The 53046-nt window shown below is 69.9% G+C and carries 42 protein-coding genes; 11 read left to right on the top strand and 31 right to left on the bottom strand.

The window, feature by feature from the left end; translation table 11 throughout:
- Positions 1–241: 241 nt before the first annotated feature.
- The 4 genes from odhB to sucC form a co-directional block, all read right to left on the bottom strand.
- Positions 242–1462 carry a 2-oxoglutarate dehydrogenase complex dihydrolipoyllysine-residue succinyltransferase gene (odhB, locus tag AC07NG_RS24505; protein ID WP_494596941.1) on the bottom strand — a complete coding sequence of 407 codons (1221 nt, stop codon included), beginning with the start codon at positions 1460–1462 and terminating at the stop codon, positions 242–244.
- A gap of 111 nt (positions 1463–1573) precedes the next feature.
- Positions 1574–4537, bottom strand: a complete 2964-nt coding sequence (locus AC07NG_RS24500) for a 2-oxoglutarate dehydrogenase E1 component (RefSeq protein WP_110120084.1) — start codon at positions 4535–4537, stop codon at positions 1574–1576.
- 276 nt (positions 4538–4813) lie between these two features.
- On the bottom strand, positions 4814–5698 hold the full coding sequence (sucD, locus tag AC07NG_RS24495) for a succinate--CoA ligase subunit alpha (protein WP_110120085.1): 885 nt from the start codon (positions 5696–5698) through the stop codon (positions 4814–4816).
- A gap of 2 nt (positions 5699–5700) precedes the next feature.
- The gene (gene sucC, locus AC07NG_RS24490) at positions 5701–6900 is read right to left on the bottom strand and encodes an ADP-forming succinate--CoA ligase subunit beta (protein ID WP_487290033.1); all 1200 of its coding nucleotides are present in this window, start codon (positions 6898–6900) and stop codon (positions 5701–5703) included.
- A 549-nt stretch (positions 6901–7449) separates the two neighbouring features.
- Between sucC and AC07NG_RS24485 the strand changes: the two genes are divergently transcribed.
- Positions 7450–9147, top strand: a complete 1698-nt coding sequence (locus AC07NG_RS24485; RefSeq protein WP_494596939.1) for a methyl-accepting chemotaxis protein — start codon at positions 7450–7452, stop codon at positions 9145–9147.
- 215 nt (positions 9148–9362) lie between these two features.
- Here AC07NG_RS24485 and AC07NG_RS24480 read toward each other — a convergent pair whose 3' ends face one another.
- The 7 genes from AC07NG_RS24480 to AC07NG_RS24450 form a co-directional block, all read right to left on the bottom strand.
- On the bottom strand, positions 9363–12719 hold the full coding sequence (locus AC07NG_RS24480) for a glycosyltransferase (RefSeq protein ID WP_494596937.1): 3357 nt from the start codon (positions 12717–12719) through the stop codon (positions 9363–9365).
- Between the two features lie 242 nt (positions 12720–12961).
- Complete coding sequence (locus tag AC07NG_RS24475) at positions 12962–14287, bottom strand: spinster family MFS transporter (protein WP_494596935.1); 1326 nt, start codon at positions 14285–14287, stop codon at positions 12962–12964.
- A 148-nt stretch (positions 14288–14435) separates the two neighbouring features.
- Positions 14436–16637 carry a TonB-dependent receptor gene (locus AC07NG_RS24470; RefSeq protein ID WP_494596948.1) on the bottom strand — a complete coding sequence of 734 codons (2202 nt, stop codon included), beginning with the start codon at positions 16635–16637 and terminating at the stop codon, positions 14436–14438.
- A 314-nt stretch (positions 16638–16951) separates the two neighbouring features.
- Positions 16952–17647 carry a TetR/AcrR family transcriptional regulator gene (locus AC07NG_RS24465; protein WP_494596934.1) on the bottom strand — a complete coding sequence of 232 codons (696 nt, stop codon included), beginning with the start codon at positions 17645–17647 and terminating at the stop codon, positions 16952–16954.
- A 91-nt stretch (positions 17648–17738) separates the two neighbouring features.
- Positions 17739–19190: a carotenoid oxygenase family protein gene (locus AC07NG_RS24460; RefSeq protein WP_494596932.1), complete on the bottom strand. Its 1452-nt coding sequence runs from the start codon at positions 19188–19190 to the stop codon at positions 17739–17741.
- Between the two features lie 24 nt (positions 19191–19214).
- Positions 19215–19700, bottom strand: coding sequence for a DUF2141 domain-containing protein (locus AC07NG_RS24455; protein ID WP_494596930.1), 486 nt, complete (start codon positions 19698–19700; stop codon positions 19215–19217).
- Positions 19701–19757: 57 nt separating this feature from the next.
- A complete protein-coding gene (locus tag AC07NG_RS24450; RefSeq protein ID WP_494596929.1) occupies positions 19758–20285 on the bottom strand; it encodes a DUF2306 domain-containing protein in 528 nt (175 codons plus the stop codon).
- Between the two features lie 67 nt (positions 20286–20352).
- Between AC07NG_RS24450 and AC07NG_RS24445 the strand changes: the two genes are divergently transcribed.
- Positions 20353–21168 carry a LytTR family DNA-binding domain-containing protein gene (locus AC07NG_RS24445; RefSeq protein WP_494596928.1) on the top strand — a complete coding sequence of 272 codons (816 nt, stop codon included), beginning with the start codon at positions 20353–20355 and terminating at the stop codon, positions 21166–21168.
- On the opposite strand, the gene AC07NG_RS24440 is transcribed toward AC07NG_RS24445, so the two are convergent.
- Positions 21165–21749: a hypothetical protein gene (locus AC07NG_RS24440; RefSeq protein ID WP_494596927.1), complete on the bottom strand. Its 585-nt coding sequence runs from the start codon at positions 21747–21749 to the stop codon at positions 21165–21167. The genes AC07NG_RS24445 and AC07NG_RS24440 overlap by 4 nt on opposite strands.
- Before the next feature lie 152 nt (positions 21750–21901).
- On the opposite strand from AC07NG_RS24440, the gene AC07NG_RS24435 reads away from it, so the two are divergent.
- On the top strand, positions 21902–22342 hold the full coding sequence (locus tag AC07NG_RS24435) for a DUF6334 family protein (RefSeq protein WP_494596925.1): 441 nt from the start codon (positions 21902–21904) through the stop codon (positions 22340–22342).
- On the opposite strand, the gene AC07NG_RS24430 is transcribed toward AC07NG_RS24435, so the two are convergent.
- From AC07NG_RS24430 to polA, 3 genes are all read right to left on the bottom strand, one after another.
- The gene (locus AC07NG_RS24430) at positions 22343–23281 is read right to left on the bottom strand and encodes a hypothetical protein (RefSeq protein ID WP_492854356.1); all 939 of its coding nucleotides are present in this window, start codon (positions 23279–23281) and stop codon (positions 22343–22345) included.
- A 133-nt stretch (positions 23282–23414) separates the two neighbouring features.
- Positions 23415–25349 (bottom strand): methyl-accepting chemotaxis protein, encoded by a 1935-nt coding sequence (locus AC07NG_RS24425; RefSeq protein WP_492854357.1) that lies wholly within the window; start codon positions 25347–25349, stop codon positions 23415–23417.
- Positions 25350–25628: 279 nt separating this feature from the next.
- Positions 25629–28547 carry a DNA polymerase I gene (polA, locus tag AC07NG_RS24420; protein WP_494596946.1) on the bottom strand — a complete coding sequence of 973 codons (2919 nt, stop codon included), beginning with the start codon at positions 28545–28547 and terminating at the stop codon, positions 25629–25631.
- Between the two features lie 268 nt (positions 28548–28815).
- On the opposite strand from polA, the gene AC07NG_RS24415 reads away from it, so the two are divergent.
- Positions 28816–29010, top strand: coding sequence for a hypothetical protein (locus AC07NG_RS24415; protein WP_494596922.1), 195 nt, complete (start codon positions 28816–28818; stop codon positions 29008–29010).
- Positions 29011–29189: 179 nt separating this feature from the next.
- Here AC07NG_RS24415 and AC07NG_RS24410 read toward each other — a convergent pair whose 3' ends face one another.
- From AC07NG_RS24410 to AC07NG_RS24390, 5 genes are read right to left on the bottom strand one after another with little or no spacing between them, the layout of a single operon-like run.
- Positions 29190–30686: a sensor histidine kinase gene (locus AC07NG_RS24410; protein WP_494596921.1), complete on the bottom strand. Its 1497-nt coding sequence runs from the start codon at positions 30684–30686 to the stop codon at positions 29190–29192.
- A gap of 9 nt (positions 30687–30695) precedes the next feature.
- Positions 30696–31430 carry a TVP38/TMEM64 family protein gene (locus tag AC07NG_RS24405; RefSeq protein ID WP_487290001.1) on the bottom strand — a complete coding sequence of 245 codons (735 nt, stop codon included), beginning with the start codon at positions 31428–31430 and terminating at the stop codon, positions 30696–30698.
- A complete protein-coding gene (locus AC07NG_RS24400; RefSeq protein WP_494596919.1) occupies positions 31427–32494 on the bottom strand; it encodes a quinone-dependent dihydroorotate dehydrogenase in 1068 nt (355 codons plus the stop codon). Before AC07NG_RS24400 ends, AC07NG_RS24405 begins: the two co-directional genes overlap by 4 nt.
- Complete coding sequence (locus AC07NG_RS24395; RefSeq protein ID WP_494596917.1) at positions 32491–32835, bottom strand: DUF952 domain-containing protein; 345 nt, start codon at positions 32833–32835, stop codon at positions 32491–32493. The genes AC07NG_RS24400 and AC07NG_RS24395 overlap by 4 nt, the downstream gene beginning before the upstream one ends.
- A complete protein-coding gene (locus tag AC07NG_RS24390) occupies positions 32832–33359 on the bottom strand; it encodes a SixA phosphatase family protein (RefSeq protein ID WP_494596915.1) in 528 nt (175 codons plus the stop codon). Before AC07NG_RS24390 ends, AC07NG_RS24395 begins: the two co-directional genes overlap by 4 nt.
- A 135-nt stretch (positions 33360–33494) precedes the next feature.
- On the opposite strand from AC07NG_RS24390, the gene metX reads away from it, so the two are divergent.
- From metX to AC07NG_RS24375, 3 genes are all read left to right on the top strand, one after another.
- Positions 33495–34652 carry a homoserine O-acetyltransferase MetX gene (gene metX / locus AC07NG_RS24385; protein WP_494596914.1) on the top strand — a complete coding sequence of 386 codons (1158 nt, stop codon included), beginning with the start codon at positions 33495–33497 and terminating at the stop codon, positions 34650–34652.
- 145 nt (positions 34653–34797) lie between these two features.
- Positions 34798–35460, top strand: coding sequence for a methionine biosynthesis protein MetW (gene metW / locus AC07NG_RS24380; protein ID WP_494596912.1), 663 nt, complete (start codon positions 34798–34800; stop codon positions 35458–35460).
- Positions 35457–36203 carry an endonuclease/exonuclease/phosphatase family protein gene (locus AC07NG_RS24375; protein ID WP_494596910.1) on the top strand — a complete coding sequence of 249 codons (747 nt, stop codon included), beginning with the start codon at positions 35457–35459 and terminating at the stop codon, positions 36201–36203. The genes metW and AC07NG_RS24375 overlap by 4 nt, the downstream gene beginning before the upstream one ends.
- 191 nt (positions 36204–36394) lie before the next feature.
- Here AC07NG_RS24375 and AC07NG_RS24370 read toward each other — a convergent pair whose 3' ends face one another.
- The 3 genes from AC07NG_RS24370 to AC07NG_RS24360 all read right to left on the bottom strand — a co-directional run bounded on the left by AC07NG_RS24370 (position 36395) and on the right by AC07NG_RS24360 (position 39161).
- Positions 36395–37903 (bottom strand): phospholipase D-like domain-containing protein, encoded by a 1509-nt coding sequence (locus tag AC07NG_RS24370; protein ID WP_494596909.1) that lies wholly within the window; start codon positions 37901–37903, stop codon positions 36395–36397.
- Between the two features lie 68 nt (positions 37904–37971).
- Positions 37972–38316 carry a P-II family nitrogen regulator gene (locus AC07NG_RS24365; protein ID WP_110120108.1) on the bottom strand — a complete coding sequence of 115 codons (345 nt, stop codon included), beginning with the start codon at positions 38314–38316 and terminating at the stop codon, positions 37972–37974.
- A 29-nt stretch (positions 38317–38345) separates the two neighbouring features.
- Entirely contained in the window at positions 38346–39161 is an 816-nt protein-coding gene (locus AC07NG_RS24360; protein WP_110132827.1) for a class I SAM-dependent methyltransferase, read from the bottom strand.
- 91 nt (positions 39162–39252) lie between these two features.
- Between AC07NG_RS24360 and gloB the strand changes: the two genes are divergently transcribed.
- Together gloB and AC07NG_RS24350 are read left to right on the top strand one after the other, a co-directional pair.
- Positions 39253–39999 (top strand): hydroxyacylglutathione hydrolase, encoded by a 747-nt coding sequence (gene gloB, locus AC07NG_RS24355; RefSeq protein ID WP_494596908.1) that lies wholly within the window; start codon positions 39253–39255, stop codon positions 39997–39999.
- A 5-nt stretch (positions 40000–40004) separates the two neighbouring features.
- A complete protein-coding gene (locus tag AC07NG_RS24350; protein WP_494596906.1) occupies positions 40005–40457 on the top strand; it encodes a cupin domain-containing protein in 453 nt (150 codons plus the stop codon).
- A gap of 210 nt (positions 40458–40667) precedes the next feature.
- On the opposite strand, the gene AC07NG_RS24345 is transcribed toward AC07NG_RS24350, so the two are convergent.
- On the bottom strand, positions 40668–41207 hold the full coding sequence (locus tag AC07NG_RS24345; protein WP_494596904.1) for a GNAT family N-acetyltransferase: 540 nt from the start codon (positions 41205–41207) through the stop codon (positions 40668–40670).
- Positions 41208–41233: 26 nt separating this feature from the next.
- Positions 41234–41911, bottom strand: coding sequence for a monofunctional biosynthetic peptidoglycan transglycosylase (mtgA, locus tag AC07NG_RS24340; RefSeq protein WP_487289977.1), 678 nt, complete (start codon positions 41909–41911; stop codon positions 41234–41236).
- A 99-nt stretch (positions 41912–42010) separates the two neighbouring features.
- Between mtgA and AC07NG_RS24335 the strand changes: the two genes are divergently transcribed.
- Positions 42011–42673 carry a nitroreductase gene (locus AC07NG_RS24335; protein WP_494596944.1) on the top strand — a complete coding sequence of 221 codons (663 nt, stop codon included), beginning with the start codon at positions 42011–42013 and terminating at the stop codon, positions 42671–42673.
- A 208-nt stretch (positions 42674–42881) separates the two neighbouring features.
- On the opposite strand, the gene trxA is transcribed toward AC07NG_RS24335, so the two are convergent.
- From trxA to tsaE, 6 genes are all read right to left on the bottom strand, one after another.
- Complete coding sequence (gene trxA / locus AC07NG_RS24330) at positions 42882–43217, bottom strand: thioredoxin (RefSeq protein ID WP_487289975.1); 336 nt, start codon at positions 43215–43217, stop codon at positions 42882–42884.
- Positions 43218–43339: 122 nt separating this feature from the next.
- The gene (addA, locus tag AC07NG_RS24325) at positions 43340–46996 is read right to left on the bottom strand and encodes a double-strand break repair helicase AddA (protein WP_494596903.1); all 3657 of its coding nucleotides are present in this window, start codon (positions 46994–46996) and stop codon (positions 43340–43342) included.
- Positions 46977–49931 carry a double-strand break repair protein AddB gene (gene addB, locus AC07NG_RS24320; protein WP_494596902.1) on the bottom strand — a complete coding sequence of 985 codons (2955 nt, stop codon included), beginning with the start codon at positions 49929–49931 and terminating at the stop codon, positions 46977–46979. The genes addA and addB overlap by 20 nt, the downstream gene beginning before the upstream one ends.
- Positions 49928–50632, bottom strand: a complete 705-nt coding sequence (murU, locus tag AC07NG_RS24315; protein ID WP_494596943.1) for an N-acetylmuramate alpha-1-phosphate uridylyltransferase MurU — start codon at positions 50630–50632, stop codon at positions 49928–49930. The genes addB and murU overlap by 4 nt, the downstream gene beginning before the upstream one ends.
- Positions 50633–50652: 20 nt before the next feature.
- On the bottom strand, positions 50653–51738 hold the full coding sequence (amgK, locus tag AC07NG_RS24310; RefSeq protein WP_494596901.1) for an N-acetylmuramate/N-acetylglucosamine kinase AmgK: 1086 nt from the start codon (positions 51736–51738) through the stop codon (positions 50653–50655).
- Positions 51728–52216 carry a tRNA (adenosine(37)-N6)-threonylcarbamoyltransferase complex ATPase subunit type 1 TsaE gene (tsaE, locus tag AC07NG_RS24305; protein ID WP_494596899.1) on the bottom strand — a complete coding sequence of 163 codons (489 nt, stop codon included), beginning with the start codon at positions 52214–52216 and terminating at the stop codon, positions 51728–51730. The genes amgK and tsaE overlap by 11 nt, the downstream gene beginning before the upstream one ends.
- A gap of 123 nt (positions 52217–52339) precedes the next feature.
- Between tsaE and AC07NG_RS24300 the strand changes: the two genes are divergently transcribed.
- Positions 52340–52975 (top strand): hypothetical protein, encoded by a 636-nt coding sequence (locus AC07NG_RS24300; protein ID WP_494596898.1) that lies wholly within the window; start codon positions 52340–52342, stop codon positions 52973–52975.
- The last annotated feature ends 71 nt before the right edge of the window (positions 52976–53046 follow it).

Raw genomic sequence — 53046 nt, 5'->3', positions numbered from 1 at the left:
CTCCCCCAGAGGGGGAGGATCTACGCAACTGAACTCCTCCCCCGCTTGCGGGGGAGGGGGACCGCGAAGCGGTGGAGGGGGCGAGACTGGACGCAGTGCCGGCCGTCGCCCCCTCCGTCACGGCGCTGATAGCGCCGCGCCACCTCCCCCGTTTCACGGGGGAGGAGCTTGGGCTCCGGACCAACGAAAAAGGGGGCCGCTTTCGCGACCCCCTTCATCAGTCTCGAAAAGACCTGAACCCTTACAGGTCCAGCAGCAGGCGCTGCGGGTCTTCCAGGGCTTCCTTGACCTTCACGAGGAAGGTCACGGCGCCTTGGCCGTCGACCACGCGGTGGTCGTAGGACAGGGCCAGGTACATCATCGGACGGACTTCGATCTTGCCGTTGACGACCATGGCGCGTTCCTTGATCGCGTGCATGCCGAGGATGCCCGACTGCGGCGCGTTAAGGATCGGGGTCGACATCAGCGAGCCGTAGATGCCGCCGTTGGTGATCGTGAAGGTGCCGCCCTGCATGTCCTCGATGGCCAGGCCGCCCGAGCGGGCCTTCTTGCCGAGGTCGCCGATGGCCTTTTCGATCTCGGCCAGGTTCAGGGCGTCGGCGTCACGGACGACCGGAACCACCAGGCCCTTGTCGGTGCCGACGGCGACGCCGATGTCGTAGTGGTTCTTGTAGACGATGTCCGTGCCGTCGATCTCGGCGTTGACGTCCGGCACGGCCTTCAGGGCGGCGACGACGGCCTTGGTGAAGAAGGACATGAAGCCCAGCTTCACGCCGTGGCGCTTTTCGAAGACGTCCTTGTACTGGGCGCGCAGGGCCATCACCGCGCTCATGTCGACCTCGTTGAAGGTCGTCAGCATGGCGGCGTTGTTCTGGGCTTCCTTCAGGCGACGGGCGATCGTCTGACGCAGGCGCGTCATCTTCACGCGCTCTTCGCGCTCGTGGATCGGACGCGGGGCCGACGGCGCGGCGGCGGCCGGAGCCGGGGCGGCGGCGCGGGCTTCCAGGGCGGCCAGGGCGTCGCCCTTGGTCACGCGGCCGTCCTTGCCCGTGCCGGCGACCTTCGACAGGTCGAGGCCCGTCTCGGCGGCGATGCGGGCCGGGGCCGGGCTGACCGGAGCGGCGGCGGGAGCGGCCGGAGCCGCGGCGGCGACGGGCGCCGGAGCCGGGGCGGGGGCCGGAGCAGCGGCCGGGGCCGGGGCGGCGGCGGGAGCGGCCGAGGCGGTCGCGCCTTCGGTCACCACGCCCAGGACCGTGCCCGGAACCACGGTGGCGCCTTCCTCGGCGCTGATGGCGACCAGGACGCCGTCAGCCGGCGAGACGACTTCGAGGCTGACCTTGTCGGTTTCCAGCTCGACGAGCAGCTCGTCCTTCTTCACGGCCTCCCCGGCCTTCTTGGTCCAGCGGGCGACCGTCGCTTCGGTGACGGATTCGCCCAGGGCGGGGGTCATGATGTCGGCCATGGTTAGGTTCCGATGTCTCTTTTTGATCTGGCGGTCAGGGTCGGGTGCGAACTTAAACCGCCGCGCCTATCGAACAAGTCGAAGGGCGCGGCGGCTTGAAGGTTTGAACTCTTAGGCGAAGGCTTCGGTGAGGAAGGCTTCGAGTTCCTTGAGGTGGCGGCTCATCAGGCCGGCCGCGGTGGAGGCGCTGGCCGGGCGACCGACGTAGCGGGCGCGCTTGGCCTTGATGTCCATCTTGTCGAGGGTGAGCTCGATCCACGGATCGACGAAGGTCCAGCCGCCCATGTTCTTCGGCTCTTCCTGAACCCACAGCAGCTCGGCGTTCTTGAAGCGGTTCAGCACGCCCATGACCGACTTCAGCGGCCACGGATAGAACTGCTCCAGACGCAGGATGTAGACGTCGTCGCGGCCGGTCTTGGCGCGCTGATCGATCAGGTCGAAGTAGACCTTGCCCGAGCACATGATGACGCGCTTGATCTGATCGTCGCTCTTCAGCGTGATCCCGCCGACGTCGCAGCCGGCTTCGGCGCCGTCCACCATCACGCGGTGGAAGGCGGTGCCTTCGGCCAGGTCGGAGAGGTTCGAGACGGCGCGCTTGTGGCGCAGCAGGCTCTTGGGCGACATCACGATCAGCGGCTTGCGGTACTCACGGTGCATCTGGCGACGCAGGGCGTGGAAGTAGTTAGCCGGGGTGGTGCAGTTGACCACCTGCATGTTGTCTTCCGCGCACGACTGCAGGAAGCGCTCGAGGCGGGCCGAGCTGTGCTCGGGGCCCTGGCCTTCGTAGCCGTGCGGCAGCAGCATCACCAGACCGCTCATCCGCAGCCACTTGCGCTCGCCCGAGCTGATGAACTGGTCGATCACCACCTGGGCGCCGTTCACGAAGTCGCCGAACTGGCCTTCCCACAGGGTCAGGGTGTTCGGATCGGCCAGCGAGAAGCCGTACTCGAAGCCTAGCACGGCCTCTTCCGACAGGGCCGAGTCGATGACTTCGTAGTTGGCCTGGCCCGGGCGGATGTTGTTCAGCGGCGTGTAGTGCTCTTCGGTCTTCTGGTCGATGACGTCGGAGTGGCGCTGGGTGAAGGTGCCGCGGACCGAGTCCTGGCCCGACAGGCGCACCGGGAAGCCTTCGTCGAGCAGGGTGGCGAAGGCCATGTGCTCGGCGGCGCCCCAGTCGAGGCCTTCGCCCTTGGTGAAGGCGTCGCGACGGTTCTCGATGGCGCGGCGCACGGTCTTGTGGGCGTCGATGCGCTCGGGGATGGCCGTGATCTTGGCGGCCAGTTCCTGCAGCTTGGCGAGCGGCACGTCGGTCTTGCCGCGGCGCTCTTCGTCGCCGGGCTGGGCCAGGCCCTTCCACTTGCCGTCGAGCCAGTCGGCCTTGTTGGCCTTGTAGCTCTTGCCGCTCTCGAATTCGTTGTCGAGGAAGGTCTCGAACTCCGAGACCCAGCCGTCGGACTCGCCCTGGGTGATCAGGCCTTCGCCGATCAGGCGGTTGGCGTAGAGTTCGCGGGTCGGCGGGTGACCCTTGATCTTCGCGTACATCAGCGGCGACGTCATGGTGGGATCGTCGCCTTCGTTGTGACCGAAGCGACGGTAGCAGACCATGTCGATGACCACGTCCTTACCGAACTTCTGGCGGTATTCGGTGGCCACCTTCGAGGCGAACACGACCGCTTCCGGGTCGTCGCCGTTCACGTGGAAGATCGGGGCCTCGACCATCAGGGCCATGTCGCTCGGGTATGGCGAGCTGCGCGAGTAGCGCGGGCTGGTGGTGAAGCCGATCTGGTTGTTGACGATGAAGTGGATGGTGCCGCCCGTGCGGTAGCCCTTCAGGCCCGACAGGGTGAAGCACTCGGCCACCACGCCCTGGCCGGCGAAGGCCGCGTCGCCGTGCAGCAGCAGCGGCAGCACGTGGCCGCGGCCGGCGTCCGGGGTCTCGCGCAGCAGGAAGGCCTGCTTGGCGCGGGCCTTGCCGATGACGACCGGGTTGACGATTTCCAGGTGCGACGGGTTGGCGGTGAGCGACAGGTGGACCTTGTTGTCGTCGAACTCACGGTCCGACGAGGCGCCCATGTGGTACTTCACGTCGCCCGAGCCCTCGACGTCCGAGGGCACCGACGAGCCGCCTTGGAATTCGTGGAAGATCACGTGGTAGGGCTTGCCCATCACGGCGGCCAGCACGTTCAGGCGGCCGCGGTGCGGCATGCCCAGGACGATGTCCTTCACGCCCAGCGCGCCGCCGCGCTTGATGATCTGCTCCATGGCCGGGACCATGGCTTCGCCGCCGTCGAGGCCGAAGCGCTTGGTGCCGGGGAAACGCTTGTGCAGGAACTTCTCGAAGCCCTCGGCCTCGATCAGCTTCTTGAGGATGGCGACCTTGCCCTCCTTCGAGAACACGATCTCCTTGTCGCGGCCCTCGATGCGCTCCTGCAGCCAGGCCTTCTCGTCGGGGTTCGAGATGTGCATGTACTGCACGCCGACGTTGTCGCAGTAGGTGCGGCGGACGATCGACAGGATCTCGCGGATCGTGGCGGTCTCCAGACCCAGCACGAAGTCGAGGAAGATCGGGCGGTCGTAGTCGGCTTCGGTGAAGCCGTAGGTGGCCGGGTCGAGCTCGGGCGCGGCCTTCGGCGGCTCCAGACCCAGCGGGTCGAGGTTGGCGGCGAGGTGGCCGCGCATCCGGTAGGCCCGGATCATCATGATGGCGCGCAGGCTGTCCAGCGTGGCGGCGCGGACGGCTTCGGCGGAGACGCCGGGAGCCTTGGCCTCGACGGCCTTGGCGATCTTGGCTTCGACGGCGGGGGCGACGGTGGCCCACTGGCCGTCGAGGGCCGAAAGCCAGTCTGGACGGACGCTGGGGACCTTCTTGGGGGTCCAGGCCGGGTCCTGGGCGGCGCGCTTGACCTGGTCGGCCTGCTCGGCCAGCGAGGAGAAGAAGGCGTTCCAAGAGGGCTCGACCGACCCGGGGTTCTCCGCCCACTGGGCGTAGAGGTCCTCTACGAAGGCGGCGTTCGCGCCGTAGAGGAAGGAGGTCTCGGTCAAGACCTGATTGATGATGCCTGCGTCGTCCGCCATCGTCTTCGCCTCGATGCTCGCCCGCCGAGGCCATCCGGCGGGATCACGAGCTCGTTTGAAACATGAAGCGCGACGACCGGTTGGCCGCTATCCATTTTCGGCCGCCACGCTTCGGATCCGTTTACGGGACCGGTGGTTAGACCGGTCCCGTAAATATAGTCTGTCAATCTCCCGTCGCCCGCGCCGGATGGCGAGGCCCAGGTGATTTTTTCGGATCGTCGACTGGCGGTCGCAAAAAACCTGGGCCCCGCACGGGGCGGGGTTTCGGTGTAGTTCTTAGCCCTTGAGGACTTCGAGCAGGGTCTCGCCCAGCTTCGCCGGCGACGGCGAGACGCGGATGCCCGCTTCTTCCATCGCAGCGATCTTGTCCTCGGCGCCGCCCTTGCCGCCCGAGATGATGGCGCCGGCGTGACCCATGTGACGGCCCGGAGGAGCCGTGCGACCGGCGATGAAGCCGACCATGGGCTTCTTGCGGCCGCGCTTGGCTTCGTCCTTCAGGAACTGGGCCGCTTCTTCTTCGGCCGAGCCGCCGATTTCGCCGATCATGACGATCGACTTGGTGGCTTCGTCGGCCAGGAAGAGTTCGAGCACGTCGATGAACTCGGTGCCCTTGACCGGGTCGCCGCCGATGCCGACGGCGGTCGTCTGACCGAGACCGGCGTTGGTGGTCTGGAACACGGCTTCATAGGTCAGGGTGCCCGAACGCGACACGACGCCGACCGAGCCTTCCGAGAAGATGCCGCCCGGCATGATGCCGATCTTGCACTGGTTCGGGGTCAGGACGCCCGGGCAGTTCGGGCCGATCAGGCGCGAACGCGAACCCTTCAGGGCCTTCTTCACGCGCACCATGTCCAGCACCGGGATGCCTTCGGTGATGCAGATGATCAGCGGGATTTCGGCGTCGATGGCTTCCAGGATCGAGTCGGCCGCGAAGGGCGGCGGGACGTAGATCACCGAGGCGTCGGCGTTGGTGGCTTCCTTGGCTTCGCCGACCGTGTCGAACACCGGCAGGCCGATGTGGGTCTGGCCGCCTTTGCCCGGGGTGACGCCGCCGACCATCTTGGTGCCGTAGGCGATGGCCTGTTCCGAGTGGAACGTGCCCTGGGCGCCGGTGAAGCCCTGGGTGATGACCTTGGTTTCAGAACCGATGAGGATCGACATGATTAGCGAGCACCCTTCACGGCCGCGACGATCTTTTCGGCGCCGTCAGACAGATCGTTGGCGGCGATGACGTTCAGGCCGCTTTCCGAGATGATTTTCTTACCCAGCTCGACGTTGGTGCCTTCCAGGCGAACGACGAGCGGAACCTGCAGGCCGACTTCCTTCACGGCGGCGATGACGCCTTCCGCGATGATGTCGCAGCGCATGATGCCGCCGAAGATGTTGACCAGGATGCCCTTCACGGCCGGATCGGCGGTGATGATCTTGAAGGCCGCGGTGACCTTCTCCTTGTTGGCGCCGCCGCCGACATCAAGGAAGTTGGCCGGCTCGGCGCCGTACAGCTTGATGATGTCCATGGTGGCCATGGCCAGGCCAGCGCCGTTGACCATGCAGCCGATTTCGCCGTCGAGGGCGATGTAGGCCAGGTCGTACTTCGAGGCTTCGATTTCCTTGGGGTCTTCTTCGGTCTCGTCGCGCAGGGCGCGGATGTCCGGGTGACGGAACAGCGAGTTGCCGTCGAACGACAGCTTGGCGTCCAGGACGCGCAGGTGGTCGTCGGCCGTGACGATCAGCGGGTTGATCTCCAGCATGGCCATGTCCTTGGCCAGGAACGCCGTGTAGAGCTGCGTCAGCAGCACGGCGGCTTCCTTGGCCAGGCCGCCGGTCAGGCCCAGGGCCTTGGCCAGCGCGCGCTGGTGGGTCGGCCACACGCCGGTGGCGGGGTCGATCGAGAACGAGTGGATCTTTTCCGGGGTGGCGTGAGCCACGTCCTCGATGTCCATGCCGCCTTCGGTCGAGGCGACCACCGAAACCATCGAGGTTTCACGGTCGACCAGCAGCGACAGGTAGAATTCCTTGGCGATCGCAGCGCCTTCCTCGATGTAGAGGCGGTTCACTTGCTTGCCCTTGGGGCCGGTCTGGTGGGTCACCAGCACGCGGCCGAGCATTTCCTCGGCCGACGCCTTGACGTCTTCGACCGACTTGACGACGCGGACGCCGCCCTTGGCGTCGGGGCCGAGGCCCTCGAACTTGCCCTTGCCGCGGCCGCCGGCGTGGATCTGGCTCTTCACGACGAAGACCGGACCGCCCAGCTTCTCAGCGGCGGCGACGGCTTCGTCGGCAGTGAACGCCGCGAAGCCACGCGGGACGGGGGCGCCGAACTCCGCGAGGACGGCTTTGGCTTGATGCTCGTGAATGTTCATGAGGGGACCGGTCTTCCGCGACGGTTCTTGAATGTGGCGGCGTTATAGGAGCGTGATTTCGCAGGCGCAACCGCATGGGGGCGATAAGGCGCCCCCTTCTGCCGATCGATCGTCAGAAAGAACGCCCGCGCCCCATCGGAGAAGGCGAGAGGCAGGAAAAACCTGCACTTTTACGAAAGCGCCCACAGACTCCGGTTATCTGGAATGGCGGTTTTGGACGCGCGCCGACGGCGGTCGGTTTTTTGGGCGTGCGGCGCCTGCGAAATGGGCGGCGTGAGGCCCGGAGAGGGTCGGGCCGGGCGCGAGGCGCTTTTGTCGCAGAACCGCGATCTTCCACTCAAGCTTAGCCATTCGGCGCTGAAGCTTCTCGAAGAAACAACGGCTTAAATACGATGCTTTTCGTGCGCAATAGGCTGGCGGGAGTCGGGCTCTACTTGGGGTTTCGAGACGCTGCCGTAGTATAAATAATCTATTTACCGCATCGAAGCTCTTGCTAGCCCGACACGCGCCCGGCGACCCCCTTGTCCCGGCCTGCAATGGAAGACTTCCATGTTCAATCGCTCGCAAGTCCAGGCCGTCGAGACCCTGGCCGCGCTGGACCGGTCGCTGGCGACCATCGAGTTCGATCCCAAGGGCCGGATCCTCACCGCCAACGAGAACTTCTGCGCGGCGATGGGTTATGCGCTGTCGGAGATCGTCGGCCGCCACCACAGCCTGTTCGTCGAGCCGGACTACGCCGCCAGCGCCGACTACGCCGCCTTCTGGGCCAAGCTCGGGCGCGGCGAGTTCGACGCCCGCGAGTACCTGCGCGTGGGCAAGGGCGGCCGCGAGGTCTGGATCCAGGCCTCCTACAATCCGATCCGCGGCGCGCGCGGGGGCGTCACGCGCATCGTCAAGGTCGCCACCGACATCACCGAGCAAAAGCGCCGCGCCGCCGAGCAGCACGGCAAGATGGAGGCCGTCAGCCGCGCCCAGGCGATGATCGAGTTCACCCCGGCCGGCGAGATCGTCACCGCCAACCAGAACTTCCTCGACGCCCTGGGCTATACGCTCAGCGAGATCCAGGGGCGCCACCACCGGATGTTCGTCGACGGCGCCTACGCCAACTCGCCGGACTACGCCGCCTTCTGGGACCGCCTGAACAGCGGCGAGTTCGTCGCCGCCGAGTTCAAGCGCGTGGGCAAGGGCGGGCGCGAGGTGTGGATCCAGGCCTCGTACAACCCGATCTTCGACCACAAGCGCCGCATCGCCAAGGTCGTGAAGTTCGCCACCGTGGTCACCGGCCGCGTGCACGCGGTCAACGAGATCGCCCAGGGCCTCGACCACCTGGCCCGCAACGACCTGACCTATCGCATCAGCAAGCCGGTCGATCCGCAGTTCGACAAGGTGCGCAACGACTTCAACAGCGCCATGTCGGCCCTGGACGGGGCCATGGGCGTGGTGTCGTCGGCCACCCGCAGCGTCGGGGCCGGGGCGCAGGAGATCTCGATCGCCGCCGACGACCTGTCGCGCCGCACCGAGATCCAGGCCGCCAATCTCGAGGAGGCCGCCGCCGCCCTCGACCAGATCACCGCCACGGTCAACCGCAGCGCCGAGGGCGCGCGCGAGGTCTCGCAGGTCGCTTCGGCCGCCCGCGTCGACGCCACCCGCTCGGGCGAGATCGTCGGCGAGGCGGTCGCGGCCATGGGCGAGATCGAGGAAAGCTCGGGCAAGATCACCAGCATCATCGGGGTGATCGACGAGATCGCCTTCCAGACCAACCTGCTGGCCCTGAACGCGGGCGTCGAAGCCGCGCGGGCGGGCGACGCCGGCAAGGGCTTCGCGGTCGTGGCCTCGGAAGTGCGGGCCCTGGCCCAGCGCTCGGCCGAAGCGGCCAAGGAGATCAAGGCCCTGATCGCCAAGAGCACCTCCCAGGTCGGTCGCGGCGTGCGGCTGGTCGGTGAGACCGGCGAGGCCCTGTCGACCATCGTCGAGAAGGTCGGCCGCATCGACGGCCTGATCCTGGAGATCGCCGAGTCCTCGCGCGAGCAGGCCACCGGCCTCTCGGAGGTCAACACCGCCGTCAACCGCATGGACGAGGTGACCCAGCGCAACACGGCCATGGTCGAGGAGGCCACGGTGGCCTCGGCCAGCCTGAAGATGGAGGCCGCCGAACTGGCCCAGCTGATCTCGCGCTTTAGCACCAGCGGCGGCGGCCAGATCGCCCCGTCCGAGATCCGCCGCCAGCCGATCCGCCGTCCGGCGTAATTGAAACCTCTCCCATGGGGAGAGGGAGGGGCCCGCGCCGAAGGCGTGGGAGGGTGAGGGGGTACGCCGTCGGCGGTCCCACCTCCACGCCCCCTGCATTGGATTTCGGAACGACCTGAACCGTTCCTAACCCCTCACCCTCCCATGCTGCGCATGGGCCCCTCCCTCTCCCTATGGGAGAGGTGAAATTTGGAGTGGGGAGGGCTTAGCCGGTTCTACTTCACCGCCGCGGTCGCTCGCCGTTCCAGCTTGCCCCAGCCGACGCGGCCGCCGCGCACGGCGGTCAGCACCGACTTGACCACCACATAGTACATCAGCTGGCGATAGCCGAAGCGCTGCACCGGCAGGTAGGGCAGGTCGGCCCAGGGGGCGCGCTTCTCAAGCGCCATGCCCAGGGCCCCGGCCGACAGGTCGACCAGGATGAACACCGCCCAGTAGAGCAGGCCCCGGATGGTGTCGTCGGGACGCCATTCCACCGGGTGGGCCACCGCGCCGTAGAGGCCCGAGACCAGGCTCCAGACCACGGCCAGGTCGACCAGCGGCGCGGCCACGGCCAGCAGGATCTGGAACAGCCAGATCTGCGGCAGGGCCACGAAACCCAGCACCGGGGTCTTGGGGTTGAACATCGCCGAGCGATGCTTCCACACGCACTGCAGGGTGCCGAACGACCAGCGGAAGCGCTGCTTGAGCAGGCCGCCCACCGTGTCGGGCGCCTCGGTATAGGCGCGGGCGGCCGGGTCGAAGGCCACCTTCCAGCCGGCGCGCTGGCAGGCGATGGTCAGGTCCTGGTCCTCGGCCAGGGTGTCGGAGGGATAGCCGCCCAGGGCGTCGAGCACGCTCTTGCGCCAGGCCCCGACCGCCCCGGGCACCACGGTGACCGCGCCCAGCGCCGCCAGCGCCCGCCGCTCCAGGTTCTGGGCGGTGACGTATTCCAGGGCCTGCCAGCGGGTGACGATGTTGAGGCGATTGCCGACGATGGCGTTGCCGGCCACCGCGCCGATCTTCGGGTCGGCGAACCAGCGCACCAGCCGGCCGATCGTCGACTTCGGGAACAGGGTGTCGGCGTCCAGCGCCACCACGAACTCGCCCTTGGCCACGGCCAGGCCCCGGTTCACCGCTCGCGCCTTGCCGCCGTTCTCGAACGACAGCAGCGTCACGCGCGGGTCGCCGGCGAAGTGGTCGCGCACCTCCTCGGCCGTGCGGTCCTTGGAGCCGTCGTCGAGGACCAGCACCTCGATATTGGTCCAGTCCGACTCCAGGATCCGGGCGATCGAGGCGGCGATCACCTTCTCCTCGTTGAAGCAGGGGATCAGCACGCTGACCAGCGGGCCGGTAGCGGGATCCAGGTCGTCCGGCGTGTGCTCGGTCGCCTTGTGGACCAGGGCCAGGGCGGCCAGGAACACCAGCCGCGCGACACCCAGGGCGATGGCGGTGATGAACAGCCAGGTCAGCAGGGTGTTCAGCCCCCGGAAGAATCCGAAGCCCAGGCGGTCCAGCGCCAGGCCGACCGGATCGCGGGTGGTCGGCGGCATCACCTGGTCGGGCGTCATGCCGGCCAGCTCGCCGACGGTGACCAGGCGGTAGCCGCGGGCGCGGATGCCGTCGATCAGGCCGGGCAGGGCCTTGATGGTGTTCTCGCGGTTGCCGCCGGCGTCGTGCAGCAGCACCACCTGGCCGGGGTTGTTCCCCGGATGGTCGAGGCGGTCGAGGGCGCGGTCGATGATCGTCTGGGGCGGCGGCTTCTGCCAGTCGTCGGTGTCGATCCGCAGGCCGACGATCAGGTAGCCCAGGGTCTGGGCGATGACGAGCGGGTCCACCTCGCGCGGGGTCGAGGGCTCGGCGTCGCCGAAGAACGGCGGGCGGAACAGGCGCATCGAGCGGCCGGTTACCACCTCGAACAGCCGCTGGGTGGCGTTCAGCTCGACCTGGGTCTGGGGCAGCGGCGTCTCGCCGATGTTGGGGTGGGTCCAGGTGTGGCCGCCGACGTCGTGGCCCTCGCGCATCTCGCGCTCCACCAGGCCCGGATGCTTCTGCATGTTCTGGCCGATGACGAAGAAGGTCGCCGGGGCGTTCTTCTCCTTGAGGATGTCGAGGATCTTCGGCGTCCAGCGCGGATCGGGGCCGTCGTCGAAGGTCAGGGCCACCAGGCCGGGCCGCTGGCCGTAGCGCTCGATGACGTAGGAGCTGGGCAGGACGTCGTAGGTCTCGCCCGAGATCAGGCCGGTGTCGGGGTCGGTCTCGAGGCTGCGCTTGCCGGGCGTGGGCAGGGACGAGACGCGCAGCACCTCGCCGCCGCCGTCGAAGTCGACGCTCTGGCCCGACGGGATGCGGGTGAGAGCCGAAGCCGCGCCCTTGCCGTAGGGCTGGCCCAGCACGCTCCACACGCCCGGATCCTCGCCGCCCATGCGCCACAGGCCATAGCCGCGCGGCCGGAACGGGTCGCTGGCCTTGACCTGGTTGAACAGGGTGGGGGCGTCCAGGAACCAGACCACGTGCTTGTCGCCGTTGTCGGCCTGGTAGCCGTAGGTCGGGTTCAGGGCGTCGTCGTCCATGCGGATGTCGGCGCCGGCGTCCTGGGCGTTGCGGATGGCCTCGTGGAAGGTGGCCGCGTCGCCGCTGGCCGCCGTGCCGTCGGCCTTCAGCGTCCAGTCGTAGCCGTAGGCGCCGAGCGCCAGCACCGTGCGGGCCGGGTCGAGGGCGGAGAAGCGCTTGTCGAGCTCGCTCTCGTACCAGTCTTGCCCTGCGTTGGGGCCGGGGTCGCCGCCGCCGTAGTGCTGGTCGTAGGCCATCAGCACGATGGTGTCGGCCGACTGCTGCAGGCGCTTGAGCGGCCAGCCCTGCTCGTCGAACGGCGCGGTGACCCAGACCTCGCGGCCCGAGGCCTTGAAGGCCGCGCGGGCCTCGTCCAGCAGCAGCGGATAGTTGGCCAGGCCCTTGGGCGACAGGTTCTCGAGGTCGAAGATGTAGCCGCCGAAGCCGCGGCGCTGGGCCAGGGCGGTCAGGTTGTCGATCAGCGCCTTGCGGGCGGCGGGATTGGCCAGCAGGGCGTCGGCCATCGGGCCGTCGAACTTGGCGTCGGCCGAGTTGTGGACCAGCGGCAGGACGGTCGGGTGGTTGGGCGCGGCGGCGATGCGGGCGGTGCCGATCGGATCGTCGTCGGCCGTGATGTCGCCCGTCCGGCCCTTCAGCGCCACCCACTGCGGGGAGACGACGTCCAACTGGGCGACGTGACGGCGCAGGGACTCGCGGCTGTCCTCGTCCCAGGGCACGTAGAAGCCGACGCTGAGCGGCTTGGCCGCGCCGATGGCGGCCGGCGTCTTGGGGGCGGGCAGGCGGCGCCAGGCCGAGGGCTTGCCGGGCTTGAGGCGGTGCACGGTCTCCTCGTGCAGGGCCGACAGCACGTGCGGGTCCTTCAGCGTCACCGCTGGCAGGCGCGGGGCGAAGGCCAGGGTCGCCAGGAAGCCGGCCACGACGGCCGCCACCCCCGACAGGGCGATCCCCGCCGCCAGGGTGAACCTGCGCCGGCGCTTGCCGGTGGGGTCGTGGAAGATATGCCGATCGTCGCCGCTCATCGCGCCAAAACCTGTCCGTCCCGCCAATAACACGGTTTCGGCGGCGCAATGATCCTGGATCATGTCCGAACGGTGGCGCTAGGACCCTCGTTACGCGCCTGCGACCTTTTGGCTGGGGAAAGCCCCCCACCACCGTAAAATCCCCGCGAAAGCGGGAACCCAGGTGTTTTCTGAAACGCGTGGCGCTCGACGATAAAAAGCCTGGGTCCCCGCTTTCGCGGGGATTTTATCGGAAGAGGCCCTCAGTCCACCCAGTCCTTGTCCAGGCGCTTGCTGGCCAAGAAGAACAGCAGGGCGGCGACGAGGTAGAAGCCCATGCCGCTGTAGATCGACCAGCGCAGCGACTCCGCCCCGAAGGTCGGCTTCAGCAGGTCGGAGACCAGGCCGAAATAATAGATGCCGACGGCGATCCCGAGCAGGTTGTTGATCAGCAGGAACAGGGCCGAGGCGGTGGTGCGCATCGGGGCCGGGCCCAAGTGCTGGACGGCGGCGGTGATGGGGCCGAGCCACGCCAGGTTCAGGCCCGTGGGGATTAGGAAGATCACGAAGGCCACGGCCAGCGAGGCCTTGCCGCCGAGGCCGCCCATCAGGCTGCCGCTGTTCATGGCCAGCAGGAAGCACGGCACCGAGATCAGGAAGGCGATGGCCGGGGTGATCGGATAGCCGGCCTTGGACTTGGCCCCCAGCTTGTCAGCCACCGCCCCGCCCAGCCAGATGCCCAGCAGGCCGCCGAACAGGGCGATGCCCGAATAGTACCAGGCCGTCTGCGACAGGGTCAGGCCCAGGCTGCGCATGAAGAAGCTGGGCAGCCAGGCGGCGACGCCGTAGCCGCACACCGAAGACGAGGCCGCGCCGAAGGCGAGCAGCCAGAACGACGGCTTGGCGGCCAGCAGGCGGGCGGCCTGGCCCAGCGGCATGGCCGGGGCGGGCGGCGCCGGCGGCGCGCCTTCCACGCGGTCGGCGCCGCCGCGTACCGGATCGCGAACGACAGCGCGGAAGATCGGGGCCAGCACCACGCCGAGGCACCCGACGACGATGAAGGCCGTGCGCCAGCCGTAGGTCGCCGCCAGCAGGCCGCCGACCAGCGTGCCAAGGCCCGAGCCTAGCGGGATGCCGAAGGCGTAGGCCGCGAGCGCCCGGGCGCGCTGGCGCTTGGGGAAGTAGTCGGCGATCAGCGAATAGGCCGGGGCGACGCCGCCGGCCTCGCCGATGCCCACGCCCATGCGGGCCAGGAACAGTTGTCCGAACCCGCCGGCGAACCCGCACAGGGCGGTGAAGCCGCTCCACACGGTGAGGGCGGCGGTCATGATCCAGACCCGGCTGAAGCGGTCGGCCAGCCAGGCGATCGGGATCGCCAGGGTGGTGTAGAGCAGGGCGAAGGCCAGGCCGCCCATCAGGCCGAACTGGCCGTCGGTGAGGCCGAACTCGTCCTTGATCGGCTTGGCCAGGATCCCGAGGATCTGCCGGTCGAGGAAGTTCAGGGTGTAGACGAGGATCAGCGTCGCCAGCACCAGATAGCGGTAGCGGCTGCCGCCCGTCGCGGCGCCTTCGCCTTTCGCTTCGCTCATCGCCCGCCCCCTTGAACTGTACGCATGCGCCTTCCGGAAAAGGACGACGGGGCCCGTTGCAGCGGGCCCCGTCAGATCTCGACCGAGAAGCCTTTGGTTTAACGCATTTTCTTCACGCGAACCGGAGTCCGCTTCGCTCGAAAATGCTTCAGAAGTTGAACTCCAGGCTCACCGACACGCTGCGCGGCGGGCCGTAGAAGCCGATGACCGAGTTGTTATAGGTCGCGACGCCGAAGTTGTAGCCGCCGATGCGATAGGTTTCGTCGGTCAGGTTCTTGCCGACCAGCGAGACCTTGTAGCGGCCGCCCGGCGCGTTCCACACGGCGCTGAGGTCGACCAGGGTGAAGGCCTTCTGGTCGAGGGTCGGCAGCGGCTGCTCGAACTGCTGGTACTTGTCGCGGTAGCTGACCATCGGGGTGACGGCCAGGCGGCCGCCCAGAAGTTCGCCGGTCCAGGTTGCGCTGAGGTTGGCGGTCTTTTCCGGGGTGTTCTGGAAGCCGTAGAGGTTGGCGACATTGACGATCGTGCCGGTGACGGCGTCGTAGCGCTCGAACTCGTCGTACTTGGCCTTGATGTAGCCCAGCGCCAGGGTGCTCGACAGGTTGGGCGTGAAGCGCGCCGTGCCTTCGAACTCCAGGCCCCAGATGGTCGAGGCGCCGGCGTTGTCGACCGAGCTGGCGATGCCGCTGGGCACGGCCACCTGGGTGGTCACCTGCTGGTTCTTGTACTTGGAGCGGAAGGCCGCCGAGGCGAACGACAGGCGGCGGTCGAACAGATAGCCCTTCAGGCCGGCCTCGTAGGCGTCGACCGTCTCGGGATCGTAACCGGACGTCGTCTGCGGGGTCAGGAAGGCGTCGCCGCGCATGTCCCAGCCGCCGGACTTGAAGCCCTTGGAATAGGAGACGTAGCCGGTCAGGTCGTCGGAGAAGTCGTAGGAGGCGCTGACCCGCGGGGTGAACTCCTCGAAGGTCTTGGTGGCGGTGTAGTTGGTGCGGGTCTGCAGCACCGGCCGGGCCGTTCCGCCCTGCCACGGGGTCTTGGTGGCGCCCAGATAGAACAGGCGCACCACCGTGCCGGTCTTGTGGTCGCGGGTGGCGCGGCCGCCCAGCGAGACCTTGAAGCGGTCGGTGAAATTGGCCGAAACGTCGGTGAACACCGCGAAGCTGCGGGTGTTGACCTTGCCGGCGGCGGCGATGGCCACGCCCAGATTGCCGGCGATGGTGTCGAACTCGCCCGAGGCCTGGCTGTTCATGTAGTAGACGCCGAACACGCCCTGGAAGGTCTCGTCGGCGTAGACCGCCTGCAGTTCCTGCGAGAACTGGCGGTCGCCATAGGTGGCCGGCACGTCCAGCGTCGGCAGCGGCGTGCCGTCGAAGTCGATGTTGGTCTGGGTGCCGCCCTTGCGGTTGGCGGTGATCGACTTGAAGGTCAGGTGCTCGCTGGCCTTCCAGGTGGCCAGCGCCGAGACGCCCTCGGTCTCGACGTGGTTGGCGTCGCCCAGGCCGGCCTGGGTGTCGTAGGTGTCGAGCACCTGGTAGCCGCCGGTCAGGGTGGGCAGCTCGCGGTGGCCGTGGCGGGCGTTGCTGTCGTCGACCACCTTGTCGTAGGCGATGCGGAAGAACAGGTCGTCGTTGGGCGCGTACTCGACGGAGAGGCGGCCGGCCTGGACGTCCTTGTTGTACTGCTCGGCGCCGGTGGTCAGGTTCTTGCCGTAGCCGTCGCGCTTGTAGACGGCGAAGGCGCCGCCGACCGACAGGCCGCCGCCCAGCGGGGTCGAGGCGGCGATCAGGCCGTCACGCTGGTTGTACGAGCCGACCGTGCCCTTCAGCTTCAGCGCCGTCTCGTCGTCGTGCTTCTTGGTGACGTATTTGATGGCGCCGCCGATGGTGTTGCGGCCGTAGAGCGTGCCCTGCGGACCGCGCAGCACTTCGATGCGCTCGATGTCGAAGATGTCGAGCACCGCGCCCTGCGGGCGGGCCACGTAGACGTCGTCGATATAGAGGCCGACGCCCGGTTCGAAGCCCCACAGCGGGTCCTGCTGGCCGACGCCGCGGATGTAGCTAATCAGGGTCGAGTTCGAGCCCCGGGCCACCTGGACGGTGATGTTGGGGGTGGTCTGCTGCAGGGTGGTGATGTCCGACGCGCCCTGGCGTTCCAGCGCCGCGGCGCTGAAGGCCGAGACGGCCACCGGCACGTCCTTGAGGGTTTCCTCGCGCCGACGGGCGGTGACCACCACCTCTTCGACGCCTACGCTTTGCTCGGCGGCCGGCTTTTCCTGTGCCACCGCCAGGTTGCAGGTCGCACCCCACGCCGCGCCAGCCAGCAGCGCAGCTTTCCACATCGTTTTCATAGGCAAGCCCCTCTTCCCTAGATGCGTTTCATCCCTTTCGCCGGCCGAGCCATCTCACGCAGCCTCGTATCCGGCGTTTCCCGCATGATTTCACCGCCGCAGGAATTCGACGGCACTGTCACCTAGGTTGAGGGAATGCGCCAGCGTTTTTTCACCAGGTGATGAAAAGTGTAATCCGAGGGCGGATGGTCGTCATTGCAAAGCCCTCCCCCTCGATGGGGGAGGGTTGGGTGGAGGTGGTTGCGGAGGCGGCGGCTGAACCGCCGCTTCACCTCCATCCCCGGCCCTTCCCCCATCCGCCAACGGGAAGGGAGCTAGGCTTTGCGCTTGGCCACCACGGCCTCGAACCCAGCCGCGCAATAGGCGAACAGCCGCGCTCGCACGGCCTCCAGGTCGCTGGAGTGGCAGAGGCCTTCCGACAGCGAGTCGATGCGGCCGGTCTCCGACAGGGCCAGCATCATCGAGCCGGTCAGGAACTGGTAGCACCAGTAGAGGTCGCGATATTCCGCGTCGGGACGGACGACCTTCAGCGTGTCGACCAGCTGGTGGACGACGGGGTCGAAGAACCGGGCCATGGTTTCGCCGCCCCAGGCCGGGGTGTTGTTCACCTGGGCCACCAGGGCGAAGTAGCTCTTCCAGCCCTGGCCGCCGTCCTGCGAGATGCGCAGCAGCGGGTCGATGAAGGCCTCGATCACGCCTTCCACCGTCATGGCTTCGCCGTGGGTCTCGACATAGGCGTTCATCGAGACGCTGCGGGCCTGGTTGAGGATCTCGGCGCGGCGCACGAACACCGCGTCGAAAAGCTCGCGCTTGGCGCCGAAATAGTAGTGGATCAGGGCGGTGTCGACGCCGGCCTCGGCGGCCACCTGGCGGGTGGTCACCCCATGGAAGCCGTGGCGCGCGAACAGGCCCTCGGCGGAGTCGAGGATGGTCTCCTTCAGGTCCAGGCCCGTGGCCTTGGAAGGGCGGCCCCGCCCGCCGGAACGGGCGCGGGGCTTGGCGGCGGTCATGTCGGGGAGGCCTCTCCGAGAACTTCGCTGTCCCCGGATAGGCCTGCTTTCGCTACCCTGGCAAGAGCGCCGCCGTTCCGTGAACGTAGCGTCAGGCCGTGAAAATCCCGTGGAATCCCAGCGGCAAGGCCGTGTTCGCCCGCCAGGTGACCAGCGGACCGTCGGCGACGCGGCGGGCGTCGAAGGCGTGCAGCTCGGTCGCCTGGGCGTCGAGATTGAGGCTCGTGCCGACCAGCCAGCCGTCGAACTCCTCGGCCGATCCGGGGCGGGGGACGAACACCATCTCCTCGACCAGATGCCGGCGGCCGAAGTCGAAGGCGGTCTCGCGGCCGGTCTTCCAGTCGCGCACGGCCAGGCCGTGGAAGGCCGGCTTGCCGACCTCGCCGATCGCCGCGTGGACGCTGAAGCGGCGGCCCTGGCCGGCGAAGCGCTCGTCCGAGCGCGGGAACTCGGCCACGGTCTCGAACCGCTGCAGGTCGGCCTTGCCGTCGGCGTGCAGGGTGACGAAGCCGAGCTTGGGCGGGGCCACGCCCTTGAACGGCACGCCGCGCAGCAGTTGCTCGCCGGCCGCGGCCGTGCCGCGCGGATCGTCGTCGATGCAGGCGTCGAAGCGGATGGTTCCGTCCTTGTCCTCCCAGGCGTCGCCCAGGTGGAAGAAGAAGAACGGCGGCAGGTCGAACACCCGGCGCCGGGTCAGGTCGGCCTTGTCGAGCACCAGCACCTGGGTTCCCAGCTCGGGCTTCCAGGCCATGCCGGCGATGTAGGGCACGCCGCCCCGCTCCTGGATCCAGGGCTGCAGCACGATCACCAGGTGGCGCTCGGTGGCGGTGAAGTCGTGGATGTAGCTGGCGCGGGGCAGGGCGATCAGCTGGGCGTCCTCCAGGCTCCCGTCGGCGGCCAGGCGCCAGACGATGGCGCGATGGCCGGCCAGGCCCAGGTTCCAGGTCCGGCCGTTCGGCTCGCGGCGCGGATGGGCCAGGAACGGCATGGCCTTGAGGTCGGGCCGCAGGGTCTTGAAGCCCTTGGTCTCCAGGGTGACGGGATCGAGCACGCAGGGCGAGCCCGGTTCCCACAGCGCCCACAGCTCGCCGCCGGCCATCATCACCGAGGTGTTGGCGGCGTTGGCGTCGTCGGGACCGCCCACGGCAGCCCCGGGGCCAGGGGCGGTCCCGAAGCCGGGGGTGATCACCGCGTGGGCGGCCGTGTCGGCGCGGCGCTTGGGGGTGTCGACGAAGCGGGCGGCCAGGGTCGCCTCGCCGTCCTGGATCGAAAAGCGCCGCACCAGGCCGTCGCCGTCGAACCAGTGGCCGACCGACCCGCCCGGCCGGCGGAAGCGGGCCGGGCCGTTGCGGACCAGGGCGCCGGCCAGGTCGGCCGGGGCCTTGCCGCGCAGGCGGGTCAGGCCGGTGGGGGCGATGTCGGCCTCGACGTCGCGGAAGCCCAGGGTCCAGTCGGCGGCCCCGGCGGCGAACACGGTCTCGGGGGTCAGCAGGGCGGCGGCGCCGGTCAGGCCGGCGGCGCGGAGGAAGGTGCGGCGATCCATGGGTCTTCCGTCTGTCTTAATCTTTTAACGCAGGGCGATGGCCTGGGCGTTGTCGCCCGGCGTGACGGTGAAGGCGGCCGCGGCGAAGGCCGGCGGGCCCATGTTGGCCTTGGCGCCGCCCGAGAAGCCGTAGGGCTCCACCGGCAGGCCGAAGGGGTTCATGCTCAGGCGCTGGTCGCCGTCGAGGTCCTGGAACACCCGGGCCGCGTAGGTCCCGGCGGCCAGGTCGTGGATCTGCACCATCGGTTCGGCCGACGCGGCCTGGACGAAGGCGACCCGCACGGGCTTGCCGCCGGCCCAGGCCGCCTGGCTGTCGAACAGGGCGACCATCAGCACGCCGTCGTGCGACTTCAGGGCGGGGAAGACCAGGGCCAGGCTGGCGTCGCCGGCGGCGGGGGCCGGCGCGGGAATGGGAGCCGCGGCGGCGGCGTCCGGCACGGCGGTCTGGCACAGGCCGGCGACGGGAGCGGTCAGCAGGGCGGCGCAGGCCAGGAGCGGGAGAAGGCGCATCGGAAGGATCCTTGTGGTTGGAGCTGCGAGGAAAGGAGTTGGTCGGAGCGACAACGCTCAGCCGAAGAACACGCGCCACATCAGGCGGCCGGGCAGGAAGGCGAAGCCGCCGGCGACGATCAGTCCGCCGACGAACAGGCCGGTCATGAACCGGCGGTGCAGGCTGACCTTGTGGCGGCGGGCGGCGTAGACGGCGATCGGCAGGGCGATGATCGTCCAGCCCGACAGCAGGTGGATCCAGCTCATGGCGCCGTGGTTCATCTCGTGGATGAACAGCGAGCTGATCGCCGTGGTCGCCATGGCGATCACCCAGGCCCAGCCCAGCGTGCGGTGCAGGGCCGAGCCCTTGACCCCGATCATCAGCACCGTGCCGATGACCAGAGCGCTGATGGCCGCGGTCAGGTGGATCTGGATCTTGGTCGGGGCGGCCAGCACCAGCGACAGGTCGGGCAGGTGCGCCCCGCTCCGGCTCGCCAGCAGCACGGGGGCGGCGGCGAGCGCCGTTGCGACGAGCACCCCGGCCACGCCGCGGCGGCGGATGCGGCGGGCGTCGGCGTCATGCATTGACAGGGCGGTCTCGGACATCTTGATCTCCGTGGGCGGCGGGCTTGCGTCGCCGCTTTCGAAGACCGCTTTAGGAGCCCGCCGGGCCGTGCCTCAATCGACGTTACGCCAGCCGACGGCCCCGCTTCGCCAATCGCCGCCGGGCGCCGTTCACGCTTCGCGAACGGCGGCCCTGGTCGCCCGTCACGGGCGCGGCTTCCTGGTGGCGGGGATCGCCGGCGTGTTCCTGGCCCTGGTCGGCGCCTTCGGCACCGGCGACGCGCCGCTGGGAATCCGCATCGCCTACTGGCTGGTGCTGTGCTGGTCGGGCGCGGCGGCGGGGGCGGGCGTCAGCGCCCTCGTCCAGAACAGCGGCCTGACCGAGCGGCGGCCGTTCATTGGCGGCGTGGTCATCACCCTGGGCGTGGCCCTGCCGGGCACGGTCTATGTCTGGGCGGTGTCGAGCCTGCTGTTCGGCCAGGTCCCGCACGCGGCGACCCTGCCGCGCTTCTTCCTGCCGGTGCTGGTGATCACCGCGGCGATCACGGCGCTGAACTTCCTGACCACCCGCCAGCCGGTCGAGACCCACGCCGCCGCGCCCGAGGCTCCGCCGCCGCGCTTTCTGGAGCGCCTGCCGGCCAAGCTGCGCGGCGCGACCCTCTACGCCGTCGCCGCCGAGGACCATTATCTGCGCCTGCACACCTCCAAGGGCGAGGACCTGATCCTGATGCGCCTGTCCGACGCGGTGGCCGAGCTGGAAGGCATCGAGGGCGCCCAGACCCACCGCTCCTGGTGGGTGGCGCGCGAGGCGGTGGTCGAGGCCAAACGCGGCGACGGCCGCGCCACCCTGACCCTGGCCTCGGGCGCCGAGGTCCCGGTCAGCCGCGCCTATGCCAAGGCCCTGCGCGAGGCCGGCTGGTTCTAGCGTTGCTTGAGCCGCGCGGCCGTGAAGACGATCGACGAGATCAGCGCCAGCTCGCCGGCGTTGCCGAGCCAGAAGATCCCGCTGCCGGCGGCGGCGAACATCGCCAGGGCGCCCAGGCACAGCCATGGCAGCTTCTCGCGCCGCCAGAGGATCGCGCCGACGCCGATCAGCACGACCACCGTCACGATCGAGGGGATGGGCGGGCTGGCGTGGGCGTAGGCGTAGCGCAGGGTGCCGGCGTATTCGCGCAGCTCCAGGCTCATGTGCACGAGGTCGGTCCAGACGCCGACGGCGATCAGCGCGGCGGTCAGCACCCACACCCACAGCCGGCGGCGCAGTCCGGCGACGCCGAACACCACCAGGATCAGCATCGGCGTCAGCACCGCGTGGGCGACGTAGCGCGGGATCGACAGGTTGCGCAGCAGGTCGCCGGCGCCGATCGAGGATCCGGCGGCGATGATCAGGTTGTCCCAGCACAGCGTCGCGGCGATCAGGGCCAGCAGCCATATGCGCAGCGAGCCTGCGAAGGCGGCGGCGGCCAGCATGCCGGCGGCCAGCAGCCAGAACACGATTGGGATCACGAGACGCTCCGTCCGATTCGTCAGCTAGGACAGTAGAGCCCCATCGGGCGCCGGGGACGGCGGCAATGGGAGTCGTCGCTACACGGTCACGGGCGTCATGCCGACGGGGCGACGGCCTTGAGGCGTCCGGCGACGCGTGCGACCTCAGGGGCATGACGCGCTTTCCGCCCAATCCTCACGACATGCTGCGGTTCGACTGGGAGGCGGTCGAGGGCGTGCGGGTCTCGGCCGTGCTGGCTTACGAGACGCCGGCTGAACCGGGCGAGGACGCTGGCGCGCCGGGCCAGTGGGAAAAGATCGCCTTCGTGCTCGATGGAGAGGCGGTGGTCGTCTCCGTCGACTTCGACACCGACCAGCTGTTCGTCGAGCGCCTGCCGTTCGATCCAAAGACCCCGCTCTGGGTTCCGCCGCCGGCGCTGGCCTATGCTGTGGGCCAGCGGTTGGGTTGGGCCTGGGAGGTCCGCAACTATCGCGGCTATCTGGACGGCTTCATCCTGGCCTTCGAGGCGGACGAAGACTTGAGCGCGACCCTGGCGCCGCGTTGCCTGCTGCTGGGCGTCGCCTCGCGGATCGAGATCCTGGCGATCGGCTGATCAGGGCGTTTGGGGCGTCAGCTCCCGGAGATCGCCGCACGGCAGCTTGCGGGCGGGGCGGACGGTCCCGTGCGGCTTGCACAGGGCCTGCAAGCGGCACATCGCCGGCATATAGGCGCCGACCATCCTACTCTCGTTGAAGCGGACGCTTTCGTCAGCGCCGCCAAAATCGCGGATCTCGCTAGCCGGGGGCAGGGCGCTGATCAGCAGGTGGCGCATCTGCTCGATCTTCGACATCCCGGCCGTTCGTCCGCGTTCAGCCAGGATGTAGTAGCGGAAGTCGCGGCTGAACTCCTTTGGATCGGTCATCTGCGCCGCCGGCAGGGATAGGTAGAAGTCGAAGATCGCGCCGCCGGGAAGCTGCTCGGGGTCGTATTCGTACGGACCTCGAAGGCTTTCGCCGCTGGACCGGGCGAGGCGGATCTGGTCGCGGTTGTTCCACCGCGTCGCCGCGCCGAAGACCGCGCAGATCTGCTTCTCGGTCGAGCCCACCGGCATCCAGTCCGAGCTTTTGAAGCTTTCTTCGCGAAGGGGCGCCGTGCCCTCGCAGGAGGCCGCCACGAGGGTGGCCTCCACGGTCTTGGGCGCATCGGCCAGGTCTTCCGGCAGGCCGAACGCCTCGTAGGGGATGTGGCTCTTCTGGGTGTAGCCCTCGACCAGGCGGGCGACGCAGTCGCGCTCGCAGCGCCGGATCGCGTCGGCCTTCAGCGGATAACGCTTGCCGGCGACCTGCAGCACGATGGGTCCGCCGTCGGGGCCGCCGTTCAGAATCCAGTCCTCGCGCATGCAGACGGGCGTCTTGCTGGAGGCCTCGAACAGCAGCGAGATCACGCCGTGCTGGGGCTGGTCGACCACCGTATGGGGCAGGATTTCCGGGACCGGGCCGGATGAGGCGAGCGCGAAGGCGGAAAGCACCAGTCCGATCATCCGCAGTCGCATTCGACGTCCCCCGACACCATCCGGTCCGCTTTGGAGACCGGTGTTCGTGTCGTGGTTTAGATTGCCGCGTCACGCAACGAAAAAGGGCGGCCCTCGCGAGCCGCCCTTTCCGTCAGTGGCTGAACCGGTCGGCTCAGAACTCTTCCCACTCATCGACCTTGGTCGCGGCGGCGGTGGCCGCGCCGCCGGAGCGGCCCGGGCGGACGAAGGTCTGGGCGCGGGCCTGGGCGGCGTGCACCGGGCCGGGCGCGGAGGCGGGGGCGCGGATGGCGCTTTCTCCGCCGACCCGGAAGCGGCCGACCAGGGCGGCCAGCTCGCCGGTCTCGCCCTTCAGCGAGTGGGTGGCGGCGGTGGCTTCCTCGACCATGGCGGCGTTCTGCTGGACGACCTGGTCCATCTGGTTCACGGCGCTGTTGACCTGGTGCAGGCCGGTCGACTGCTCGGTGGCCGAGGCGGCGATCTCGTTGACCAGGCTGTCGATGGTGGCGACCTGGTCGACGATGCGCTGCAGGGCCTCGCCGGTCTGGCCGACCAGGGACACGCCCGAGCCGACCTGCTGGGTCGAGGTCGAGATCAGGGTCTTGATCTCCTTGGCGGCTTCGGCCGAGCGCTGGGCGAGCGCCCGCACTTCCTGCGCCACGACCGCGAAACCCTTGCCGGCGTCGCCGGCGCGGGCGGCTTCGACGCCCGCGTTCAGGGCCAGCAGGTTGGTCTGGAAGGCGATCTCGTCGATCACGCCGATGATGTTGCCGATCTGGCCCGAGGACTGCTCGATGCCGGCCATGGCGCTGACGGCCTGGCTGACGATCTGGCCCGAGCGCTCGGCGTCGGCGCGGGCGGCGGCGACCACGCTGGAGGCTTCCTTGGCGCCGGCGGCGGTCTTGCGGACGGTGGCGGTGATCTCGTCGAGGGCGGCGGCGGTCTCTTCCAGGCTGGCGGCCTGTTGTTCGGTGCGGCGCGACAGGTCGTCGGAGGCCTGGGCGATTTCTTCCGAACCGGCGCGGATGCCGCCGGTGGCGCCGTTGATGCCGCGCATGGCGTCCTGCAGGCGGCCGGCGGCGGCGTTGAAGTCGGACTTCAGCTGCTCGGCCTTGGGCGCGAAGTGGGCGTCGATGCGGTAGGTCAGGTCGCCGTCGGCCATGGCGCCTAGGGCCGAGCCCAGGGCCTGGATGGCGATGCGGTCGGTCTCGGCCTCGGCGGCCTTCTCGGCTTCGCGTTCGGCGCGCTCGCGCTCGGTGCGGGCGGCGGCGGCGGCGGCCTCTTCTTCCAGGCGCAGCTTGTGGATGGCGGCGTCCTTGAAGGTGGCGACGGCGCCGGCCATCTCGCCGATCTCGTCCTTGCGGCCGGCGGCGGGCACGGCGACGGTGTTGTCGCCGGCGGCCAGGCGGCGCATGGCGGTGGTCATGGCGGCGACCGGAGCGGCGATGCCGCCCGTCAGCATCAGTCCGCCGGCGACGGCGACGGCCAGGACGATGGCGATGCCGATGGCCAGCACCAGGGTGTTGCGCAGCGAGGCGGCGGCCTGGGCTTCGGCCTGGGCGGTGACGACGGCTTCGGCGTCGTCGGTGATGGCCTGGATGGCGTCTTCCACCGGCTCGACGGCCTTGTCGGCGACGCCGTCATGCTTGACCAGATCGACGGCCTGGGCGCGGGTCGCCGGATCGGCGCCCAGCTGCTCGGCCGGCTCGATGGCCATCTTGCGATAGTTGGCGTAGGCGGCCTCGACGGCGGCGATGCGGTTCAGGTCGGCTTCGTCGCCGCCGGCCAGCTTGCGCAGGTCGTCGAGCGCGCCGAGGAACTTCGGCTTGTGGGCCTCTTCCAGGCGCTTGACGTAGTAGTCGTCGCCCGAGAGCAGGAAGCCGCGCAGCGAGTTTTCCTGGCGGGTCAGTCGGAAGGCGGCCGTGTCGGCGGCGCGAAGACTCTGCTGGGCGAGCGTCGACTGCTTCACCGAGGCCTCGTAGACCTCCTGGTTGACGTAGAGGGTAACACCCATCGCCAGGATCGCGGCCAGCATCACGCCGAACACGACCATCAGCTTCTGGGGAATCTTCAAGTCACCAAACCGCACAGCCCGCCTCCAGAGTTCATTCCCGACATCTGTGCCCACGAGCACATGTCACGACGGAAGCTCTGGCGAGTTCGCGGTTTCCACGACATTAACCGTACTGTGGCGGAACGTCGCACCCTGGAGACTGAAAATGTCAGCCATTCGCAGCTGGCTCGACCTGCGGATACTCAGGATTGCGCTACGTATGGGGTTACCGCTGATAACACGACGCCCGCTCCACCTGGGGCGGAGCGGGCGTGCGACAAAGGCGCAGTGAAGTTTTTTGCCCGCGGCGTTGATTTAGTGGGCTTCGTCCCAGTTGCTGGCGGCTCTCGCCTCCACCGTGAGGGGAATGGACAGGGCCACGGCCGGCTCGGCCGCGCCCTCCATCACCCGGAGGGCGAGCGCGCAGACGGCCTCGGCCTCGGCTTCCGGGGCCTCGAACACCAGTTCGTCGTGAACTTGCAAAAGCATGCGCGCCTCGAGGCCCGCCTCTTCCAGCGCGCCCGGCATGCGCACCATGGCCCGGCGCATGACGTCGGCCGCCGCGCCCTGGATCGGGGCGTTGATGGCGGCGCGTTCGGAGAACTGCCGCTGGCCCACCGACTTGGCGTGGATGTCGGGGATGTTGATCTTGCGGCCGAAGATCGTGGTCACGTAGCCGTGCTCGCGCACGAAGGCCCGCGTGGCGTCCATATAGGCCTGGATGCCGGGGAAGCGCTCGAAATAGGTCTTGATATAGGCCCCGGCCTCGCCCTGGCCGATGCCCAGCTGGTTGGCCAGACCAAAGGCGCTGATGCCATAGACGATGCCGAAGTTGATGGCCTTGGCCCGGCGGCGGATCAACGGGTCCATGCCCTCGATCGGGGTGTCGAACATTTCCGACGCCGTCATGGCGTGGATGTCGAGGCCGTCGCGGAAGGCCTTTTGCAGCTGCGGGATGTTCCCGATGTGGGCGAGTAGCCGAAGCTCGATCTGGCTGTAGTCGGCGCTGATCAGCACCTTGCCCGGCGCGGCCACGAAGGCCTTGCGGATCTTGCGGCCTTCCTCGGTGCGGACCGGGATGTTCTGCAGGTTGGGGTCCGACGACGAGAGCCGGCCCGTGGTGGTCGCGGCCAGGGCGTAGGAGGTGTGCACCCGGCCCGTGCGCTCGCTCATCGCGGCGATCAGGTTCTCGGTATAGGTGCCCTTCAGCTTGCTCAGCTGGCGCCAGTCGAGCAGCACGCGCGGCAGCTCGTGTTCGTTGGCCAGGCTTTCCAGCACGTCGCTGTCGGTCGACCATTGGCCGGTGGCGGTCTTCTTGCCGCCCTTCATCGACATTTCGCCAAACAGCACGTCGCCGATCTGCTTGGGGCTGCCCAGGTTGAACGGGCGGCCGGCCAGCTTCTGGGCCTGCTCCTCGAAGTCGGCCATGCGCAGCGAGAACTCGTTGGAGAGGCGGCGCAGGGTCTCGGGATCGACGCGGATGCCGTCGTTCTCCATGGTCGCCAGCACGGCCGGCAGGGGGCGTTCCAGGGTCTCGTAGACGGTCAGCAGGCCCTCGGCCGCCAGGCGCGGGCGCAGCACGTTGTAGAGCCGCAGGGTGACGTCGGCGTCCTCGGCGGCGTAGGCCGTCGCCTTGTCGAGGGCCACGTGCTTGAAGCTGATCTGGCTCTTGCCCGTGCCCGCCACTTCCTTGAAGGAGATGGGCTTGTGGCCCAGCCACAGCTCCGACAGCTCGTCCATGCCGTGGCCGTGCAGGCCGGCTTCCAGCACGTAGCTGATCAGCATGGTGTCTTCGATCGGGGCGACCTTGATCCCCCGGCGCAGCATCACGGCGATGTCGTATTTGGCGTTCTGGGCGACCTTCAGCACCGAAGGGTCTTCGAGCAGCGGCTTGAGGGCGGCCAGGGCCTCTTCCTCGGAGATCTGCTCCAGCTTGGCGGGGGCTTCGAAGATCAGACCGCCGTCCTGGGCCTTCTCCTCGTGGCTGACGGGGATGTAGCAGGCCTCGCCCGGCGCGATGGCCAGCGACACGCCGCACAGGCCGGCGTTGGCCGACGACAGGGCGTCGGTCTCGGTGTCGAAGGCGACCACGCCCTTGGCGCGGGCCTTGTCGATCCAGACCTGAAGCGTCGCCAGGTCACGCACGCAGACATAAGCCGCGGTGTCGATGGCGACGGGCTCGGCCACCGGGCTGGCCGCGGCGCGGGCGGCGGCCGAGGCGTAGGAGACGGTGGTGACTGGCGCGGTCACGGGTTTGCCCAAAGGACGGGTGTCCGGACGGGCGTCGAGCGAGCGGGGCGCGGCCGCGGCGTTGCCGTCGCCGACCCGGCGGGCCAGCGTGCGGAACTCCATCTGCTCGAGGAAGTCGGCCAGCACGGCCTTGTCCGGCTCGCGCACCACCAGGTCGTCCAGCGGCTCTGGCAGGGGGGTGTTGCAGTCCAGGGTGACCAGGGCCCGCGACAGGCGGATCTGGTCGGCGAAGTTGATCAGGGTCTCGCGGCGCTTGGGCTGCTTGATCTCGCCGGCCCGGGCCAGCAGCGTGTCGAGGTCGCCGTATTCGGTGATCAGCTGGGCGGCGGTCTTGACGCCGATGCCGGGGGCGCCGGGAACGTTGTCGACGCTGTCGCCGCACAGCGACTGCACGTCCACGACATGCTCGGGATAGACGCCGAACTTCTCGAACACTTCGTTTCGGCCGATGCGCACGCCCTTCATGGGGTCGAACATCGAGACGCTGTCGCCGACCAACTGCATCAGGTCCTTGTCGGACGAGACGATGACGGCCTCGCCGCCGGCGTCGCGCGCGGCGCAGGCATAGGCGGCGATCAGGTCGTCGGCCTCGTAGCCGGGCAGTTCGATGGCCGGCACGCCAAAGGCCCGGGTGGCGTCGCGCACCAGGGGGAACTGCGGGATCAGGTCTTCCGGCGGCGGCGGACGGTGGGCCTTGTACTGGTCGTACAGCTTGTTGCGGAACGTCTTTTCCGAGTGGTCCCAGATCACCGCCAGGTGCGTGGGGGCGTCGCCCTGCATGTCGCGCATCAGCTTCCACAGCATGTTGCAGAAGCCCTGCACCGCGCCGACGGGCAGGCCGTCGCTCTTGCGGGTAAGGGGCGGCAGGGCGTGGTAGGCGCGGAACAGATAGGCCGAGCCGTCCACCAGGAAGAGGCGCAGGGCGGGACCGTCCTGGGTGAGGGGACGGGTCTGGGCGGAATCGGGCGCGGCGACGTCGGTCATGGCGGCGAACATAAGGGGCCGGGAGCCCATCGGAAACCGCCTTGGCGAGACCGGCACGGTAACGCTTTGCAACCATCGTTCGCCCAAATAAGGCGAGATCGCCCTTAAGGCGCCCCAGGCTGGACCTGTGGACGGTTTAGAGGCAAAAGCGCCTCCGCCTCACAGGCGGACCACGTGCCGCATGGCGCGCCCGGGAACCGACGGGCATGTCTGCGACTTGGTTTCAGTACGTAAAAGCGCCCTCCCCGACGCGGATACCTTTTTGACCATGACCTTGAAGAAGACCATCGCCCTGGGCCTTGGCCTGGGAACCTGCAGCCTTGTCGTCGCCGCCGTGCTGGCGACCGGGACCTTCAGCCCGCCGCCGGATTCGGACCATCCGACCAGCGAACCGGTCGAGCTCCGCGCGCCCCTGGCGCCGGCCGAGCAGGGCGCGCCCCTGCCCAAGCAGTACGTGGTCTGAGGCTCCGCCCTTTCCAAACGCCCGTCATTCCCGCCCTTGTGGCGGGAAGCCCTCTGTCAGCCGCAAGGGCAGATGGGGCGACGTGCCGAGCACGTCGCTGGCGCTTCACGTGCCGGCGGAACCAGGGGTTCCCGCCACAAGGGCGGGAATGACGGGCGGATAGAGTATGGAGGTCTAGCCTAGGGCTTCGACTTCGCCGCTTCCGTTTCCTCGGCCGGCGCAGGCTCAGGAACCCCCGCCAGCGTCAGGTCGAACACCGAGCCGCCGGGGCCCGTCTCCACCAGCGCCAGGTCGCCGCCGTGGCCCTGGGCCAGTTCGCGGGCGATGGCCAGGCCCAGGCCCGTGCCGCCGCGGCGCACCGATCCCACGAACGGCTGGAACAGGTTGGCCCGCGCCCGCTCGGGCACGCCGGGGCCGTCGTCCGACAGCCGCAGGTGGCTCATGCCGTCGACGCGGCGCAGCTCCACGAACACCCGGCCCTTGCCGCCGCGATCGGGCGCGCCCTCGATGGCCTCGCGGGCGTTGCGCAGCAGGTTGGTCAGGATGCGGTGCAGCTGGTCCGGATCGGCCTGCACCTGCTCGCGCGGGTCGATCACCGTCTCCAGGGCCACGCCCTTGGGCGACAGCCCCGAGTCCTCGGCCGCCATCTCCAGCGCCGCGCGCAGGGCCACGGTGCGCGACACCGGGGCCGGCTCCTTGGACTTGCCATAGGCCATGACGTCGCTGGCCAGGGTGATGGCGCGGTCCAGAGCCCGCTCCAGGCGCGGCAGGGCCTGGGCCACCTTGGGGTCGCCCAGGGCGGCCAGGCGGTCCGACGCCATCTGGGCGCTGGTCAGCATGTTGCGCAGGTCGTGATTGATCTTGGCCACCGCCTCGCCCAGGGCCGCCAGGCGGGCCTTGGCCTGGAGGGCGGTGCGCAGGTCGGTCTGCATGGCGTCGAGCTCGGCCTCGGCGCGGCCGATCTCGTCGCGACGGCGCGAGACGACGACGCGGGCCTCGGGATCCTCGGGATCGGCGCGGAACCGCTCCATGGCCTTGGTGATGCGCTGCATCGGCCGCACCAGCAGGAAGTTCAGCGACAGATAGATCAAGCCCCCGGCCAGGCCCGCGGCGAACAGTGTGACGCCCGCCAGGCGCCAGAAGTTGGCGATCAGATAGGCCTTCAGCGGGGCGTCGGGCAGCACGATCTCGACGAACTCGGCCTCCTGGCGGAAGCGCGGCTCGGCCATGACGCGCACCAGGCTGCCGGGTTTGCTCTTGAGGGTGAAGAACGGGGCGGCCAGCCACGAGCCGGAGTTCTGGCGGCGCAGGTCGACCAGATAGGGCTGCTCGATGCTGCGCGGCTCGGTGGGCAGGACGAGACGCCGGGCGCCGTCGACCTGCAGGGCCACGATGACGACGCCGGCCTGGTCGAGCAGGCGCTGGGAGACCTGGTCGGTGACCCGGCGCTCGGGATCGGCGTCGGCGATGGTCGAGGCCAGTTCGGCGGCCCGCACCCGGTCGAGCAGCCACTGCTTTTCCAGGTCGGCCAGGGCCGGCGGCAGGATGCAGGCGCCGGCCAGGAACACGAAGAGAGCGGTCAGCAGCAGCAGGCGCGCCGACAGGCCGCCGGGCCACGGAAGGCGTCTTCCGGGCGGCTTGTCGGGTGCGGCGGGCGGCGTGACCGGTTCGGCCATGTGTCTGGGTTACTTCACGTCGGGGGCCGGGGCAACGCGGCGCCTGCGCGCGGTCTTCCAGAGCGGCGGGATCAGCGCCAGCACGCCCAGGCCGACGATCGGCAGATAGATGCGCGGCGAGGCCAGGGTGGACAGGGTCACCGGCTCTCCCGTGGCGAACAGATGACCCAGGCCCGAACCGATCCCGGCATAGATGAACGAGCTCGGCGCCATGCCCAGCACCGAGGCCAGCAGATAGGTGCGGAAGGGGATGCGCATCAGGCCCGAGGCGACATTGACCAGCAGCAGCGGGAAGGCCGGGATCAGCCGCAGGGTCAGGAGGTAGGAGAAGGCGTCGGCCTTGAAGCCTTCCTCAATGCGGGTCAGCAGGGCGCCCGGCTTGCGGCGCAGGAAATCGCCGAAGGCGGTGCGGCAGGCCGCATAGACCACGGTCGAGCCGCCGGTCACGCCCGTCAGCGCCAGGGCGCCGCCGAGCGGGCCGAACAGAAAGCCGCTGCTCAGCGACAGGATCAGGGCCCCGGGCAGCGAGACCGAAACGGTGGCCACATAAACCAGCACGAAGATCACGGCGCAGCGCGCCGGATGCTGGTGAGCGAAGGCCTGCAGGGCCTGGCCCTGGGCCTGGAGGGTTTCCAGGGAAAGCTTGCCGGCCAGGCCCGACCCCAGAGCCACGGCGAGCAGGATCGCCAGAACCGCGAGCGGTCCGAAGCGTCTCAGCCAGGCCAGGCTCTGGTCGGGATTCATGCGGTCCCGATCGCCTCGGAAACGCTGGCGAAGCCCTCGGCGCGCAGGCGGGCGGCCAGGTCCTTCTTGATGCGGACCACCAGGCCCGGCCCGCCATAGACGAGGGCCGAATAGAGCTGCACCGCGCAGGCGCCGGCCTTGATCTTGGCCAAGGCGTCGGCCCCGCTGGCGATGCCGCCGGCCCCGATCAGCGCCAGGCGGCCCTTGGCGGCGGCGTGGAACTGGGCCAGCACCGCGGTCGAGGCGCCCAGCAGCGGCGCGCCGGACAGGCCTCCGCCCTCGCCCTTCTGCGCGGACTTGAGGCTGTCGGGGCGGGCGATGGTGGTGTTGGAGACGATGATCCCGTTCAGGCCCTGGGCCAGCACGGTCTCGACGATGGCCTCGACCTCGCCGTCCTCCAGGTCGGGCGCGACCTTCAGGAAGATCGGATAGTCGGCGCCGCCCTTGGCCAGGCCCGCGCGCGCTTGCGCGATCCGGCCCAGCAGTTCCTCGAGCGCCGCCTTGGTCTGCAAGGCGCGCAGGCCCGGCGTGTTGGGCGAGGAGATGTTGACCGTGAAGTAGTCCGACAGGCCCCACAGGCGGGTCAGGCCCGTGACGTAGTCGCCGATGCGATCCTCGGCGTCCTTGTTGGCCCCGATATTGGCGCCGAACACGCCCAGGCGGTCGGCATGGGCGTGCTTGCGGGCCGCAAGACGCGCGGCGAAGGGCTCCAGCCCCTCGTTGTTGAAGCCCATGCGGTTGATCACCGCATGGTCGTCGGTCAGGCGAAACAGGCGCGGGCGCGGATTGCCGGCCTGGGCCAGGGGCGTGACCGTGCCGGCCTCCACGAAGCCGAAGCCGGCGGCCAGCATGGCGTCGGGAACCTCGGCGTTCTTGTCGAAGCCGGCGGCCAGGCCCACGCAGTTGGACAGTTGCAGGCCCGCGACGCTGGTGGCCAGGATCGGATCATCGACGCCGCCGTCGCGCGGACCCAGGCCCCACTTCAGGCCGCGGATCGCCCAGCCGTGGGCGTCTTCGGGGTCCAGCGCGTGAAGGGCGCGGGAGGCGATGTCGTGCAGGCTCATGCGGAAAGGTCGCCCAGTTGCGGCACGCCGTCGGCGTCGAGGGGGATCGGCGTTTCCGAAACGGCTTCGGCCGGCGACAGGCTGCGGAAGAGGTGCGGGAACAGGGCCCCGCCGCGCGAGGCCTCCCACTTCAGGTCCGGACCCAGGGCGTCGGCGTCGAAACCGACCAGGAGCAGATCCTCCTGGCCGCGGAAATAGAGGGCGGCGGTTTCCTGGGCCTGGCCGGCGGCCGACAGGTGGATGAAGCCGTCGGCGTGATCGATGGGGGCGCCGTCAAAGCGGCCGGCCGCCTTGGCCTCGTCCCAGAGGGCCTTGGGCAGGATCTTGTAGACCAGGGTCATTCGCCGCCGTGCCCGCCGTGTTCGGATGCGTAGAAGACGCGCGCCAGCCGCGGGGCGCCGGACGCGTCGATGTCGAAGACCGCCGCCGTGGCGGTGGGGAAGCGGCCGCGCAGCTTGGAAAGCTCGCCCGCGTCGGCGGGGCCGCCCTCTGCCTGATTGCCCAGGGCCAGGCGCAGCGACAGGTCGTGCAGGCCCGGATTGTGGCCGACCACCATCACCGTGCCGGCGGGCGCGTCGGCCTGGCGCACGGCGGCCAGAACCTCCTGGGCCTCGGCGTGATAGAGGCTCTTGTCGATTTCGGCGGTCGCGCCGGGGAAGGCGCCGGCGGCGGCGTCCCAGGTCTCGCGGGTGCGGCGGGCGGCCGAGACCAGCACCAGATCGGGCGCGAGGCCTTCCGAAGCCAGGGCAGACGCGATCAGCGCCACGTCCTGGCGGCCGCGTTCGGCCAGAGCGCGCTCGAAGTCTCCGCCCTGGGCGGCGTGCCGCTCGGCCTTGCCGTGGCGCATCAGGATCAACCGGTCCATGCGGCTCTCCATAGAGCGGTTTCTTGACGGGGCAAATGGCGAGAAACGCCGTCTCGACGATCTCCTCATACGGGGCTGGAAGCCTGGCGCAAAGCGCATGGTTGACACCTTCGCCGACAGGCGGTCCAAGGCGACATGGCCGATCTCGACCTGGACGTTTCCGCGCCGCTCGGCGGCGGTGTCTGGCGCTTCCCCGCCGACCGTCCGCTGGTGCTCGATTCAGGGGCGAAGATCGCCGGCCTGGAGATCGCCTACCAGACCTATGGCGCGCTGAACGAGGACGGCTCCAACGCCATCCTGATCTGCCACGCCCTGACCGGCGACCAGTACGTGGCCGGGGCCAACCCCACGACCGGCAAGCCCGGCTGGTGGACGCGGCTGGTGGGGCCCGGCAAGCCGATCGACCCGGCCCGCCACTTCGTCATCTGCTCCAACGTCATCGGCGGCTGCATGGGCTCGACCGGCCCCGCCTCGATCAATCCGGCGACGGGCGAGCCCTGGGGCCTGTCGTTCCCGATCCTGACCATCGCCGACATGGTGCGGGCCCAGGCCATGCTGATCGACGCGCTCGGGGTCGACACCCTGCTGGCGGTGGTCGGCGGCTCGATGGGCGGCATGCAGGTGCAGCAGTGGGCGGCCGACTATCCGCAAAAGCTGTTCAGCGCCGTGATCGTGGCCTCGGCCTCGCGGCACTCGGCCCAGAACATCGCCTTCCACGAGGTGGGGCGCCAGGCGATCATGGCCGATCCCGAATGGCGCGGCGGGGCCTATGCCAGCCAGGGCGCGCGGCCCGAGAAGGGCCTGGCCGTGGCGCGGATGGCCGCCCACATCACCTACCTTTCCGAGCCCGCCCTGCAGCGCAAGTTCGGGCGCGAACTGCAACGCGACGGCCTGTCCTGGGGCTTCGACGCCGACTTCCAGGTCGAGAGCTACCTGCGCCACCAGGGCGCCAGTTTCGTCGACCGCTTCGACGCCAACTCCTACCTCTACATCACCCGGGCCATGGACTATTTCGACCTGGCCGCGCCGCACGGCGGGGTGCTGGCCAACGCCTTCAAGGCCGCGCGCGAGGTCAGGTTCTGCGTGCTCAGCTTCACCAGCGACTGGCTCTATCCGACCTCGGAGAGCCGCCACATCGTCCGCGCCCTGACCGCCGCCGGCTGCCGCGCGGCCTTCGCCGAGATCGACAGCGACAAGGGCCACGACGCCTTCCTGCTGGACGAGCCGGTGATGGACGCGGCGCTGACCGGGTTCATGGCGTCGGTGGAGCGGGAACGGGGGATCGGGCGATGATCGATTTCAAGGAACCTCCCCCTGTGGGGGAGGCGATCGCGCAGCGATCGGTGGGGGGAGTGTTGCAAGGACGATCCGCCGCCTCGGAAGCTGAAAACGGCCCCCCACCGGCCTTCGGCCGCCTCCCCCAGAGGGGGAGGTTCCTTTGACGTTCATCCGCGAGGACTTCCGCGAAATCCTCCGCCTCGTTCGCCCCGGCGCGCGGGTGCTCGACGTGGGGTGCGGCGAGGGCGCGCTCCTGGAGCTGCTGACCCGGGAGAAGGAGGTCGACGGCCGGGGGCTGGAGATCAGCGCCCATGGCGTGGCCGCCTGCATGGCGCGGGGGCTGTCGGTGGTGCAGGGCGACGCCGACCAGGACCTCGACCACTTCCCCGACAAGACCTTCGACTACGCCATCCTGTCCCAGACCCTGCAGGCCACGCGCAATCCGCGCCACGTGCTGGACGAGCTCTTGCGAATCGCCGACCGGGCCATCGTGTCGTTCCCCAATTTCGGCCACTGGAGCGTTCGCTGGTCGCTGCTCAGCCGGGGACGGATGCCCGAGACCAAGGCCCTGCCGACGCCCTGGTGGGCGACGCCGAACATTCACCTGTGCACCCTGGCCGACTTCATGGCCCTGACGGAGGATCTCGGCGTGCGCGTGGATTCCAGCGCCGCCTTCGCCGGAAGCGGTCCCGCGCGGCCCATCGACCCGACCAAGGCCCTGGAGAACTGGCGCTCGGAGAGCTGTCTTTTCCTGCTCAGCCGGGGGGCGCCCGCTCAGCGTGTGGAACCTAGCGCCGTTTCAGGCGATCTTCTGATCCCATGAAGCTGCGGCTGATGACCTACAACGTCCACCGTTGCGTGGGCGGCGACCGCAGGCTCGACGTGGAACGCGTGGCCGAGGTGATCTCGGCGCACGAGCCCGACGTCGTGGCCCTGCAGGAACTCGACGTCGGCCGGCTGCGCACCGGCAACGTCGATCAGGCCCACCGTCTGGCCGAATTGCTGAAGATGGGCTTCCACTTCCATCCGGCCATGACGGTGGAGGAGGAGCTCTACGGCGACGCCATCCTCACCCACCTGCCGGAAAAGCTGATCAAGTCCGGCCCGCTGCCGTTCTATCGCGCCGTGCCAGGGCTGGAGCCGCGCGGGGCGCTGTGGGTCGAGGTGATGGTCGGCGGCAAGCCGGTGCAGATCATCAACACCCATCTTGGCCTCGTGCCCCAGGAGCAGAAGCGCCAGGCCGCCGCCCTGGTCGGCGAGGCCTGGATGGCGTCCGACCGCTGGACCGCGCCGGGCGTGCTGCTGGGCGACTTCAACGCCACGCCCTATTCGGCCACCTACCGCCTGCTGAAGGCCGCCGCCCGCGACGCCCAGACCCTGGCCTCGGGCTGGGGCAAGGCCCCGACCGCGACTTTCCCCTCGAACTTCCCGTTCATGCGCATCGACCACGTGTTCCTGACCAAGGGCCTGCGCACGGTGAACGTCTTCTCGCCCTATGACGCCTTGGCGCGGGTGGCGTCGGATCACCTGCCGCTGGTGGTGGATCTGGAGATCGAGGCAGGGTGAAATCCCTCTCTCTTTGAGAGAGGGAGGGGCCCGCCGCGAAGCGGTGGGAGGGTGAGAGGTTTCACCGTCGGCCGGAGAAACCCTTACAGGTTCCGCTCCGCGCCCAACCGCGCTCAATTCTGTGAGGGTGTACCCTCTCACCCTCCCACGCCTACGGCGTGGGCCCCTCCCTCTCTCCATGAGAGAGGGGTCTACAATTGCAAATGCTCCGGCGGTTCCGGCGGCGGGGCGGTCAGGCGCGCCAGGTCGTGCCGCAGCCGCTTGCGGCGGCCCCAGGGGCGCCAGGCGTCGTCGGGGGCGATGGCGTCGCCCAGGCTCCAGTCGGCGACGAACTTCTTGAGGCCCTTCAAAGGCACCACGCCCACCGGCTCCAGCCGGCGCGGGCCGGTCTTGCCGTCCAGCGCCTCGATGGCGGGGCCAAGGCCGCCATATTCCAGGAAGGCTTCCAGCAGCACCTCGGTCTCGACCCCCAGGAAGTGGCCGACCAGCCGGCCCAGGAAGGCGGCGATGGCCAGGCGCTCGTCCTCGTCGCGGGCCTCGAAGCCGATGTCGCACTCGGTGTCGAGCCCGATCGAGCGGTTGTTGAGATTGGCTGAGCCCAGCCGCAGCACCCGGTCGTCGGCCACCGCCACCTTCGAATGGACGATGATCGGCGCGCCCTTGGGCGTGCGGGCGCTGAAGGCGTAGAAGCGGCCATGGACGTCGACCTCGCGCAGGCGGTTGATCGCCGCGGTGCGGGCGCTGTCCATGGTCACCTGGTCGAAATAGCTCGGGCTGCGGGCCGGGCCGATGGTCACCACCTCCGGACCGTCGGGCTCGGCCAGGCGCTCGGCCAGGGCTTCGACCACGATCGGCGAGGTCAGGTACTGGTTCTCCACATAGATCAGCCATTGGGCCGTGCGGATGGTCTGCAGGTGCAGCTGCAGGCACTCGGTGATCTCGGGGTCGTGGCGCCAGGCCGGCTGGGTGCGGGCGATGGCCACGGGCACGCGGCGCAGCAGCGGCGTCAGGCCGTGGGGCCAGGGCGTGATCGCCGGACGCTGCGGCGGATCGACGATTTCACCCGTCGCCTTGCGCCAGCGCTCGGTGAACAACTCGCCCAGGGCCTCGGCCGTGCGGCCGTCGACCAGGGCGGCGACCTCGTGGCGGGCCGGATAGTGATGCCCCGTGGGCAGGCGCCGGCGCGGGTCGTTGTCGAGATGGGCGGTGGTGTCCCAGCGGTCGACGCCGATGTCGCCGCCGCTGAGCAGGGCCGTGACCCCGTCGACCACCACCACCTTCTGGTGATGGCAGGCGCTGGCCGGCAGGGTGTTGTCCAGGCGGTACTTGACCTTGGAGCCGGCGAAGAAGGCCGCGCCGCGCTGGGGTCCGAACAGCTGCGAGGCGGCGATCGGGAACGGCATGTCCCAGGCCAGCACCCGCACGTCCAGCGCCGGGTTCAGCGCCGCCTGCCGGCGCAGCAGAAGGCCGATGCGGTCGGCGTGCTCGGGATCGCGGCTCTTCTTGACCCGGTCGGGATCCAGCCGGGTCAGCGGATCGAACACCCAGGCCAGGATCCAGATCGAGTGCTTGGCCGACAGCAGCAGGGCCTTCAGCGCATCGAAGGCCTCGTCGTTGTCGATGAACAGCGCAAGCCGGTCGGCGGTCTCGACCCGCCAACAGGTCGAGCCCGGACAGAAGACGGATTCGGATTCTGCCATGACGCCCCTACGCCGCTACTCCGCTCGAAAACGTGCGGCGGCGAATATGGCTCCGCTTGCCGGAAAGATCAGCCGGCGATGGCGGCGGCGTCGCGCTCGCCGGTGCGGATGCGCAGGGCCTGCTCCAGGTCCATGACGAAGACCTTGCCGTCGCCGATCTTGCCGGTGTTGGCGGTGCGCTGCAGGGCCTCGATCACCGCGTCGGCCACGTCGGTGGGCACGGCGATCTCGAGCTTGACCTTCGGCAGCAGCTTCACCTCGTACTCGGCGCCGCGATAGACCTCGGTCTTGCCCTTCTGGCGGCCGTAGCCACGTACTTCGGTCACCGTCAGGCCCGAAGCGCCGGCTTCTGTGACCGCTTCGAGCACGGCGTCCAGGCGGCTGGGCTTGATCACGGCGACGATCATCTTCATGGCGCGGCATCCCCTTCATACGCGGCCGGTTACGGCTGTGTCGGCGACTCCAGGCTAGGCCCTGCCGCCACAGCTTCCAATAGTATTCCGGTCCTTACGGTTCCCGGCGCCTTTCGAACAGGCGCCGCGCCCGCCGGAACAGGCGGCATGACCGGCGCGAACACCCGCGCCCGGGCCCGCGTGCCACGCGGCTTGACCGCGAAGGTCTGCTTGACCGCCTCCATCAGGATCAGGCCGGCGAAGCGCGGCCACAGGCGCGCGCCGACCTGCTCGAAGCCCTCGGCCCAGCCGGCGGTGAAGGCCATCGGCGGCGCGTAGAGCGCCCGCGTCCAGCCGGCGGGCTCCAGGTCGGCCTCGCGCAGCAGGCTTTCCAGCTGGCTGCGGCTGAACGGGCGGCCGTGCCCGAAAGGCGTGCTCTCGGCCCCGGCCCAGACCCCGTCGCGCGAGGCCACGGCGACGATCAGCCGGCCGGACGGGGCCATGACCCGCCAGATCTCGCGCAGCACGGCGGCCGGGTCGTCGGCCTCCTCCAGGGCGTGGACGGCCAGGATCCGGTCGAACATGGCGTTGGGAAAGGGCAGGGCGGTTTCTTCGACCAGGGCGGCCTGGTTGCGCTCGCCGCCGGGCCAGACTTCCACGCCTTGGGTGGCGGGCATGGCGGCCACGACGCGGCGGGCCTTGGCGCGGGCCTCGTCGAGGAAGGGGGTGGCGTAGCCCAGGCCCAGCACGTCCAGCCCGTTGGCGTCGCCCCAGGCCTCGGCCACCTTGCGGCCGAGCATCTCCCGCGCCACCCGGCCGAGCGGGGCGGCGTAGAAGGCCCTGAGGTCGAGCACGTCGCGGCGCATTGAATCTCCGTGGCCCAGGCGTCACTTATTTAGGCGGGCGAATCCTCCACGTCACGCCCGCCGACCCCCGTCCGTGACCGAGGCCGTTCGCATGTCGCTCGAAATCCACCAGTTTCCCTGCCTGTCCGACAATTACGGCTTTCTCGTGCGCGATGTCGCGACCGGCAAGACCGCCTGCATCGACACGCCGGACGCCGACGCCATTCTCGCACAGCTGGAAAAGCTGGGCTGGGGTCTCGACATGATCCTCAACACCCACTGGCACCCCGACCACGCCGGCGGCAACGAGAAGGTCAAGGCCGCCACCGGCGCGACCATCGCTGGCCCGCAGGAGGTGACCCGCATCGCGCCGCTGGACCGTGCGGTTGCCGGCGGCGATGTGGTCGAACTGGGCGAGACTAGGTTCTCGGTCATCGACAGCGGCGGCCACACCCTGGGCCATGTGGCCTATCATGACGCCGGCGACCACATCGCCTTCGTCGGCGACACCCTGTTCGCCCTGGGCTGTGGGCGGATGTTCGAGGGCGATCCCGAGCAGATGTGGGCCTCGCTGTCGCGGCTGGCCGACCTGCCCGACGACACCGCCGTCTACTGCGCCCACGAATACACCGCCTCCAACGCCCGCTTTGCTTTGTCGGTCGACGCCGACCCGGCCCTGAAGGCGCGGGCGGATGAGGTGTTCGCCGCCCGCGAGCGCGGCGAGGCCACCGTGCCCACCACCATCGGCCTGGAGAAGGCCACCAATCCGTTCCTGCGCGCGCCGCTGCTGCGGCCGGGCCTTGCGCCGGCCCAGGCCTTCGCCGAGATCCGCGCGGCCAAGGACAGTTTCAAGGGATGAGTTCGATGACTTTGGCTGGAATCTCCGGCGACCTGGGCGCCAATGAGATCGTGCGCCTGCTCGGCATGGCGCCGCATCCCGAGGGCGGCTGGTACGTGCGGGTGTTCGAGGACGCCCCCAACGCCGAGGGCCGTCCGGCCTCGACGGCGATCTACTACCTGCTGGAGGCCGAGCAGATGTCGGCCTGGCACCGCATCGACGCGGTCGAGGTTTGGCACTGGTACGCCGGCGCCCCGATCTCACTCACCCTGTCGCCCCCCGACGGCGTCGGCATGACGCCGCATACGCTGGGTCCGGACCTGCGGGCCGGCTGCCGGCCGCAGGTGGTGGTGCCGGTCGGCTGGTGGCAGACGGCGGTGTCGCTGGGGGCCTGGACCCTGGTCGGCTGCACCGTGGCGCCGGGGTTCAGGTTCGAGGGGTTCGAGCTGGCCCCGGACGGGTGGCGGCCTAAAGCGTAGGTCTGGAGTCTGATGGCGTCACTCAAGGAACCTCCCCCTGTGGGGGAGGCGATCGCGCAGCGATCGGAGGGGGGAGTGTCGACAAAGCCGGCCTTATCAGCGGCAGTTGAAAACGTCCCCCCACCGGCCTTCGGCCGCCTCCCCCACAGGGGGAGGTTTCTCTAGGATGGCCTTCGCCGACACCTCTCCCTTCAGGGAGAGGGTCTCTGGCTACCGGGCTCGCCACTCCGCCCGCGTCTGCCCCCAAACCTCGTTCGGAACCTCCGAATACGGCGCCGGCAACGGCTTGGGCCCTCGGTTCGTCGACCCCAACCGGATCGCCACCTGCTGCGAGGCCACGTTCTCCGGGTGGATGCAGTGGATCACCTCGTCCCAGCCCAGGTGGTCGAAGGCCCAGTCGATGGCGGCCGTGGCGGCCTCCACCGCATAGCCCTTGCCCCAGGCGCGGCGGATCAGGCTCCAGCCGACCTCCGTGCCCGGCCAGCCCTCCGGCCGCCAGGGGCCGATGCGGCCGACCCACTCGCCGGTCGTCTTCTCCAGCAGCGAGAACATGCCGAAGCCGTTTATCGCCCACGAGCCGGCCATCGAGGCCATGCCGCGCCAGGCGGTGTCGCGGTTCTGGTAGCCGCCGATATATTGGGCGGCCTGCGCGTCGCCCATCAATTCGGCCCAGCCGTCGAGGTCCTCGGCGGCGGTGGGGCGCAGGATCAGGCGGGCGGTCTCCAGCGTGGGACCGGGCGCTGTGGCCATCGAACTTCCTCCCTCTTTTTCTTTTTTCAGATCACGCAGGCTTCCAGGCCGTCGCGGCGCACCGTGCCAGAGGCCGCGCCGATCCGGCGCGAGCGCTTCTGGACGTAGCGGCCGGGCTTGACGGCCTTCCACTTCAGCGGGCTGGGCAGGATCGCCGCCAGCCGCGCCGATTGGGCCGGCGTGAGGTTGGCGGCGCTGGTCTTGAAGTAGCGCTGGGCGGCGGCCTCGGCGCCGTAGATGCCGGGGCCGAACTCGATGGAGTTCAGATAGACCTCCATGATCCGCTGCTTGCCCCAGCCCAGCTCGATCAGCACCGTGAACCAGGCCTCCAGCCCCTTGCGCAGGTAGGAGCGGTCCGGCCACAGGAAGACGTTCTTGGCGGTCTGCTGGCTGATGGTCGAGCCGCCGCGCACCTTCTTGCCCTTCTCGTTGTTCTCGTAGGCCTTCTGCAGGGCCTCGACGTCGAAGCCGTGGTGCTCGCAGAAGCGGGCGTCCTCGGCGGCGATCAGGGCGCGGGGCAGGCTGGGCGAGACCTTCGACAGCGGCCGCCAGCGGTGGTCCCAGCCCCTGCCCTCGACGGCGCGGATGACCATCAACGGCGTCGCCGGCACCGGCACGAAGCGATAGACCAGCACCGCCAGGATCGGACCGACGACCAGCACGATGAACAGCGCCAGGAAGATGTTGCGCAGCAGAACCTTCAAACTCGACGCCCCTTGCCTTGACCTTGCGGCCGGATGCTAGCCAACGATCGAGACGCTCGATAGGGCGCGTTGGTTAGGGAGGCCTTGATGCCTGATGGCATGAGCGTGTCGGAAGCGGTCGCCGCGCGGTTTTCGGCGCGGGCCTTCAAGGCCGATCCGGTGCCGGGCGAGACGGTGCGGGCCATCCTCGAGGCCGCCGCCCGCGCGCCCTCGGGTGGAAATCTCCAGCCGTGGAAGGTCCACGCCGTCGCCGGCGAGGCGCTGGCCGACTTCAAGGCCCAGGTCGCCGCGCGGCTGGGCTCGCCCGACGAGGCGCAATACGCCGTCTATCCGGCCAATCTCTGGGAGCCCTTCCGCAGTCGCCGCTTCCAGGTCGGCGAGGACCTCTACGGCGCGCTGGATATCCCCCGCGAGAACAAGATGGGCCGCCTGATGCAATTCGCCCGCAACGCCGAGTTCTTCGGCGCGCCGGTGGGGCTGTTCTTCTCAATCGACCGCAATCTGGGGCCGCCGCAGTGGTCGGACCTGGGCATGTACATGCAGACGGTGATGCTGCTGGCCACCGAGCGGGGCCTGGCCACCTGCGCCCAGGAGTTCTGGTCGGCCTACGGCAAGCTGTCGGCGGCGTTCCTGGGGCTGCCGGACGACCACATGGTGTTCTCGGGCATGGCGCTGGGCGTGGCCGACGAGGACGCGGCCGTGAACCAGTGGCGCTCGCGGCGGGAGCCGTTCGAGGTCTGGGGGGAGCTGCGGGGGTTCTAGGCAAGGAACCTCCCCCTGTGGGGGAGGCGATCGCGTAGCGATCGGTGGGGGGCGTGTCTGCGAAACCGGCCACCTCTCCGGCAGCTGAAAACGGCCTCCCTCCGGCCCTCTGGGCCACCTCCCCCAGAGGGGGAGGATCTTTGGCGCCAAAAGAAAAAGCCCCGGCCGTTGCCGGCCGGGGCTCTTCGTCAGTGCTGAACGCTCAGGCTCAGGCCGGTTGCTGGACGCCGGCTTCGGTCAGCCATTCCAGGATCTTGGCCTTGGGCATGGCGCCGACCTTCATCGAGGTCATCTGGCCGCCGCGGAACAGCATCATGGTCGGGATGCCGCGGACGCCGTAGCGCGACGGGGTGGTCGGGCTGTCCTCGATGTTGATCTTGGCGACGACCACGTGGTCGGCGAGCTCTTCGGAGATCTGCTCCAGGGCCGGGGCGATCTGCTTGCACGGGCCGCACCATTCGGCCCAGAAGTCGACGAGCACGGGGCCCTCGGCCTGCAGGACGTCTTGTTCGAAGGTGGCGTCGGTCACCGTCACGGTGCTCATGGGTCAGGCTCCTTGCAGGCGTCGCGGGTCGGGGGCGGCCGCGACGCGGAATTGAGAACAGTGGCGGTTCCAGCCGCCTCTTGTTCGAAGATGTAGGCGTGGGAAAGCCGCCCGGCAATAACTCAGAAGAGGCGTGAAAGCGCCGCCGCCCGCACGTTTTCTGGAACGGCCATCAGTTTGGGACCATCCGTCCACACGATGGCGGCGTCGATCTCGCGCCCGGGGAAGATCTCGGCCAGCACCGCCGCATAGACCGCCATCTGGGCCAGATAGGCCGGGTCGGCGTCCTCGATGCGGTCGGGCGAGGGGCGGTTGGTCTTGTAGTCGACGACCAGCACGCGGTCGGGCGAGACCACCAGCCGGTCGACCCGGCCCGAGATCGCCATGCCCTGCGGCAGCCTGGAAGCTGCTCCAGCCAGGGCGGCCTCGGCGCGCGAGCCGGGGCCGAAGACGGCGGCGAAGCGGTCGTCCTCCAGCACCCCGAAGGCGGCGGCGGTCATCTCGGCCCGTTGCGGATCGGTCAGGTCGCGCTCGGCCGCCAGCAAACGCGCGGCGGCGCTGCGGCGCTCGGCGGGCGCGATGTCGGGCAGGAGCTGCAAGAGCCGGTGGATCACCTCGCCCCGGCGATAGCGGCCCAGGCCCTCGATCCTGGCCAGCGGCGAGGGGGCGGAGCCGACCGCCTCCTCCTCGGCCTCCAGCGCCGAGGGCGCGGCCCAGCGGGCGCCGGCCGACACCGGATCGGCCGCCTTGCGCGCCCAGGCGGGCAGGGCGTGCGGGACGGCGTCGGCCACTTGCGCCGCCGGCGGGGCGGGCAGGGGATCGGGGCCGTAGCGCAGGATCCCGGTCTCCGAGTCACTTTCCGCGTCGATCGTCCGGGTGTCGCCCTCGATCAGCGGATGGGCGAAGGCGGCGCGGGCGGCGGCGTACCAGCCGCCGACGTTCTCGTCCTTGGTGCGGGCGTCGATGCGGCCGCACAGGATCAGGCGGTCGCGCGCCCGGGTCAGGCCCACATAGAGCAGGCGATAGGCCTCCTGCTGGGCCTTGTCCTCGCGCAGTTTCCGGGCGCTCGCCGAGGCCTCGCAGTCGTACTTGCCCGAGGCGCACCAGACATAACCCTTGTCCGCCGTGGCCAGCAGCGGCGAGCCGCGCGCCCCGCTCTTCATCGTCGTCTCGGGCAGGAAGACGATCGGCGCCTCCAGCCCCTTGGCGCCGTGGGCGGTCATCACCCGCACCTGCCGGCGCACGCCCTCCATCTCGCGCTTGACCACGATGTCCAGCGCCGCGAACTCGGCGATCAGGGTCTCCAGATCCCGCACGCCGCGCGCTTCGGCGTTGGTGATCTGGGCCAGGAACTCGTCCAGGGCGTCGGCGGCTTCCTCGCCCAGGCGGGTGAGGGCGCGGGCGCGGTTGCTGGTCCCGTTGATGTCCAGCTTGCCCAGGAACAGGGCGTAGAATTCGTAGGGCTGACGGCGGCGACGGGCGTTCAGGGCCCAGTCGAGCAGGGCGTGGGCCTCGCGCCATAGCGGCCGCTCGTCTGCCCGGGCGGCCAGCACGGTCCACAGCGTGCCGCGCCGCCCCTTGGCGAGGGCGTAGAGATCATCGTCCGCCAGGCCGCAGAACGGGCTCTTCAGCAGCGCCGCCAGGGTCAAATCATCGTCCGGGAACAGGCAGAAGCGGCCCAGGGCCAGCAGGTCGTCGAAGACGATGTGGGCCGACAGCGACAGCCGGTCGGCGCCGGCCACCGGCACGCCGCGCCGCTTCAGGGCCCGCAGCACCTCTTCGAACAGCGCCTTGCGCCGCCGCACCAGCACCAGCACGTCGCCGTAGTGGGCCGGGCGCCAGGTCCGGGAGTCCTTGTCGAACACCGCATCGCCGCGCTCGACCAGGGCCTTGATCTCGGACGCGATCTTCTCGGCCAGGCGGCGGTTGGCGCCCTGCTCGGTCTCGACGTCGAGCGGCGCGTCCCAGGCCTCGCGCTCGGCGGCGACCGGCTCGCGCTCCAGCGGCCACAGGTCCACGCACCCCGGGTGATCGCGGCGGAAGGCCTCGTGGCCGGGAATGTCCTCGCCGGTCGGAGCCAGGCCCATCCGCGCGTCCGGCGCCTCGAACAGGGCGTCGACGAAGCTCAGCACCTGCTGGGTCGAGCGGTAGGACATTGACAGCGGCACGGCCTTGCCGGTGCGGCCGACGGCCTCGATGCGGGCGATGTAGCCCTGCGTCTCGATCAGCAGCCGTTCGGGCTGGGCGCCCTGGAACGAATAGATCGACTGCTTCTCGTCGCCGACGATGAACAGGGTGCGGCCGTCGGCGGCCTTGCCGTCGCGGCCCGGCGCCCCGGCCCCGGCGAAGAAGTCCTCGGTCAGGGCCGACAGGATCTCCCACTGCTCGGGGGCGGTGTCCTGGGCCTCGTCGAGCAGGATGTGACTGACGCCGCCGTCCAGCTTGTAGAGCACCCAGGCCGCGTCGACCTTGCGGGTCAGCAGGTCGCGGGTCTTCTCGATCAGGTCGGAGAAGTCGAGCGCCCCGTGGGCCTGCTTTTCCTCGATGAACTTGGCCAGGTAGAGCGCCGCCAGCCGCAGGGCCGCGACGCTGTCCTCGGCCACCTTGGCGGCGCGGAGGTATTCGCGGGCCTCCTCCAGGCGCTCCTGCTCGGCCAGCAGCCGTTCGCGCAGGTCTTCCCGGCTCTTCAGGCCCGAGGTCTTGGCCGGCCAGGTGGCGGGCGTGCCGACGCCCTTCTCGGTGAAGAGCGCCGCCAGGGCGTCTTCCAGCGTCGCGCCGGGATCGACGGCGACGGCCCGCATCTGCTCGCCGCACTTGATGTCGGTCTTGCCGCCGCCGGCCAGCACGTCGGCGATCGAGCGCCACAGCACCCGGTCGAGATCGGCCATGGCCTCGGCCGCGACCTCATCGGCGGTGGTCGGTTCGGGAAAGCCGCAGACGGTCCAGAGATCGGCGATCACGCCCTCCAGGCCGCCGCAGCGGTCGAGATAGGCGGCGATGCCGGAGCGCTGGTGCTCGAAGGTCGCGAACATCGCCTCGAACGAGGCGAAGTCCAGGGCCACCGAGAAGCGGGCATAGGCGTCGGCGAACACGTCGTCGCTGTGGGTGACGTGGTCGGCCAGCTTGTGCAGGGCCGCCTGGGCCACGGCCGACGAGGCGCCGTCGTCCATCACCTGGAAGCCAGGCGACACCCCGGCCTCGATCGGGAAGCGCCGCAGCAGCTTCTCGCAGAAGGCGTGGATGGTCTGGATCTTCAGGCCGCCGGGAGTCTCCAGCGCCTTGGCGAACAGGCTGCGGGCCTTGGACAGGGCGGCCGCGTCGAATTCGTTGGCCGGGCGGTCCACGAGGTCGGCGATCTCGGCGCGCAGCGCGTCGTCGGGCGTGATGCACCACTTGCCCAGCCGGTCGAACAGGCGGTGCTGCATCTCGGCGGCGGCGGCCTTGGTGTAGGTCACGCACAGGATCGCCGCCGGCTCGGCGCCGCCCAGCAGCAGGCGCGCGACCCGGTCGATCAGGGTCTTGGTCTTGCCCGAACCGGCGTTGGCCGTGACGAAGGCGGAGATCGCCGGGTCGGCGGCGATGCGCTGGGGATCGAGGACGGTCAAAGGGAACCTCCCCCTCTGGGGGAGGCGATCGCGCAGCGATCGGTGGGGGGAGTTATTCGGAAGTCGGCCAGCGCGGCGGCGACTGAAAACGCCCCCCCACCGGCCTTCGGCCGCCTCCCCCAGAGGGGGAGGTTTCTTGAGAACAGCGCCGCCCTCATTCCCCGTCCCCCTCATCCCCGCTGGTGGACCACTCGAACACCCGCGCCAGGTGGCCATAGTCCCCCGCGTGGTCGTGCACGAACTGCGGGGCGGTGCGCGACAGATACGGCCTCGTCGGCTCGTCGTATTTGCGGATCAGCTCGACCAGACCGTCGAAGGCCTTGCGGGCGGCGTCCTCGCTCTCGCCGCCGGCCTTGGCGCGGGTCTGCTCCTCGCCGGCCGGGCGGCGGCCGGTGACGCGGACATAGGTGAGGTCTCCGGGCGCGCGCGGGCCGAGTTCGGGGAAGCCGCCGTTCTGCAGGATCGCCGCCGTCAGGGTCAGCTGCGGCGAGAAGCCGGTGTCGACCTGCTTCTGGCTGGGGGCGGCGCCGGTCTTGTAGTCGAGGATGTGGGCGGAAAGGCCGTCGCGGGTCGGCTCCAGACGGTCGGTCTTGGCCGTCAGGGTGAAGGGCCGGCCGTCGACCTGGAAGGTGATCTCGCCGGCGGCCTCGACCACGATCTTCTCGGCGTTCGCGCGGCGGCGAGCCTCCAGGTCCATGACCCACAGGGCGGCCTCGCGGGCCAGGGCGCGTTCGCGGGCCAGGGCCGAGGGCGGCATGCCGGCGGCGACCAGCTCGGCGATGTAGAGACCCTCGAAGATTTCGGCCCCGTTGGCCGGCAGCTCTTGCGGGTAGGTCTCGGCGAACACCTCGAAGGCGGCGTGGATGGCCGTGCCGCGCGCCCGGGCCTCCACCGGCTCGTCCGGACGGTCGAGGGGATAGAGCTTGAGGATGTCGCGCGCCCACACCGCGTAGGGATCGCGCGTCAGGGCCTCGACGCGGGTGACGGCCATCTTGCGGGGACGGTCGGCGACCGGCGGGCAGGGGGCGGGGCGCCGGACCGGGGCGTAGGGGCCGGGGGCGTCGAGCGCCCGGGCCCAGTCCAGCACGTCGGGGCGCTCGGTCAGGGTCAGGTTGGCGCCGCGCGCCAGGGTTTTCATTCGCCACAGCCAGCGGCTCTCGACGGCCGGCGCGCCGCCGCGGCGCTGGCTGTGCACCAGGATGACGTCGGGGGCGCTGGCGGCCTGGGCGAAGTCGTGGGCGGTGAGGCCGATCTTGCGCTCGGGCGGCGGCAGGCCGAGCTTCTCGCGCATCGGCCGCGACAGGAACGGATCGATCGGGGCCGCCTGCGGCCAGACGCCTTCCTCCAGCCCGGCCAGGATCAGCCGGTCGGCGCGCACCAGGCGGGCTTCGATGGCGCCCAGCATGCGCAGCTGAGGATGCGTGGCGCCGCCGACGCGCAGGGTCTCTTCGTCGACCAGCCGGCCCAGCAGGTCGAGGAAGCCCAGCGGATTGGTCGGCGGCAGGGCCTGGCCGTCGTCGATCAGGGCCGAGATCAGCGCCGCCAGGGCTTCGCCGCCGGAGCCGGCCCACAGCGCCTGGGGCTCGGCCAGGCTTTCCAGCGCTTTCGCCAGGGCTTCGGCGGCGAGGTGCGGCGGGGCGACGGGGCCGGCGGCGTAGGGCTCGGCGGCGATCTCGACGGCGGCGTGGATGCGGCGGGCCAGGTCCACGGCCTCGGGATAGGCGGCGATGCGGCGTTCGAGAGCGGCCGCGTCGGCCGGGGCCGAGCCGCGCAGGCCCCGCAGCTCTAGCGTCCGCGCGGCCTCGTCGGCCTTGAGCAGCGGGTGCTTGGCGACGGCCAGCAGACCGACCGGATCCAGCGGCGCCAAAACGAGGCCTGCCAGCTTGCGGGCCAGGACGGCGGGGGGCGAGGCGGCCAGGGGCGCGCCGGCCGAGCTGTCGGGCACGACGCCCCAGCGCGCCAGATAGAGCCCCGCCCGACGAGCAAGCTGCTGGTCGGGGGTCACGAGGGCGGCGGTCTTGCCCGGCGTCTCCAGAGCCTCGCGCAGCAGCAGGGCGCAGGCCAGGGCGGCCTCTTCCTCGCCGGACGCATTGACCAGCGACAGGCCCGACAGGCCCTCGGCGATAGGGTCGAGCGTGGCGGACTCCGCGCGCAGCTTGGCGATCTGGGCCAGCCAGTCGGCGGTGGCTTCGGCCGGACGCAGGGCCTCGTTGACCAGGCGACGGCGCCACCGGCCCCGGCTGTCGGCCTCGGCGCGCCAGCGGCGGACCGCGCCGCGATCGACCTCGGCGCGGTGGAGCAGCCGGCGCATGGCGCCTTGCGGGTGCTGCTCGCCGACCTTGTCCCAGGCGTCGTCGGCGAGATCCTCGTCGAGGCCCGGCAGCACGACGCAGCCCTGCGGGGCGCGGGAGACGGCGATCAGCAGGTCGGCGGTGGCCGGAGCGGTGCCGGTCGAACCGGCGGCGACCAGCACGCCGGGCGGCGGATTGGCCATCCACTGCTCGGCCAGGGCGCGCAGCAGCCGCACGCGGCGCTCGCTGACGTCCATCATCTGGAGGTCCTCCAGCCGCGCGGTCCAGCCCTCGACCATGGCCCGGATGAACCGCGCCGAGACCTGCCAGTGGGCGGCCAGATCCCCGTCGGCCAGGCCGTCGAGGCGCTCGATGATCGGGACCTCCTCGATCTGGCAGCTGTCGAGCAGGTCGGACACGGCCTTGGCCATCTCCAGGGCCTGGCCGGCGCTGGGCGGGCTGTCGAGCAGGCTGGCGTTGTCGTGGACCAGCCGCGCCAGTTCGAACCGGCGGCGGCGGCTGGAGACGGCGGGCGGCAGGTCGAGCGCCAGGTCGCCGGGCTCGAACGGCGGCTCGCCCTCGTCGAGGTCGCCCAGCGGGCGGATCTGCGGCAGCAGCACGGCCCGTCCGCCGCCGGCCGCCACGAAGGCGTCGGCCAGGGCGCGGGCGCCGCGGCGGGTCGGGGTCAGCAGGGTGGCGTGCGACAGGGCGTCGGGACCCAGGTGGGCCAGGCGCTCGAGGAGGCCGGCGGCCACGTCGTCGACGAACGGCCGGTGGGCCGGGATCGAGAACCAGCCGGAACCGGCCGGGCCGCTCATCCCGCCGGGACCTCGGCCAAGCGGGCCTCGGCCTCGTCGCGCGCGCCGGGATCGCCGACGTGCATCCAGAAGCCGTCCATGACCACGCCGTGCACGCGGCCCTGGGGCGCGAGCTTGCGCCAGATCGTCGCCAGCGAGAACGCGCCCTCGGGGCCGTCATCGACCAGGCCCGGCTTGCAGATGTGCACGCCCATATAGGCGAAAGGCGCGCTGGGGGCGTCGCCCCGGAAGGTCAGGGCCCCGTCCTCGGCCAGGAAGAAGTCGCCGGCCCCGTCGAAGCCCAGCGTGCGGTCCAGCCGCGCCAGCAGCAGGCAGACGTCCATCCGCTCCGGATCCCAGGCCTTGGCCAGGCTGTCGATCGCCGGCGCGCCGTCTTCGGTCCAGACGGAGTCGATATTGGCGACGAACACCGGCTCTTCGCCCAGCAGCGGCCGGGCCTTGCGCAGGCCGCCGCCGGTTTCCAGCAGCTCACCGCGTTCGTCGGAGATGACGATCGTGGGGGCGCCGGTGCGGGTCTTCAGATGAGTCTCCAGCCGGTCGGCGAAGGCGTGGACATTGACCACGGCGGTCTCGACCCCGGCCTCGGCCAGGCGATCGAGCATGTGGTCCACCAGCGTGCGGCCGGCGACCTCGACCAGGGCCTTGGGGCGGTCGTTGGTCAGGGGGCGCATGCGGGTGCCAAGGCCCGCTGCCAGCACCATCGCCTTCTTCGGGGCGGCGCTCACGAGCGGGCCTCCGCCGGGACGTGGGCGTCGAACCAGGCCTTCAGCCCCGCCAGCGCCGGATCGGCCAGGCAGCTGTCGAGATAGCGCCACAGGCGGGGCATGAAGCTCTCGTACTTCGGCTTGCCGTCGCGGGTGACCAGGCGGGCGAAGATGCCGAGGATGCGGGCGATGTTGAGCGCCCCCAGCGCATGGTAGTCGGCCAGGAACTGCGTGCGGTCGAGCTCGGGGCGGGCGGCGAGATAGCGGTCGAGGCCGCGTTGCTCGATCTCCGGCGACACATCCCGGCGGGCGTCGTGCAGCAGCATCGAGAAGTCCCAGGCCGGGTGGGCGACCACGGCGTCCTGGAAGTCGATCAGACCCACGCGCGCCGGACCCTCGCGGTCGGGCAGCCACAGCAGGTTCTCGGCGTGATAGTCGCGGTGGCAGAACACCGAAGCGCCGGCCTCGGCCCGGGCGCGGATCGGCGTCCACAGCGCTTGCCAGTCGGCCAGGGCGGCGGCGTCGAAGGTCACGGGCTTCAGCTTGGGCAGCCACTCGACGAACAGGTCCTGGGCCATCTGCAGGGCCAGGTCGTCATAGGTCAGCAGCGGCCAGGTCGAGCCGCCGGCTTCCAGCACGGCCGGGGGCGTGGCGGCATGCAGGGCGACCAGGGCGTCGACGGCGGCGTCGTAGAGCAGCGGCTCGTCGCCGCCCTCGGCGATCACCTTGGCGTAGAGGTCGTCGCCCAGGTCTTCCAGCACGGCCAGGCCAAGCGCCGGCTCGGCGGCCAGCACCTCGGGGGCGGAAAGGCCCTGGGCGCGCAGCCAGCCTGCCACGGCCACGAAGGCGTCCACCCGGCCGGCGGCCAGGCGATAGGCGGCGTTGAAGCCCAGCGCGCGGCGCTCGTCCGGCGTCGCGCCGGGCGGGCAGGGGGCGGTCTCCAGGGCCGGCGGCTGGTCCATGAAGATGAAGGTCTGCTCGCCGCGATGCAGGCGCTCGTAGGAGCGGGTCGAGGCGTCGCCGCCCAGCGGCTGGCGGCGCACGTCGCCATAGCCGTGGCGGGCCAGGAAGTCGGCCTTCAGGGTTTCGCGGTCAGAGCTCAAGCTTGCGTTCCTTGAAGGCGCCGTAGGACGTGATGCGGACGCGGCGCGCTTCGCCGGCCGTATCATCCAGAACCGGGGAAATCTCTACATCGAGTCGGTCGGGCGGCAGACGGCCCTCCAGGCGCTGGGGCCACTCGATCAGGGCCGCGCCGTCCTCCAGCGCCTCAACGAGGCCGATCTCGTAGGCCTCGTCCGGATCCTCCAGGCGATAGAGGTCGAAATGGGCCAGCGGGAAGCCTTCCGCCTCGTAGAACTGCACCAGGGTGAAGGTCGGGCTGGGCACCTCTTCGTCGGGCGAGGTCAGGGCGCGGACCAGGGCGCGGGCCAGGGTCGACTTGCCGGCGCCGAGCGGACCGTAGAGGCACAGGGCCGCGCCCGGAAACAGCACGGCGGCCAGCCGCTCGCCGAGCGTCTTGGTGGCGGCCTCGTCGGGCAGGTCGATTTCTAGGGGGGCGGCGGTCGCGGGCGCCTGTGACATGGACATCGCGCCAATCTAGAGTCCCCGACGCGGGCCTCAAGCGGCTTTCAGGAATTTTGCCGTCGCCGCGGCGCGCGCGGCGTCCTATCACCAGCTCAAGCAATCCCCAGAGGATCGGTAGAGATGAAGAAGTTCAAGCTGTGGGCGGGCCTGGTGGTCGTCGTGGCGGTGGTCGGGGCCGGCCTGTGGGCGTGGTGGAACTTCGACCTGCGCTGGCGGCCCAAGACCATCACCAAGAACCAGGCCGAGATCGCCAAGATCCTGGAAGGCTCGGGTTGGGTGTCGCCGGGCCTGAAGGGCGGCAAGCTCTATATGGTCAGCTTCCGCACCTGCCCCGACTGCATCCGCTTCAAGAAGGAAGAGTATCCCAAGCTGCACAAGGCCGGGATCGACACTCGCCTGATCGAGATCGCCCGCGCCGACCGCAACGGCGTGCCCAAGTCGACGCCGGTGGAGCGGGCGACGGTGGCCGAACTGTGGATCAACCGCTCGTGGGAACTGGCCGAGAAGTGGGACGCCACCCCGGTCGAGGCCTGGAAGGCCCCGGGCGTGAAGCCCGCCGATGGCGACATCGCCCGCACCGCCGTCATCGAGGCCGGTCGCAAGTCGGTCGAGGACCTGCGGCCGCTGCTCAAGGCCAACGGCGTGAACTTCGCCTATCCGCTGCTGGTCTGGTGGACGCCCGACGGCCAGATGAAGGCCTGCGCCTGCGAGAAGCGCGAGACCTATCGGTTCGTGCGGAAGGATCTGGGGGTTTAGATTGCTAAATCCTCCCCCTCTGGGGGAGGTGGCCCAGAGGGCCGGAGGGGGCGGCACCGCCTTCGGCGGCC

This window comes from Caulobacter sp. GW821-FHT10C03, from assembly GCF_059415485.1.
Note: the sequence above shows the minus strand (reverse complement) of the source record. Positions and strands in the feature narration are given on the sequence as shown.

Bases quoted from the DNA above. Each gene is read 5' to 3' on its own strand.
- AC07NG_RS24465 (WP_494596934.1), bottom strand. From the start codon at position 17,647: ATGACCGCCGCCAAGCCCCGCGCCCGTTCCGGCGGGCGGGGCCGCCCT.
- murU (WP_494596943.1), bottom strand. From the start codon at position 50,632: ATGGTGCTGGCAGCGGGCCTTGGCACCCGCATGCGCCCCCTGACCAAC.
- AC07NG_RS24370 (WP_494596909.1), bottom strand. From the start codon at position 37,903: ATGGCAGAATCCGAATCCGTCTTCTGTCCGGGCTCGACCTGTTGGCGG.
- AC07NG_RS24335 (WP_494596944.1), top strand. From the start codon at position 42,011: ATGAGCGTGTCGGAAGCGGTCGCCGCGCGGTTTTCGGCGCGGGCCTTC.
- addB (WP_494596902.1), bottom strand. From the start codon at position 49,931: ATGAGCGGCCCGGCCGGTTCCGGCTGGTTCTCGATCCCGGCCCACCGG.
- AC07NG_RS24500 (WP_110120084.1), bottom strand. From the start codon at position 4,537: ATGGCGGACGACGCAGGCATCATCAATCAGGTCTTGACCGAGACCTCC.
- tsaE (WP_494596899.1), bottom strand. From the start codon at position 52,216: ATGTCACAGGCGCCCGCGACCGCCGCCCCCCTAGAAATCGACCTGCCC.
- AC07NG_RS24390 (WP_494596915.1), bottom strand. From the start codon at position 33,359: ATGGACCGGTTGATCCTGATGCGCCACGGCAAGGCCGAGCGGCACGCC.
- AC07NG_RS24410 (WP_494596921.1), bottom strand. From the start codon at position 30,686: ATGGCCGAACCGGTCACGCCGCCCGCCGCACCCGACAAGCCGCCCGGA.
- AC07NG_RS24365 (WP_110120108.1), bottom strand. From the start codon at position 38,316: ATGAAGATGATCGTCGCCGTGATCAAGCCCAGCCGCCTGGACGCCGTG.
- sucD (WP_110120085.1), bottom strand. From the start codon at position 5,698: ATGTCGATCCTCATCGGTTCTGAAACCAAGGTCATCACCCAGGGCTTC.
- AC07NG_RS24455 (WP_494596930.1), bottom strand. From the start codon at position 19,700: ATGCGCCTTCTCCCGCTCCTGGCCTGCGCCGCCCTGCTGACCGCTCCC.
- trxA (WP_487289975.1), bottom strand. From the start codon at position 43,217: ATGAGCACCGTGACGGTGACCGACGCCACCTTCGAACAAGACGTCCTG.
- AC07NG_RS24405 (WP_487290001.1), bottom strand. From the start codon at position 31,430: ATGAATCCCGACCAGAGCCTGGCCTGGCTGAGACGCTTCGGACCGCTC.
- AC07NG_RS24480 (WP_494596937.1), bottom strand. From the start codon at position 12,719: ATGAGCGGCGACGATCGGCATATCTTCCACGACCCCACCGGCAAGCGC.
- AC07NG_RS24350 (WP_494596906.1), top strand. From the start codon at position 40,005: ATGACTTTGGCTGGAATCTCCGGCGACCTGGGCGCCAATGAGATCGTG.
- AC07NG_RS24470 (WP_494596948.1), bottom strand. From the start codon at position 16,637: ATGAAAACGATGTGGAAAGCTGCGCTGCTGGCTGGCGCGGCGTGGGGT.
- AC07NG_RS24415 (WP_494596922.1), top strand. From the start codon at position 28,816: ATGACCTTGAAGAAGACCATCGCCCTGGGCCTTGGCCTGGGAACCTGC.
- AC07NG_RS24450 (WP_494596929.1), bottom strand. From the start codon at position 20,285: ATGTCCGAGACCGCCCTGTCAATGCATGACGCCGACGCCCGCCGCATC.
- addA (WP_494596903.1), bottom strand. From the start codon at position 46,996: ATGAGGGGGACGGGGAATGAGGGCGGCGCTGTTCTCAAGAAACCTCCC.
- AC07NG_RS24360 (WP_110132827.1), bottom strand. From the start codon at position 39,161: ATGCGCCGCGACGTGCTCGACCTCAGGGCCTTCTACGCCGCCCCGCTC.
- AC07NG_RS24375 (WP_494596910.1), top strand. From the start codon at position 35,457: ATGAAGCTGCGGCTGATGACCTACAACGTCCACCGTTGCGTGGGCGGC.
- sucC (WP_487290033.1), bottom strand. From the start codon at position 6,900: ATGAACATTCACGAGCATCAAGCCAAAGCCGTCCTCGCGGAGTTCGGC.
- AC07NG_RS24430 (WP_492854356.1), bottom strand. From the start codon at position 23,281: ATGCGACTGCGGATGATCGGACTGGTGCTTTCCGCCTTCGCGCTCGCC.
- AC07NG_RS24460 (WP_494596932.1), bottom strand. From the start codon at position 19,190: ATGGATCGCCGCACCTTCCTCCGCGCCGCCGGCCTGACCGGCGCCGCC.
- AC07NG_RS24435 (WP_494596925.1), top strand. From the start codon at position 21,902: ATGACGCGCTTTCCGCCCAATCCTCACGACATGCTGCGGTTCGACTGG.
- AC07NG_RS24300 (WP_494596898.1), top strand. From the start codon at position 52,340: ATGAAGAAGTTCAAGCTGTGGGCGGGCCTGGTGGTCGTCGTGGCGGTG.
- AC07NG_RS24400 (WP_494596919.1), bottom strand. From the start codon at position 32,494: ATGAGCCTGCACGACATCGCCTCCCGCGCCCTTCACGCGCTGGACCCC.
- AC07NG_RS24395 (WP_494596917.1), bottom strand. From the start codon at position 32,835: ATGACCCTGGTCTACAAGATCCTGCCCAAGGCCCTCTGGGACGAGGCC.
- metX (WP_494596914.1), top strand. From the start codon at position 33,495: ATGGCCGATCTCGACCTGGACGTTTCCGCGCCGCTCGGCGGCGGTGTC.
- polA (WP_494596946.1), bottom strand. From the start codon at position 28,547: ATGACCGACGTCGCCGCGCCCGATTCCGCCCAGACCCGTCCCCTCACC.
- odhB (WP_494596941.1), bottom strand. From the start codon at position 1,462: ATGGCCGACATCATGACCCCCGCCCTGGGCGAATCCGTCACCGAAGCG.
- AC07NG_RS24345 (WP_494596904.1), bottom strand. From the start codon at position 41,207: ATGGCCACAGCGCCCGGTCCCACGCTGGAGACCGCCCGCCTGATCCTG.
- AC07NG_RS24475 (WP_494596935.1), bottom strand. From the start codon at position 14,287: ATGAGCGAAGCGAAAGGCGAAGGCGCCGCGACGGGCGGCAGCCGCTAC.
- gloB (WP_494596908.1), top strand. From the start codon at position 39,253: ATGTCGCTCGAAATCCACCAGTTTCCCTGCCTGTCCGACAATTACGGC.
- AC07NG_RS24485 (WP_494596939.1), top strand. From the start codon at position 7,450: ATGTTCAATCGCTCGCAAGTCCAGGCCGTCGAGACCCTGGCCGCGCTG.